The organism is Kitasatospora phosalacinea (assembly GCF_030268885.1).
In the GTDB taxonomy this organism is placed as follows: Bacteria; Actinomycetota; Actinomycetes; order Streptomycetales; family Streptomycetaceae; genus Kitasatospora; species Kitasatospora phosalacinea_C.
The window spans coordinates 1-57671 of sequence record NZ_BSSA01000042.1 but is presented as its reverse complement, the minus strand read 5'-3'; the positions used below and the strand labels follow the sequence as shown (position 1 = coordinate 57671).

At 71.3% G+C, this 57671-nt stretch carries 35 protein-coding genes; 9 read left to right on the top strand and 26 right to left on the bottom strand.

The window, feature by feature from the left end:
- Positions 1-18 precede the first annotated feature (18 nt).
- The 3 genes from QSK52_RS36175 to QSK52_RS36165 form a co-directional block, all read right to left on the bottom strand.
- Positions 19-819, bottom strand: coding sequence for a class I SAM-dependent methyltransferase (locus QSK52_RS36175; RefSeq protein ID WP_285740516.1), 801 nt, complete (start codon positions 817-819; stop codon positions 19-21).
- Positions 820-1392: 573 nt separating this feature from the next.
- The gene (locus QSK52_RS36170) at positions 1393-1746 is read right to left on the bottom strand and encodes a glutamate ligase domain-containing protein (protein ID WP_285740515.1); all 354 of its coding nucleotides are present in this window, start codon (positions 1744-1746) and stop codon (positions 1393-1395) included.
- A gap of 141 nt (positions 1747-1887) precedes the next feature.
- Complete coding sequence (locus QSK52_RS36165) at positions 1888-2979, bottom strand: hypothetical protein (protein ID WP_285740514.1); 1092 nt, start codon at positions 2977-2979, stop codon at positions 1888-1890.
- 566 nt (positions 2980-3545) lie between these two features.
- Here QSK52_RS36165 and QSK52_RS36160 point away from each other — a divergent pair.
- Positions 3546-7385 (top strand): DEAD/DEAH box helicase, encoded by a 3840-nt coding sequence (locus QSK52_RS36160; protein WP_285740513.1) that lies wholly within the window; start codon positions 3546-3548, stop codon positions 7383-7385.
- A gap of 58 nt (positions 7386-7443) precedes the next feature.
- Here the strand turns inward: QSK52_RS36160 and QSK52_RS36155 are convergent, their stop codons facing one another.
- The 13 genes from QSK52_RS36155 to QSK52_RS36095 all read right to left on the bottom strand — a co-directional run bounded on the left by QSK52_RS36155 (position 7444) and on the right by QSK52_RS36095 (position 39580).
- A complete protein-coding gene (locus QSK52_RS36155) occupies positions 7444-9786 on the bottom strand; it encodes a UvrD-helicase domain-containing protein (RefSeq protein ID WP_285740512.1) in 2343 nt (780 codons plus the stop codon).
- Positions 9783-16517 carry a DEAD/DEAH box helicase gene (locus QSK52_RS36150; RefSeq protein ID WP_285740511.1) on the bottom strand — a complete coding sequence of 2245 codons (6735 nt, stop codon included), beginning with the start codon at positions 16515-16517 and terminating at the stop codon, positions 9783-9785. The genes QSK52_RS36155 and QSK52_RS36150 overlap by 4 nt, the downstream gene beginning before the upstream one ends.
- A complete protein-coding gene (locus QSK52_RS36145; RefSeq protein WP_285740510.1) occupies positions 16514-21949 on the bottom strand; it encodes a hypothetical protein in 5436 nt (1811 codons plus the stop codon). Before QSK52_RS36145 ends, QSK52_RS36150 begins: the two co-directional genes overlap by 4 nt.
- Complete coding sequence (locus tag QSK52_RS36140; protein ID WP_285740509.1) at positions 21946-25086, bottom strand: DEAD/DEAH box helicase; 3141 nt, start codon at positions 25084-25086, stop codon at positions 21946-21948. The genes QSK52_RS36145 and QSK52_RS36140 overlap by 4 nt, the downstream gene beginning before the upstream one ends.
- Positions 25087-25184: 98 nt before the next feature.
- Entirely contained in the window at positions 25185-26375 is a 1191-nt protein-coding gene (locus QSK52_RS36135; RefSeq protein ID WP_285740508.1) for a serine/threonine-protein kinase, read from the bottom strand.
- Positions 26376-26576: 201 nt separating this feature from the next.
- Positions 26577-27749: a Wadjet anti-phage system protein JetD domain-containing protein gene (locus tag QSK52_RS36130; protein ID WP_285740507.1), complete on the bottom strand. Its 1173-nt coding sequence runs from the start codon at positions 27747-27749 to the stop codon at positions 26577-26579.
- Complete coding sequence (locus QSK52_RS36125; protein ID WP_285740506.1) at positions 27746-31165, bottom strand: ATP-binding protein; 3420 nt, start codon at positions 31163-31165, stop codon at positions 27746-27748. The genes QSK52_RS36130 and QSK52_RS36125 overlap by 4 nt, the downstream gene beginning before the upstream one ends.
- Positions 31162-31746 (bottom strand): DUF4194 domain-containing protein, encoded by a 585-nt coding sequence (locus tag QSK52_RS36120; protein WP_285740505.1) that lies wholly within the window; start codon positions 31744-31746, stop codon positions 31162-31164. Before QSK52_RS36120 ends, QSK52_RS36125 begins: the two co-directional genes overlap by 4 nt.
- The gene (locus QSK52_RS36115; RefSeq protein WP_285740504.1) at positions 31743-33212 is read right to left on the bottom strand and encodes a DUF3375 domain-containing protein; all 1470 of its coding nucleotides are present in this window, start codon (positions 33210-33212) and stop codon (positions 31743-31745) included. The genes QSK52_RS36120 and QSK52_RS36115 overlap by 4 nt, the downstream gene beginning before the upstream one ends.
- A 1255-nt stretch (positions 33213-34467) precedes the next feature.
- The gene (locus QSK52_RS36110; RefSeq protein ID WP_285740503.1) at positions 34468-35343 is read right to left on the bottom strand and encodes a hypothetical protein; all 876 of its coding nucleotides are present in this window, start codon (positions 35341-35343) and stop codon (positions 34468-34470) included.
- 329 nt (positions 35344-35672) lie between these two features.
- Positions 35673-36116 carry a hypothetical protein gene (locus QSK52_RS36105; RefSeq protein WP_285740502.1) on the bottom strand — a complete coding sequence of 148 codons (444 nt, stop codon included), beginning with the start codon at positions 36114-36116 and terminating at the stop codon, positions 35673-35675.
- Between the two features lie 591 nt (positions 36117-36707).
- Positions 36708-38294 (bottom strand): recombinase family protein, encoded by a 1587-nt coding sequence (locus QSK52_RS36100; protein WP_285740501.1) that lies wholly within the window; start codon positions 38292-38294, stop codon positions 36708-36710.
- Positions 38267-39580, bottom strand: coding sequence for a GH1 family beta-glucosidase (locus tag QSK52_RS36095; RefSeq protein WP_285740500.1), 1314 nt, complete (start codon positions 39578-39580; stop codon positions 38267-38269). The genes QSK52_RS36100 and QSK52_RS36095 overlap by 28 nt, the downstream gene beginning before the upstream one ends.
- Before the next feature lie 304 nt (positions 39581-39884).
- Here QSK52_RS36095 and QSK52_RS36090 point away from each other — a divergent pair, with 304 nt between their 5' ends.
- Positions 39885-40379, top strand: coding sequence for a hypothetical protein (locus QSK52_RS36090; protein ID WP_285740499.1), 495 nt, complete (start codon positions 39885-39887; stop codon positions 40377-40379).
- Positions 40380-40710: 331 nt separating this feature from the next.
- Positions 40711-41379, top strand: a complete 669-nt coding sequence (locus tag QSK52_RS36085; RefSeq protein ID WP_285740498.1) for a hypothetical protein — start codon at positions 40711-40713, stop codon at positions 41377-41379.
- Here QSK52_RS36085 and QSK52_RS36080 read toward each other — a convergent pair.
- Positions 41357-42532, bottom strand: coding sequence for a magnesium and cobalt transport protein CorA (locus tag QSK52_RS36080; RefSeq protein WP_285740497.1), 1176 nt, complete (start codon positions 42530-42532; stop codon positions 41357-41359). The two genes, QSK52_RS36085 and QSK52_RS36080, sit on opposite strands and share 23 nt — an antisense overlap.
- A 384-nt stretch (positions 42533-42916) precedes the next feature.
- On the opposite strand from QSK52_RS36080, the gene QSK52_RS36075 reads away from it, so the two are divergent.
- Together QSK52_RS36075 and QSK52_RS36070 are read left to right on the top strand one after the other, a co-directional pair.
- Positions 42917-44029, top strand: coding sequence for a HEAT repeat domain-containing protein (locus QSK52_RS36075; protein WP_285740496.1), 1113 nt, complete (start codon positions 42917-42919; stop codon positions 44027-44029).
- The gene (locus QSK52_RS36070; RefSeq protein WP_285740495.1) at positions 44026-44742 is read left to right on the top strand and encodes a beta-glucanase; all 717 of its coding nucleotides are present in this window, start codon (positions 44026-44028) and stop codon (positions 44740-44742) included. The genes QSK52_RS36075 and QSK52_RS36070 overlap by 4 nt, the downstream gene beginning before the upstream one ends.
- 42 nt (positions 44743-44784) lie before the next feature.
- Here QSK52_RS36070 and ssuE read toward each other — a convergent pair whose 3' ends face one another.
- From ssuE to asnB, 4 genes are all read right to left on the bottom strand, one after another.
- The gene (gene ssuE, locus QSK52_RS36065) at positions 44785-45333 is read right to left on the bottom strand and encodes an NADPH-dependent FMN reductase (protein ID WP_285740494.1); all 549 of its coding nucleotides are present in this window, start codon (positions 45331-45333) and stop codon (positions 44785-44787) included.
- A 91-nt stretch (positions 45334-45424) separates the two neighbouring features.
- Positions 45425-47599: a tetratricopeptide repeat protein gene (locus QSK52_RS36060; protein WP_285740493.1), complete on the bottom strand. Its 2175-nt coding sequence runs from the start codon at positions 47597-47599 to the stop codon at positions 45425-45427.
- Entirely contained in the window at positions 47583-48917 is a 1335-nt protein-coding gene (locus tag QSK52_RS36055) for a hypothetical protein (RefSeq protein WP_285740492.1), read from the bottom strand. Before QSK52_RS36055 ends, QSK52_RS36060 begins: the two co-directional genes overlap by 17 nt.
- 370 nt (positions 48918-49287) lie before the next feature.
- Positions 49288-51141 (bottom strand): asparagine synthase (glutamine-hydrolyzing), encoded by a 1854-nt coding sequence (asnB, locus tag QSK52_RS36050; protein ID WP_285740491.1) that lies wholly within the window; start codon positions 51139-51141, stop codon positions 49288-49290.
- A gap of 304 nt (positions 51142-51445) precedes the next feature.
- On the opposite strand from asnB, the gene QSK52_RS36045 reads away from it, so the two are divergent.
- Positions 51446-51652, top strand: coding sequence for a DUF6011 domain-containing protein (locus QSK52_RS36045; RefSeq protein ID WP_285740490.1), 207 nt, complete (start codon positions 51446-51448; stop codon positions 51650-51652).
- A 29-nt stretch (positions 51653-51681) separates the two neighbouring features.
- Here QSK52_RS36045 and QSK52_RS36040 read toward each other — a convergent pair whose 3' ends face one another.
- On the bottom strand, positions 51682-52437 hold the full coding sequence (locus QSK52_RS36040) for an adenosylcobinamide amidohydrolase (RefSeq protein WP_285740489.1): 756 nt from the start codon (positions 52435-52437) through the stop codon (positions 51682-51684).
- A gap of 71 nt (positions 52438-52508) precedes the next feature.
- Between QSK52_RS36040 and QSK52_RS36035 the strand changes: the two genes are divergently transcribed.
- The 3 genes from QSK52_RS36035 to QSK52_RS36025 all read left to right on the top strand — a co-directional run bounded on the left by QSK52_RS36035 (position 52509) and on the right by QSK52_RS36025 (position 54281).
- Complete coding sequence (locus tag QSK52_RS36035) at positions 52509-53210, top strand: TetR/AcrR family transcriptional regulator (RefSeq protein WP_285740488.1); 702 nt, start codon at positions 52509-52511, stop codon at positions 53208-53210.
- Positions 53211-53330: 120 nt separating this feature from the next.
- Complete coding sequence (locus QSK52_RS36030) at positions 53331-53531, top strand: DUF1918 domain-containing protein (RefSeq protein WP_285740487.1); 201 nt, start codon at positions 53331-53333, stop codon at positions 53529-53531.
- 42 nt (positions 53532-53573) lie between these two features.
- Positions 53574-54281 carry a DedA family protein gene (locus tag QSK52_RS36025; protein ID WP_285740486.1) on the top strand — a complete coding sequence of 236 codons (708 nt, stop codon included), beginning with the start codon at positions 53574-53576 and terminating at the stop codon, positions 54279-54281.
- Positions 54282-54285: 4 nt separating this feature from the next.
- On the opposite strand, the gene QSK52_RS36020 is transcribed toward QSK52_RS36025, so the two are convergent.
- From QSK52_RS36020 to QSK52_RS36005, 4 genes are all read right to left on the bottom strand, one after another.
- The gene (locus QSK52_RS36020; RefSeq protein WP_285740485.1) at positions 54286-54747 is read right to left on the bottom strand and encodes a MarR family transcriptional regulator; all 462 of its coding nucleotides are present in this window, start codon (positions 54745-54747) and stop codon (positions 54286-54288) included.
- 70 nt (positions 54748-54817) lie between these two features.
- Positions 54818-55567, bottom strand: a complete 750-nt coding sequence (locus QSK52_RS36015; RefSeq protein WP_285740484.1) for a PIG-L deacetylase family protein — start codon at positions 55565-55567, stop codon at positions 54818-54820.
- A gap of 54 nt (positions 55568-55621) precedes the next feature.
- A complete protein-coding gene (locus QSK52_RS36010) occupies positions 55622-56278 on the bottom strand; it encodes an NADPH-dependent F420 reductase (protein ID WP_285740483.1) in 657 nt (218 codons plus the stop codon).
- 70 nt (positions 56279-56348) lie between these two features.
- Positions 56349-57446 (bottom strand): aromatic ring-hydroxylating oxygenase subunit alpha, encoded by a 1098-nt coding sequence (locus tag QSK52_RS36005; protein ID WP_285740482.1) that lies wholly within the window; start codon positions 57444-57446, stop codon positions 56349-56351.
- Positions 57447-57671: the final 225 nt, after the last annotated feature.

The window sequence follows — 57671 nt, the reverse complement described above, 5'->3', positions numbered from 1 at the left end:
ATGCTGAGGATCCGTCGGTTAGCTGGGCCGGATGGCGATGATCGCCTCAGTGCGTACGAGCTCGTCGAAGGTGCCCTCGGGGCTGAACTCCGCCAGTGCCTGACGCAGATCGCGTTCGAAGGCGTCTGTATGGTCTCCGAGTTGGACAGGGCTGCTGTAGCTGTAGGAGAACTGCAAGCCGATGACCTGGTCCAGGGTGCGGGTGACCGTTCGGTCCCAGCGGGCGACCTCAACCTGGGAGAAGGCAGAGCGGGCGAGCACTTCCTGGTGGCTCTCCTTGGGGTGCGTGTAGGTGCCAGAGCCGGCCCGGCGGTCAGGGCCGAGGTATCGGGTGCGGACCTCGGCGATGACGTCCAGCCAGGCGGGAGGCTCGATGCTGCCGGGGGCGGGGCCGCCAACGACGACTACAGCTCCGCCGGGCGTGATCAGGTGTGCCAGGACGGACAGGAGCGTGTCGCGCTCGGTCCAGTGGAAGGCTTGGCCGAGGGTGACGAGTTCGAGTGGGCCGAGCCCGAGCTCATCGAGGCGGTTCGAGTCGCCGAGCCGCCAGTCGATGTTCGTGATGCCCTGCTCGACAGCGAGCTTGCGGCCCTCGTCCAGCATGCCGGCGTCGGGATCGACGGCGATGACCTCGCGTACGTACCGGGACAGAGGGATCGCGACTGCGCCGGTGCCCGTGCCGAGGTCGAGGGCGGTCTGGGTGCCGTCCAACCCGAGCCGGGTGGCAAGGTGGGTGAAGAGTTCGGGTGCGTATCCAGCACGGTACTTGGCGTAGTAGGGGGCGGTGGAGGTGAAGAGCTCACCGGGTTGGTAGCGCAAGGATGTCTCCTTCAGGACTCGTCGGGTTGCCGTCGGGGTGGGATGGAGGGGATGCCGAGGTTGATCTGACGGGTCATGCCGGCAAGCTTCCGTTCCGCTGCGGCGATGCTGACCTCCAGCCCTTCGCCGAGCCACCCGCGTTCGTGGGCCTCGGCGAGCCGCTCGCAGAGGCTGGTAATGATCTCATCGAGTCGGCCCTTCTGGTGGGGGTCGGGTTGTAGGAGCGGGCAGCGCGGGCGTGTTCATGGGCGCAAGGGGTGCCGTAGCCACGGCCACAGGTTCCGAGCTCGACCTTGCGCTTGGCGAAGTGTTTGTGGAACTCTTCCCACTCCTCCGCCGTGGGGTCGCGGTACTCCTCGCTGGGCCGGAGCTTGCGGCGCTTGGCCAGGAAGGCGCGATAGTGGCGGAGTATGTCCTCGGAGTAGACCGCCATGTAGTGCTCGGTCGTGGACGATCACCAGGTCCGGCCGGCCTCGTCGAAGACGACGACGCCGGCGGCCAGCTTCTCGATTCCGTCTGCCCGGGCCTGGCGCACCAGGAGATCGAAGTTGATCAAGACTCGTATCCCCTCTCTCAGTTCCACTCGCCCCAACCGGCGACGGGCTGGCCGGCCAGTGCCTGCGCGATCTGCCAGCGCATCCCCGACCGGGAGCCCTTGACGAGCACGACGTCCCCGGGCTTGACGATGCTCTGCAGGTAGGCGGTGGCGGTCTCGTTGTCGGCGACGATCGCGACCGTGGGGACGCCGTGCTCGCCAGCCGCGAGAGCCAGTTGCTTGGCCAGATCACCCCCGACGGCGACCACGAGGTCGATGCCGAGCTCTCCGGCTTCCCTGCCGACTGATCGGTGCCCGGCCACAGCTTCGTCGCCAAGTTCGGCAATCTCACCGAGGACCGCGATCAACCGCTGCGGGCTTTCTGTATCCATGTCGTTACGGACGGTTCACAGTGGCACATGGTTGCACTCGCGCGATCACTTCCCAGCCGCGCCATCCCCAGGGGAAGCCGCCTCTTGAGGGGAGGCAGCCTAACGACGGCGCCAGCTGCTGGCGAAGCAAATCGTTTGCCCTTACTTCGTACCCATTCCCGCCGAGTCCGTGGGAGCGGCTTCGGCCCGTTGGGCGCGGCGGCTACCCGCCAGTCCTTGGAGAAACTGAAGCGTCCTGCCATGGATCGCGCGATCATGCCTGCATGCCAGGCCGGGGCGCAGTGGTACGTAGCGCGCGATGTCGGACTCGGGAGACCCCGCGTACCGCAGGACCTCGGCGATTTCGCTTGCGGAACACTCCCAGCTGGTGGCGAACTGCAGCTCGACGCGGCCCTCATAGGGCGGCTGGCAGGTGAGGTAGAGCCTGCAGTCAGTGCCTCCCGTGGCACAGCTGCACGCCGCCATCCGCTGGACGATGGGGATGCCGCAATCGGGCTGGGTCAGCTGCCGCAGAAACTCGGCATGAGAAGTGAGCATCTCCTTCGTGAACGTCATGCGGAACGCGAAGGTGTCGCTGTATTTGGTGTAGCCGGCCATGTCATGCCAGTCGGCCGCCGTCCGGAAGAGCCCCAAACGGCGGAGGAGTGCGCTGCCGAGCGCTGCGGTGCCGCGCCTTGCCTCGACCAGCCAGCTGTGCCGTTGAGTGAACGCCTTCTCGCTGAGGGTCAGTTCAGGATGGCGGAATGGGGCCGTCTCTCCTGCATCACCTGCCGCGCGCTGCCGTACCGCTTCAACCTCCCGCCAGGACGTCGACGGCACGCCTTCGAGACGGATACGGGCACGTGTGCCCAGCAGACCCACATCCATGCGGTTATGCCCCGCATTCACAAGCCGCAGTCCGGGGATCCCCCGCATATCGTCCTCACCACCCGCCGGGAACAGGCCCCATGCGACGAAGTCCGTCAGGCCATCGGCATCGGCATCCGCCGCGAACCGGATGGTCATCCCGGTCGGCCGCGGGATCACCCAGAGGACCCGGAACGGCCGGGTCGTGTAGGTCGACGGATACTCAAGGAGCCCCCTCAACACCTCGGCTTCCAGGAACTCCTGGTCTCCCGACGAACGCGGGATCAACGGGTCGCCGGCGGGGAGTCTCCTCAACTCGGCTTTGGCACCGCAACGGCTCTCACCGGTGTAGCGGCGGCGGAGTTCAGCGGCGTCATCCAGGTGCATGACCAGCTCCTTCGGCGCCGCCGGACCCGACGCGGTGAAGAGAGCTGCCTGCAGTGAGAGTTGCTCACGTGGTGGAAGACAGGTTCGAGGCCGCCGCACTGCGGATTTCGCCACGCTGTGCCACCGGTCCGGTCGGGCACACGGCGAGGGCCCCTCTACCCACCGTCGACGTTACGACTCGCGGAGATCTGACCGCAAGTAGCTTCACCCGGCCGGACGAACTGGCTCACCCGGCCGCCGCGAGCACCTCGCCCGGCTCGTAGGCGAAACCGCCGTACGAGGCCGAGACCAGCTCGTCCAAGCGGTCAGAGGTGACTTGAGCACTCGGCTCGGCTGGCCGTGGTCCGGTAGATTCTGCGGCAGCCGATCGGCACACGAAGGGGCCGTGTGCCGCGAGTTCGACACGGGGGCAGTGGGTGCGGAGCGGACACGTTCGGAATGGTCGCCGGGAGGCGCTGCTGGAGTGCTGGCGGGCGATCGAGCTGTTCAGCCCGCCGGCCATCCCGGCGTTGCCGCGTCGGCGCCGCGCCGCGCGCTCCGGTCCCGCGGACGAGTACGTCGTGGACGTGAACCCGCAACCGGGGCAGGAGCGCCTGCCGTTGCCGTGGGATCCGCAGCACCCGACAACCGCCAAGCGCCGCGCCCCGTACGGGAAGATGTGGCGCCACGAGGTCTACGGCGGGGTCGTCGACCTGGAGTTGCTGCGCCAGGCGATGATCGCGGTGCTCCCCGAGGGGACTGATCCCGATCCCGGGGTGCCGCAGGCGGAGCTGGTGCTTTCGGGGCAGAGTGCGATGTTCGCGTTGGTCCTGGACGATGAGGGCCGACCGATCGAGGACACGTCGGTGATCTCCGCGTGCGCGTGGGCCACAGGACGGCTCTTCGACCCCGGTCCGGCCGCGCAGGGATGGTTGGACGGCTTCGAGGAGCTGAACGACGCCTTCGGCACGGCGATCGACGAGCTGGCTGCCACACCGGTCCCCTACACCCACAACCTTGGGATGACGCCGGAATTCCGGCAGCAGCCCCACCCGCCGACTCCGGCGGACCCCGCGCCGGCGTCGCGAGCCTCCGGCTGGCAGCAGCTGCTCGCCGAGATCCTGGGCGGTGCGGCCGTAGGCGCGGTCGGGGCCCTGTTCGGCGAGGTCGCCGGCGCGGCGCTGCAGGGCGCAGCGGAGCCGCTGGTCAGACGCGCCGCCGACTGGGCCGCTGCCCGCCGTCCTGCCCCGGAGCCCGCAGAGGACGCCGGCCGGGCTGACACCGGGCACCCGCCTGCCGCAGCGCCTGCGGCACCGGAGGAGGCTTCGCCGACGGGAGCGGGCGATGCCGGCCCTCGGGCGGTGGGTCTGGCCGACCTGGTGGCGCTGACCGCGCAGATCGCGGACCTGTGCGGAGTGGAGGACCACCTGCGGCCGCGGGTGATCCGCGTGCGCAGCCGGCTCGTTCACCGCCCGCGTGATCCGCGGACGAAGGTCGCCGCCGCGGCGCCGTTCCTGAACAGCCTGCTCCCTCCTGACCTGGCCCGGGTGCGCGCGGCCGTCGGCAAAGGGGTCGGGCCGGCTCTGGACGCCTACCTGACCGACCGGAACTCGGTGGACGTCGGCGCGCGCACCGATGTGCGGCAGGCCCGCGAGGTCGTCCTGTCCGGAGTGGCTCCGGCGCTGGTGCCGGCCGGGCGGTGGCCCTCGCCGGTGGAGTTCCCGCTCGCGTTGAGCCAGCAGTTCGCGGTGGACCGCATGCTCGCCGACCGCGACGGCAGCGAGGGCGGGATGTTCTCGGTGAACGGTCCGCCGGGCACGGGGAAGACCACGATGCTGCGCGACCTGGTCGCCGCCCTGGTGGTCGAGCGGGCGGCGGTGATGGCCACGTTCGAGCGGCCGGGGCAGGCGTTCACCGGTCGTGCGTGGCAGGGCCTGGACCGGCAGGGGAAGCACCGGCGCTACGTCGCCCGGCTCGACCCGCGGTTGACCGGGTTCGAGATCGTCGTCACCTCCTCGAACAACGGCGCGGTGGAGAACATCACCGCCGAACTGCCGGGCCGGGACGCACTCGGCGCACACTGGCGGGGCGGCCCGGACCACTTCTCCGATCTCGCCTCGGCGCTGCTCAAGGGAGCCCCGGCGTGGGGCCTGGTGGCGGCCGTACTCGGCAACAAGGGCAACCGTAAGGAGTTCGGCGAGCGGTTCTGGTGGGGCCGTCTCCCGAAGGAGGAGGACGACGCCCGCACGACCGCCGGCCTGCCGCCGCTGCGCGGCATGAAGGCGATCCTCGGCGACTGGATCCCGCCGAAGTCGCCAACTCACGGACGTCGCCAGGCCGCTGGGGCCGCCACCAGCCCGGCACCGGCCCCCGCCCAGCCCGTACCGTCGTGGCGCGAGGCCGTCGCCGCGTTCCGCGCGGCCGAGGCCGAGGTGGAGCGCCTCCGCGCACAGCGCATCCGTCTGGCCGCCGCGCTGGAGGCCGTCGAGTCCCCGCAGGCGGGGCAGCGGATCGCGGATCTGGAGGCCGCGATCGAGCAGGCCGATACATGGGTGCTCGCGTGCGTGGCCCGCGTGGAGGCCGCCGACGCCGCCCTCGCCGACGCCCGTGACGCCACCGCGACGGCCGAGGCCGGGCACCGCGCGGCCGACGAGCGGGTACCCGCAGCCCGCCAAGAGCTGGCGTCCGCCCGTGCCCGACTGTCCGGCGCCCGGGAACGGGCAGCGCACCACCGCGAGTACGTGGATGCGCTGACCGCCCGCTATGACGCTCCCCCGGCCGTCGAACGCGGCATGCGCGGCGGGCTGCGCCGGCTCCTGCAGAGCGCCGCCGACCGGCAGGCCGCCGAACAACAGCGCGAGCGCACCCAGGCCGAGATCATGCACCTGCTCGTCCAACAGCGCCGCGCCCTCGACGACGCCGTGGAGCAGGTCGCCGACGCTGTCCGAGCCGAGGCCCTGGCTGCCGACCGCCACACCGACACCGGCTACGCGGCCACGGGAGCCGCCACCGCACTCGGCACCGCCCAGACCCGCGAACAGGCCGCCCTCGCCAGGACGGACACGGCCACCGCCGACCTCACTCGCGCACGCACCGCCGCCGCGACGGCCCGGCACGCTCTGGACACCGCCGTCGCCAACCTCGACGCACAGCACCGCAGGCTGCGGGAGGCCGCGACGACGCTCCCCTCCCTGCCGCTCGGCTGGCTCCACCTCGACGAGCGCGACCAGGAACTCGGCTCACCGTGGTCCGACGCGGCCTGGTCGACGGCTCGCAGCGACCTGTTCATGCGCGCCCTCGACCTGCACCGCGCGCTCGTCGCCGGGGCCGCGAAGAAGGTCCACGGCAACCTCCAGGTCCTCATGGAGCTGATGACGAACACCAACGGGCCGATCCCCGACGAGGAGGTCGAGCGAGCCTGGCAGACCCTCTTCCTCCTGGTCCCAGTCGTCTCCACCACCTTCTCCTCTATCGGCAGCATGTTCGCCCGCCTCGGACAGGGCAGCATCGGCTGGATCCTCGTCGACGAAGCCGGCCAGGCCACCCCGCAGGCCGCCGTCGGTGCGCTGTTGCGGGCCCGCCGCGCCGTCCTGGTCGGCGACCCCCTCCAACTCGAACCCGTCGTCACCATGCCCACCGCGCTGCAACGCCGACTGCTGCGTGCCTACGACATCGACGAGCAGTGGCTGCCCTCGGCCACCTCCGCCCAGGCCGTCGCCGACCGGACCAACCGCTACGGCACCTACCTGCCTGCCCCAGGCGGCGACAACGAACACGTCTGGGTCGGCTCGCCCCTGCGCGTCCACCGCCGCTGCGAGGAACCGATGTTCACCATCAGCAACGACGTCGCTTACGGCGGCCTGATGGTCTACGGCACCCCGGGCAAGCCGTTCCCCGACGAGGGACGCGACGGCCTGCTGCCCAGCCGCTGGCTCGACACCGACGACCCCGCCCGCGCACCCGACGCCCCCTGGGGTGAACGCGACCGCCGCGCCTTCACCTTCGTCCTCGACCGCCTCGACCAGCACGGCGTCGACCTCACCCGGCTGCGCGTCATCGCCCCCTTCCGCGCCCTCGTCGCCGAATGCAAGAAGATCTGCGGCGACCGCTCCGGCTGGACCTTCGAGGTCCTCGACGAACGCTGCGCCACCGTCCACCGGGCCCAGGGCAAGGAAGCGGACGTCGTCATCCTCGTCCTCGGCGGCGGCCGGCCCGGCGCCCGCGACTGGGCCGCCCGCACCCCACACCTGCTCAACGTCGCCGCCAGCCGCGCCAAACGCCGCCTGTACGTCATCGGGGAACGGAGCCTGTGGGCACCGCTCCCCCACTTCGACGTCCTCGCCGCCGAGATCGAGGTGTTCGACCACGTCCGCGACCGCGACGCCTGGCGCCCGGGCGAGGAGCCGCCGACCGCTGAGAACAGCTAGGCAAGGGAGGTCCGCAGCGCGGTCCTCCCTTGCGGGTTGTCCCGGTCGGTGCTGAGTCTCAGTGGATCGGCAGGAACGGGCTAGAGGCACCGTGCCAGGAGATCGACAGTGCGTCGCGGGCGCGGGTGGCGGCCACGAACAGCAGGTTGCGGCTCTGCTTCAGTTCCCGCTCGTATCGCCTGGCGTCAGTGTGCGCGAACTTCTCGATCAGCGCCGTGCGCGGCAGGATCCCGTCGCTCGCACCGATGATGGCAAGCTTCTGGTACTCCAAGCCCTTGAACCGGTGCATGGTGCCGATGTGCACCTCGCCACCACCTTGGGGACCGTCCTTGGTGAGGGTCGCGGTGGTGATGCCGTGCTTGAGTGAGAGATCGGCGGCGACCCGGCCCGCCATGTCGCCGTCCGCGACGCAGACGGCCATGGCGCCGCTGGGGTCGCGCACGGTGCCGTCCTCGCCGGGTCGGGTGATCTCCTCGCGCCACAGTTTCAGTCTGGCGGCGAGCCGGGTGATCTCGTCGTCCCAGTCCGTGCAGGCGACGAATTCCGGTGCCGGGCCCCGCAGCAGGGAGTGGTAGCCGTTGAGGTTGTCGGTGCCGTCGTCGAGATCGTCGTAGGTCGCGTCGCCGACGACCCTGGCGGCCTGGTCGAGGATCTCCTGGGTGGTGCGGTAACTCAGCGTCAGCTTGGAGGAACGGCCGCGGATGTTGATCCCGACGGTGGAGAGGGTGACCTGGCGGTCGTAGATCCGCTGGTGGGTGTCGCCGGCGATGAACAGGTCGTTCGGTCCGGGGGCGGCCATCGCGCGCAGCATCTTCCAGTGGGCGGCGCTGAGGTCCTGGGCCTCGTCGACGACGATGTGCTGGTAGCGGTGGCGGAGGTAGCGGACCGCGGAGCTGTTGTCGTCGCGGTGGATCAGGTCGCCGCCCCCGATCTCGGCCTTCCGCTCGGCGCGCTCCTGGATCTTGCGTGCGCGCTCCATCTCGTAGCGTGCGGCGCGTTCTGCGGACTGGGCCCAGGTTTCGCGCTTCATGCTGTTCAGGCGCAGCGTGAACTGTTCCAGCACTTGCCAGACGCTTCCGCGTTCGGGGCGGGTGAGGGCGCGGCCCATGCCGGGGCGCCGGGCCTTGAAGTAGTCCTGCCGGGTGGCGAGTGATTGGCCCAGGATCACTTGTTCCCACTCGTCGAAGAGGAATTCCGCGTCCCAACGCTGCTGCGCGTCGTGTTCGAACAGGATTTCGCCGAGGACTTCCTTTGCCTGGGTGTCGCCGATCAGCGAACGCTGGGCGCCGGCGGCGCTGTTCTCGTTGAGGACGCCCTGGGCGAGGGTGTCGATGTGCTTGATGTCCACGCGGGCGAGTAGGTCGGGGGTGACCAGGGAGCTGAGCCGGGACCGCAGGTCGGCGGTGAGGTTCTTGGTGTAGGTGGTCAGCAGGATCGGCTTGTCCCGGCCGGGCTGGAGCTGGGCGGCGAGACGGGCGGTGCGGTGGAGCGCGACGATGGTCTTGCCGGTGCCGGGTCCTCCGCTGACCCGGGCCGGACCGTTGTAGTTCCGCTCGACGATCTTACGTTGGGTGGGGTGGAGGTAGACCTTCCAGGCCCGGAAGTCGCCCTCGGCGAGCACGTTGCGGAGGTCGTCATCAACGGTGGTGACGGCGGTGCGGGTGAGGGCGGCGCCCATGTCGTCCTCGAAGCCGGGTTCGAGGACGGTGGCGGCGGGCCGGGTGATCTCGCTCTCCACCTCGTCGACACTCATGCCGGCGCCCAGGCCGGTGAGCACTTCGGCGGTGAGGCGCGGTGCGCCGGCGACGAGCTGGTCGAGTTCGTCGTCGGTGGTGACCAGGAGGGCCACGTCGATCAGGGCCTCCGCGACGCCGAGGCGGCGGAGCTCGTCGGCGGTGCAGGCGGCGAGGAGCGGCTCGGCGGAGGGTCCGACGGCAGGGGCCGGGGCGGCAGCGGGCTCGGGTGTGGCAGCGGGTTCGGGTGCGGCGGCGGGCTCCGGCGGAGCCTGCTCCGCTGGGTCGGGGGTGAGCTGGATGCCGGCCCGCTTGAGCACGCTCTGACCGACGACGCCAAGGTCGACGAACTCGATCTCGCCGGTGATCCGGTTGATGGCGACGCTGAGCTCTTCGTAGACGTGCTTGCGGTGCCGCACGGCGACGACGAGCCACTGCTCGACGCCGTCCGGGCCCACGCCGGCGGGAGCGAGGAGGGCGCGGTACGACGGGTCGATCTTGGCGCGGTAGATCCGGCGGTCGCCCTTGAGGGGCTTGAGGTCGATCTTGGGGTGCCCCGGGTCGTTCCGGAACAGGTGGCAGAAGTCGTAGAACTTCGTCTTGACCGACGAGTCCATCTTGTAGAGCTCGTTCTCGGCCTTCTGATAGAGGCTCAGGCGTGCAGTCATCGTGCGGCACTCGGTTCGTGGGAGTCGGAGGCGGAGTCGGGGCGGTCTGTGGCATCGGGGAGGACGTCGAGCAGGTCGTCGAGGCGGCTGAGCCATTCGTCGGCCGACCGCACGGTGAAGCCCGCGTCCCGGTAGGCCTGCCAGGTCTTGTGGTGTTCCTCGTCGTCGCTGTCGTACGGATCGGCCATGACGGCGATCCGCGCCCCCTTGGCGTCCCAGACGAGGTCGGCGAGCCAGCCGCGGTCGCCGAGTTCGTAGCCGTAGACGGGTGCCCGTTTTCCGCGGTCGGCCAGGGTGTGGGCGAGGCGGGCGAGCGGGGCGCCGGGGTCGTCCTCGTCCAGGTAGCCGAGGATCTCCTGGTCCCACAGGAGGTCCCGCAGGGCGGCCTCCAGCGGGGTCTCGTCCGGCAGCTCGGCCGCCGCGGCCTGCGGAGCGCCCTCGCCCTCGCCGTACTGGACGACGAGGGATTCGAGTTCGCCGATCCCCCCGAACGCCTTGAGCATGCCGAGGTCGAACAGACCCGCGCTGGAGGTGGTGAGCTGGATGCCGTCGCCACCGGCGTGGGTAAGGAACTGCAGCAGGTTGGACCACTGGAGCCAGGCCCGCCACCGTGCCTTGTGCTCGGGGGTTCCGAGCTGATCGGTCTCCGTGTCGTCGAGGCACACCAGGGCCGTCCAGCGGCCGGTGGCGCCGTCGACCATGAAGGCGACGGGCAGGCCGGACCGATCGCCGGCCTGGAACAGGTTGACCGTCCCGCCCCCCGCCACCGGGGCCGGGTCGATGCCGCCGGTCTGCCCCCAGGCTTCGAGGAGCGTCCCGAGCGTCCGGCGTGCCTTCTCCGCGGAGCCGTTGCCGACGAGCGTCATGGGGTTGGCACCGAGCAGTCCGCCCACGACGGATGCGGCCCGCCGGCCCCAGGCGGCATCGTCCGGGCTGCGCAGGTAGGCGAGAAGCTGGCTCATCGGGTCGAGGAAGGCGGTGGAGTCCAGGTCGTCCTCGCCGTGCTCGGCGTGCAGCTGCTTGGCCACCGCCCGGGCACTGTGCTCGTACGGCGGCCACACCGGCTCGGCTGTGTCGCGGTCCCCTGCGTGCACGCCTGTCTGCTGTTCGAACGCGGCCAGGTCGTCCCAGGTGAGCTGGAAAACGGCATGTCCCTGCGCCCGCAGCCGGTTTCGCTTGTCGGCGTCTCCGGCGAGCCTGTTGTGGCGGCGGGAGGCATGGAAGCGGCGGCCGTCGAGGTACACCGTCACCTTCCGCTTGGGGCCTTCGGTGCGTTCGAAGGTGAAGTCGGTGCGGGTGAAGCCCTCGCTGCGTTGCGCGGTGAGGCGCCAGCCGTGGACCGTGGTCGAGTCCTTGAGCCGGAGGTACCCGCTGTTGTCACCGCTCTCGTCGAGCGAGGCGTCGCTGCCCCGCTTCTCGGCCCAGGCCCGCAGCACCGTGAGGAAGCGTGCCTCGAGATCGGACTCGACCTGTCCGTCCAGCCCGATCTGGTCGGTGTTGCCGACCTCCTGGGTGCTCCAGGCGTTGGTGCCCCGGCCGAGCAGGTCGTCGAGGATGTCCAGCGCCGCCTGCCGGGACACCGCGTCGATGTGCCGTTCTTCGGTGTAGCGGTACAGGCAGCGGTGACAGGCCGGCCGGTTCTCCTGAACGCACGGGCAGTCGACGAGGAGTGCCCGCGCGTCCTCCAGGGCCCGGCGGAAGGCGGCCGGCTTGGTGAGCCGGTCGAGGTAGCCAGTGCCGTGCGGCAGCCGGTCGTAGAGGACGAGGAAGTGCCTCGTCTCGTCGGTGTCGCGATCGGGCATGGTGGCGAGGCAGGAGTCCAGGTGCTGCGGGTCGCCGCCGAAGGCGCGGTCGACGCCGAGCCGCAGTGCGGCCTGGAAGGAGTACACCTTCTCGTTGACCAGAACGGTCGCCGCGGGGAGCAGGATACGCAGCGCCTCGGTCTCCAACTCGTGGGCGAGCAGCACCTGTTCCTGCGGCACCGTCCTCGTTCCGCGCCGGTACGGGCACCACGGCGTGTGGTGCTTGAGAGCGCGCTGGCGGTTGGCCGAGATGTCGACGGCGTCGCGATCGTCATCGAACACCGGCTGCCCGTCCGCGCTCGCCGCGCCGCATGCGGTGCACACCTGGAAGGGCGAGATCCGTACCGGCCGCCCGGCGAGCTGGTCGCCCTCGTGGGCGCCGATCCTGAGCGGCCCGACGTTGACCCGGCGGATCACGGCACGCCGCGTGTAGTCGACGCCGAACACCTCGCTGGTGTGCCGCCAGGAGGTCTTGGGCACGAAGTCGCCGGGTGCGATGTCGACCATGTCGACGACGCTGTAGAACCGCCGGTCGCGGTCGTCGCTCTCGTCCCCGATGCGGGCGTCCTCGCGCTTGGCGCGGGCGGTGACCGTGGTCGGCTGGACGGTCTGCCACAGGCTGCCGGAGTCGGCGATGCCGGTCTCCCCGCACCGGGGGCAGGGTGAGATGTCCTGCTGGGCATTGTGCGTGCGCACGTGGCCGCAGGAGGGGCAGAACCGCCAGTACCGCCAGTCCTGTTCCTGGCCCGTGACGATGTCGATGCCGGTGATGCGGTGCTTGTAGCCCTCCGCGTAGAACGTGTTGCCGGGGGCGAGTTCGGCAACGGCGAAGGAACGCGGCCGTTCGTAGGTGTACGTCTTCGACTTGTACTGGTCCTGCCCCGTGCCGGTCTTCCCCTCCGGCCAGTAGAGCGTGGCGGACAGGGTGGTCGTCGAGTCGATCAGTGCGTAGTTCGGCAGCAGCCCGAGGTCACACAGGACGCTCTGGGCGGGTTGGCGCAGCCTGGCCCCGCCCTTCTTCGACAGTGCGTGCGCCTCGGCCTCCAGCTCGGCCTTCGTCTTGGCCTGTTCCTCGTCGCCGTCCTTCAGCTCGTCGATGGCCGACCGGATCGTACGGATGCGGGCGCGCAGCTTCTGGCTCTCGCGTTCCCAGTCGCGCTCGGCGCGCTCGGTCGCGCTGCGGAGACCGCGCACCGCGTACTTCGTCAGCTCGGCCCGGGCATTCTCGCTCACCCCGACCGGGAAGAGGTCCAGGAAGCCACGGACCAGCTCCTCGCCGTGGGCGAGGGCGGCGGCGGCAAAGTCCGCGAGGTAGCCGGACGGACCGAACAGTTCGTCCACCCGGCGCGGCAGCGCGGCCAGCGGCCTGCCGTCCTCACGCAGAAGCCGTCCGCGGGCCGCGAGGTCGAGCAGGTGAGCGGTGTACTGGCGGCGCAAGATCTCCACGGCCGACAGGTACGAGCCGGGCGGCACGATCTGTCCGTCGATCATGTCGCGCGGCCGGTCCAAGAAGTACAGGTCGCGGCGCGAGCGGTCCGGAATGGTGAGCATGAACGCGTTGCCGGTGCGGCGGCCCGCCCGGCCAGCCTGCTGGGTGTAGTTGGCGGGACGGCGCGGCAGGGCCCCGAGTACGACGGCCGACAGGTCGCCGATGTCGATGCCCATCTCCAGGGTAGGAGTGCAGGAGAGCACGTTGGGGTCGTTGAAGCCCTCGCCCTTGCGGAACCGCTCCTCGACGCGTTCGCGCTTGGCCCGGGAGAGCAGTCCGGTGTGTTCCGCGGTGATCACCTGGAACGTGTCGGCGCCCCGGTAGAGGCTGCGGTAGTAGTCGTCGCGGTAATCGCGGTCGCGGTCGTGCCGGTCGACGGTCTGCTGCCAGCGGTCACCGGCGACCAGCCGCCCGCGGGCGCAGCGGTACGCGGGGCAGGGCTGGTCGTGGTACTGGGTCAGCAGCGATGGGTGCACGGTCTGCTCCCAGAAGCACCTAGGACAGCGCACGTACGCGCTGTTGACCTGCTCGTCGGAGAGCAACTGGAGCTGTACGGCACCGGGTTGGAGTCCGTAGATCCGGGCCGTCGAGTCGCCCGGTGTACGGGACGCGAGCAGCCCCGCGTCGACGAGCCGGGGCAGCAGGCGGAGCCAGAACTCGTCCGCCTGCTCGCGGGTCAGGCCCAGACAGCGCTGCGCCCACGTCTCGTACCAGGACAGGCGTCCGGCCGCGACGTCGAACTCGCTGTTGGGCTTCGGCTTGCCGAGCAGGAAGACCGGGGCGGCGACGCCCTTGGGGAAGGCCTTCATGCCGGGCGGGCGGCCGCCCCAGATGAAGAACCGGCTGGTCCCCGCCTCGTCGAGGTACTTCCCCAGCCAGCGGTGGCCGATCGCGCCACGGGTGCGCATCCGGTCGAGGAAGCCCCGCAGGAAGGCGAGGTAGCGGTCGTCGTCCTGCTCGGTGAGAGCGAGGCCTCGGTCTGCAGTCTCCTCGTGGGCGGTGCGGACCAGCGCGATCGCGGCACGCTCGTCGGGGATGGCAGCGAACGCGGCGGCAGTACGGGTGAGTTCGAGGGTTCGACCGTTACGGGAGCGGTGGCCGAACTCCATCACGGCCTCGAAGGCGAACCGCTCGCCGACCAGGTCCCAGGTCCGCTTGTCCCCACCGCGGCCGGCGCCCGACAGCAGGCGGGCCACGCCCGTGTCGTCATGCAGGTCGGGCGGGACGACGGCGGCCAGGGTGACACGGTCGGTGGTGGCCTCGACCACGTCGGCCACCAGGTCGTTGAGCGCGGTGGGCCGGTGCTCGCTCAGGTGCTTGGTGAACAGGACGCGCAGCGAGAACGTGTAGGAACGGGAGGCGACGAAGCCGGCCCGGTGCGCGGCGTCCTGCACCGAGTCGTTGAACATCAGCGTCTTCGTCTCACGCTGCTTCTTGTCCATCTCCCCACCGGTGAACAGCTGAGTGATGGAGGCGGCGGCGAGCGCGGCGGAACCGGTACCGAGGAAGCGGATCGCGTTGTGGGTGCCACAGGCCGGGCACCAGTCGTCCTGTGCCGCGCGCTCGGCGCGCTCGCCCAGCTGGACGAGGACGAACGCCGCGTCCGCGCCTCGCGGTCGGGGATCGCCCTCGGTGGTGTAGTCGTCGGCCGGATCGGGCAGCCGAAGGCGACGGTCGGGGCCGTCCAGCACCATCAGCACGCCCGCGCCGCCCGTGGTCAGCGACCGCTGGGCCGCCGGGTCCATCGGGGCACGGCCGCTGCCCTCCATCGCCTCCTTGTCGGTGGCCGCGATCAGGGTACGGATCTTCGCCTTGTCGGCGGTCACCGAAGCGCGCCGGATCTTGTGGGACTCGAAGCTCAACTCCTCGACGTCCGACTCGGGCGCCAGCACCGACCACCCGGAGCGGCCGCACTCGCGGCAGTACACCGCCGGCAGGAACAGCCGGGTCTCGCGGGGGCCGGTGGTGTCCGGCGTCGTCCGCGGCTGCGCCTGAGCACCGGCCGCATCCCAGGCGAACGACGCCTGCGGCCACGGCTGGACACCGCGCAACATCCGCGTCACCGACCGCGCCCACTGGTGCACCTCCGCCTGCACCAGCGGACGGCTGGTCCCGGCGGGAGCGTCCGGATCCCGGGCGACGGACAGCAGGGCGACGAACCGCGCCAGCGCGAGGGCTGCCACCTCCGGACGGGTGGTGATCGCCTCGTCCCAACTCTTGGCTCCAGTGCGCCGCATGACGTCCAGAATCTCGTCGTATGTGCGAACCGTGCCGTCGAACGCGGACAGGACGGCGTAGGTGAGCCGATTCCGCTTGAGCGCCGCGCCCAGTTCGCGGGCGTCTAGCTGGCCAGTCGCGTCGCACCGGCTCCCGGTGACGGCCTCGGCGAGTGCGGCCAGCGCCTCCGAGCCGGTGGCGGGGTCGGGAAGCGTGGTGAGCGCTTCGGGCGGGGGCACGCGGCCGGGCAGAAACTTGGCGTCCGGGACTGTCTCGTCGAGCATGAACTCGTCGACCGTGAGCCGGTCCTCGCCGACGATGGCGTCCTCGGTGAACTCGGCGCCGAAGACGTGCGCGGCGACGTCGAGCAGCTGGCGCACTCCGTCCGCGTCGGTGCCGGACGCGAGAGTGGCGGAGGTGGCCACCGGGGTGATCGTCCCCAGCGGCAGTCCGGGCTGTGTGGCCCCGACGGCGGAGGCCAGGCGGCGCAGCAGCATCGCCACGTCGGTGCCCTGCGCGCCGTCGTAGGTGTGGAACTCGTCGACCACAACGTAGCGGATGTCGCTGCTCTCCCACAGCGGCGCGTCTGCGGCGCGCTGCAGAAGAAGGTCGAGCATCTTGTAGTTGGTGATCAGGATGTCCGGCGGGGACAGCTGCATGTCCTGCCGACGGGTGTAGACGTGGTCGTAGTGCGTCGCCGCCTTGTCGCCGATGTACAGGCCGGCCCGGACTCCCTGGAGCGCGTCCTTCTCAGCATCCAGCAGGTCGTTGATCCGTCCCGCTTGGTCGGTTGCGAGGGCGTTCATCGGGTACAGGAAGACGGCCTTGACGCCGGTGTTTCCGGCCGCGCGCTCGCGGGCGCAATGGTCGAGCACCGGGTAGAGGAACGATTCCGTCTTGCCGGAGCCGGTGCCGGTGGTGACCAGGGTGGGCTGGGGGGTGTGCCCGTTCTTGGTGGTGAGCCGGGCAAACGCGCGGGCCTGGTGGGCGTACGGAGACCAGCCGTCGGCGCGATGCCAATCCAGGTACTGCTGCCAGCCGTCCGCCGCGCGCGTGAACGGCGTGCGCAGGCGCAGGTACGGGCCGCGGAACATGCCGGTGGTCTCGTCCCCGAGGAAGGCGTGCAGGGCTTTGCGCGCGCCCTCGTCGGCCAGCCCATAGGTGGTGGAGAGGTATTGGAGCAGGCTCTCCTTGAGTCCCTGTGCTTCGAGGGTCGGCCTCACGGCTTCGGGACCTCCATCGTCGTCGGGTTCCACAACCCCTTGGCCACGGCGTCGTTCAGGCGCTGGGTGAAATAGGCGTGGGCGCGGCGCATCTCCGCTTCGCGGTCGGCCTTGTAGAAGGGCGCGGCGTAACCGTCGGGGACGGGGTTCGTCGCGGGGTCCTCCTGGTAGGCCTCGAACTGCTGCCAGTGCTCCTTGGTCTGGTCGAAGCCGTAGGTGTAGCGGTCACCGGCGATCTTGCGCTCGTTGGCGTCGAACCAGGTCACCCGGTCGAAGTCCTGCATGATCGGGAAGCGGGCCCGGTACATGGCGACGAGCGTGTCGGCGTCGATGCCGAGCCAGACGGCGACGAGCGCGTCGATCTCAACGAGCGCGGCGCGGCGCGCGTACTCGGTCCGGAGGGGCGTGTCTCGCTGCCAGGACGGGGTCACCGCGTGCAGCTCCGTCTTCATGCCCGGCCACTCGATCGCCCAGGGCTCGTAGCCGGGCCAGGTCGGGTCGTAGAGCTCTTCCCAAAGGTCGGCGTAGGCGGTGGTCAGGGCATTCAGGCGCAGGGTACGGAGAAGGAGAACAGGTGCGAAGGGGTGGTCAGGCTGCGCCTGCGGCAGGCGCTTGGCCTGGGCAACGTCCAGATGTCCCACACCCGCCGTACGAAGGAGGTAGTCGACCGGCAGCGCAGCCATGAACCCAGCTGCGAGGGCGGTGAGCCGGGGTGTGCCAAGACGTGCGGAGCGCACCGCGTGAATATGAGTCGTCCCCGGCGGGATCAGCGCCCCGTACAGAGCACGCTCGGTGTCAGGTGCGACCATTTCGCGCCATGCCAGGCGATACCACCCGCTGTGCGGCGCAGCGGCTTTGTCCTGCAGAAACTCTTCGATCTCCGTCTCTGTGACCTGTTCGGGTTCGATTCCCCTCTTCTCAGCGACCGTTAGCCGCGCCGCTGCTCTCGCCTCCTCTGAAGCAAGCAATTCCTCGTAGCGGTCCCAGTCGGTCCAACAGTCCTGCTCTCCCCGGAACACCTCGGCCGGGGCCACTCGCCGGTACTCCGATTCCGGCACCGCGTCGTCCGGGAGCGCCTGCGGGTCTAGACCGCGCGTCTCGCCACCGCCCTGGCTGGGCTGCTTGAACATCGGGTTGGCGACCCCGATCTGCGGGCCCTTGAGGATGACGTCCTCCCAGCACTCCGCGTGGTAGTCCTTCCGGCCGTCGACGCCGGTGTTGTAGTCGATGAGCCGCAGGTTCTTGTCTGGCCCGTACGATCGCTTTCTGGCATTTGTCTCGTTATACCCCTGGGTTACGTCGGGCCGCAGTTCTCCCAGACGCATGGGGTATTGGCCCAGCGCATCAATCGCCGGGTCCTCTGCTGTACTTACCGGCGTGAGCATGGCGGTGTGCTCGAGCAGCCCGGAGTCACCTGCAAGGCGTTGCCAGCGTCGCAGGGTCTGTGGAGTGACACGGATGATGCGTTTGGGGTGTGGCCGCTCGTCCCACCCGCCATTGTGCTTGACGCCGGGAACTTCCTCCGCGTCCTCAGCAGTAGCCGATCCCCTCAGTGCGTCGACCGTGAACAGCCAGGACAGCGAATCAAAGTCGATTTCCCCCGCACTACCGTAGATGTGGACACCGAAGTGGCTCGACCGACCCACCGGAGGCGGAAAGAATCGATTGCCCGCATTCACGAAGTCACCGTGCACGCGCAGTCGATGGTATGCCGCCGCCCTCAAGTTGCGTTCCTTGTCGCCAAGAAGGTGCGTGTCCGGGTGGACCATTCCGGCGGTGCCACCAATGCCTGAGTGATCCCACACCTCGGACACGAAGCCCCGGTAAAGGTCCGGCCGCGTACCCGCGACGAGCGGATACACCGAACTCGACACCAGGTAAGACGCCATCGTCACCGTGTTCGTGGCCTCGCGCAGCAGGTACTCCTGCACCTTTCGCTGTCCGAGCTCGGCCTCCCGCCGACGGGCCTTCTCCTCGGCTTTCGGCTTCTCCTGGAGCACGAACCACGGCTCGGACTCTGCGAGGACCGGGTCCTCCTTCCACTCCGGCCGCACCCACGGCGGGTTACCGACCTGGAGGTCGAACCCTCCGGACTGTCCCGCGAAAACCCCGGCGAACTCCAACTCCCAATGCAGAAAGCCCTGTTCCGCCGCGATGTCGCGAACCGTCCGCATCCAGGGGTACCGCGTCTCGACGGCTCGGCGGGCGTCGTCCATGCCCATCTCGGCCTCAACCAGCTTCTCCAGGTCCTTCAGCTTGGCCAGAGAGTCGACGGACGCGGCGAACGTCCCCTCGGCCACCGAACCCGTGCCGACCATGGACTCCAGGAACGCGAGCCAGTCGTCAAGGCCGGTCAGCGCGATGACGTCACGGCGACGTGCCGGCCCGCTCGTTCCCTTGCGACCGGACGACGCGCCGGCCTTCTTGATTTCCCGCCGCTCGACGAGGTCGTCCTCGCTCTTCCCGAAGGCCAACTGGTCTCCGGGCATGGCGAACAGCAGTCCGTGCTCAACGAACGCGGGCTCAGCCGCGGCGACCGGCTCGGCGGCCCCGACGACCGGCGCCACTCCGGAGGACAGCAGTGCGTCCAGAGTGAGGACCGGCGCGGAGGCGTACTCGGGGTCCGAGCCGTCCAGTAGGCCCACCTTGTCCAGTGGCCAGAACCAGAGCGCGCACCAGGCGTCCATGACCTGCTTGAGCCGCCAGTACGGCGTGCCCTCCGCCTCGAACAGGTCCTTGAAGACCTGTTCCTTGGTCAGCGGCAGTGTGCCGCCCGCCTTCTCCTTGTCGCGGCGGAGGAAGGCGTATTCCTCGGCGTCCTCCGGCCGGTCGGCACCCCAGATGTCAATGGTGCGGGCGATCTCCTGCTCACTCAGTTCCAGTCGCTTGGCGACAAGCTGCCACAGGTATTCCACCCGCTCCGCGACCGCCTGGAGCCGGGCCAGCTGGCTGCCCTTGCCGCCAGTGGTCTTCGGCTTCGTCACCACCGACTTCCGCCAGGCCTTCAGGGCGCCGACCTGTTCGCCGGCAAGCTGCTCGACCAGCTTCTTCGCGTCCCCTCCGGCGTCCGCGACCGCGCCCCACCCAGGCGAGGGCAGCAGGAACTGGTGCACCGCGCCCGCTGGCAGCGGCTGCTCCGCTCCGCTCTCGGCCGACCGGAACGGCAACCTGGTCGGTGTCTGCGCGGCGACCGTCCGCTCCTGCTTGATGCGGTCGGCCGCGTACACCCACCGTCGAGCCCCAATCAGTGAGTTGCCACGCCGCAGGTGTAGGCCGAACCAGGGCGCGCGCATACCCGGGTGCATGGTGTTGAGCCACAACGACACCTCGGCGAGCTCGACGCCAGTGGCGTTGAGGTCGACCCCGTACGCGTTATGCAGGGCGATGTACGCCTTGACCTTCTGCTTGACCTCCAGTGCCTGCGAGGTGTCGAGCGTGAGGCCCAGCTCCTCCTGGCGGCGCTTCAGGTACGCCTCTGCGACCTGGTTGATCGCCTCGTTGAGGAATGCGCCGGAGCCCAGTGCCGGCTCGCAGATGGTGTAGCGAAGCAGTTCGCTGGCCCGGGTCCGGACAGGCTTGCCGTCCTCGTCCCTCGTCTGGTCGAGCCGGTGCTTCAGGGCCAGTTCGACGGTGACCTTCGTCAGCGACTCGGGGGTGTAGTAGGACGCCGAGGTCTCGCGGTCGCGTCCAGCGAGACGGTAAACAAATCTGCCGGGTTCGTACTTCTTCGGGCCCCGGAGTCCGTGCTGCTCGGCGTCCTGCGCGGAGTAGACGACATGTGTGTTCGCCGGGTAGTCGCTGAGTCGGTCGGCAGGGATGAGCCAGGAGCCCTTCTCGGGGTCGCCGTGCTGCTGGGCGCCGCTCTTCGCGCCGGGCTTGGCGACCTCGGCCAGCTCCCGCTTCTCGTCGATGATGCCGGTGTAGGACATCAAGCCCTCGTAGACGGCGCCGAGCTGGTTGATGCCGAGATTGCGGTAGGAGATGAAGCCGCCCTGTCGGCCCTTTGTGCTCGCCTCCTTCATGGTGAGCAGGCGCAGCACCTCGTGCAGGGCCTCGTTGCGCAGCCGGAGGTCGAGCCACTTCGGGTCTTCGTCTGCGCCGCTGTCAGCCTCGCTTCGCGGATCGCGAACACCGCGGCCGATGAGTGTGATGGCCTTCGGGTCGAAGAGTTCGCTGCGCAGCGGCTCAAAGCGCAGACCGCGCTGTTCGCTACGTTCGCCAGCTTCCTTGTGGTCATCGGGCTCGGTGCCATGCGGACGGTGACCGTAGTTGACCTTGTTGAACAGAACGTCGAGCGAGGCGTAGAGATGAAAGCTGGTTCGACTCTCCTCGTCGACCAATTTCCGCTCCCGGGAGACGAGTTCCCGCAGCCGGGCTACCGAGTAGCCGGCCTCGTAGGTGGAGTCGTCAGCGGGCAGGATGCCCAACTCGGGCCGGGCTTCGGCGTAGAGGAGGAAGAGGATGCGGTACAGGTAGCGCAGCGATTCGCGGGTCAACTGCTTGGCGAACGGCCCGTGCCGCTCCGGGTCCTCGATCTGCCGCGGGGTGACTCCGTGCTGCTTCAGTCGGGCCAGCACCTCGTTGGCGATGATCTCAACGGATCGCTGGAGTCCCTTGCGCAGCTCGGAGTTGACACCGACGGCGTTGTCGCGAGACGCCTTGAGCAGGTCGTCCATGCGGCGGCCCTTGCCGTCGGCTCGGGGAGCCAGCATGTCGCGGGAGAAGAGTGCGGCCAGGAGGGCGAGCTCGCCGGTCTTCCTGGGGTCGTTGCGCAGCAGCGCCGCGTCCACGCTCGCCGCGAGGTAGCGGCCCTCGGACCACATGGTGCGGTCGGCGAGGATGATCACACCGCCGCAGAGCAGCAGTACGAAGCGCGGTGCCTCGCCGTCGGGCTCGTACAGTTCGCTCTGGAAGAGCCAGCTGGCAAGCTTCTCACCTGTGCTGACCGGGCCCTCGTGGGTCTTGAAGGGGACCAGCAGGCGGCCTGCCCCCTCGGGGTCGAGGGCATCGTCCAGACTGTCGGTCCACCCGCAGTGAAGGGCGACGATGCCGTCGCCATGCCAGGCGACGGGGAGTTCGTACGCGTAGCCGGCGTTGTGCAGCGACAGTACGGTGTCCGACTTGCCGTACCCAAGGGCAGCGAGCAGATCAATGTGCCAGGAGGTGAGGCGGTCGCCCCACTCCTCGGCCTGGTCGTCCTGCGCGGCGAGGACCGGCCGGATCCGGCCGGCGTATTCACCGTGCAGCCGGAGGATGAGCTCACGCGGAGTGGGTCGCGGGTCGTGCTGGTCGGTCTCGCGGTTGATCCAGAGCGTGAAGAGGCCTTCGTCGTCCGTGGACTTCTTCTTGAGGGTGTTCTCCAGCTCTTCGCTGAAGTAGTGGGCGGAGAGGTATTCGCCGCGGTTAGCGAAGGAGTCGAAGGTGTAGCTCATCGGGCGGACTCCTCAGCACGGAGGACAGCAGTGGATGCGGCGGAGTAAAGGGGTTCGAGGACAGCCAGGACCCGGAGCATCGGATCGCCGGAGGTTCGCAGCCGCCTGACCAGCTCGCGCCGACCCGCCGCAGTGCCCGCCACCTTTTCGCGGCGGCGGAGCTGGTTGCCGGCGACTTCCAGCGCGGTCTGCTCCCAGACCTGGACCTGGTCCTCGTACGGCGCGAGGTAGCCGTCGACCAGCTGGTCGTACTCGGCGCGGCGGGCCCGCAGGTGTGCCTCCGCCGCGTCGACGGCGCTCGGCACGAGGGCCTGGAGACCGTCCTTGTCGAGGATCCGGTCGCGCCCCGGCATGTTCGGCCCAACACCGCAGGCGGCAAGGAACGCCGAGTCCATCCGCCAGACCCGAGGGTCGGCGCTGTCGAGGCCGGTGACGGCCATCCACTCGACGACGGTCGGAATGCCGGCGGCGTTGGAGTAGACGCCCTGCAGCAGGAAGACGGGGCCGTTCAGCGCGGCCAGCAGGTCCGGGTGGATCCGGGCGGCCTTGGCGGCGTCGGGCCGGTGGGCGAGGACGAACGCCTCGTCGTACTTGAGCTTGGCCAGGACCTTGTCCGTCACCCAGTCGAGGACCGGGTGGATGTCGGACACGTAGGAGACGTTCGGCCACTGCGACGCACTGATCTCGCTCTTCCCGCGCTTCGCGTCACGGGCGGCCTCCAGACGCTCCGCCGCGTACTTCTGGTTGAAGGTGATGCTCAGCGTGCCGTCGTACTTGGACGTGGTGAGGATCTTCTCCTGGTCGAGGTACGAGGCGGGCAGTTCGCGGAATCGGTACTGGAGGTCGTCCGGCGGCGTGAACTCGATGCGGCCCCGGTCCGTGACCGGCTTCCAGCCCATGGCGTCGCGCTCGGACTGCGGGTAGACCAGGTCCATCGCGGCGTGGAAGTACGCCTCGGTGTCGGCGAACAGGTGGGGCACGTCCGCCTTGGCCACAGGTGGGAGGCCCGCGACGGCCGACGCCGCCGACGGGTCGGCGATCAGCGCGGTGACGTTCGCGAGGAGGCCGGCCAGGACACCGCCCGACTCCTGCCGGGACTGCTGGATGGAGCGGTCCACCGTGCTGCCCTTGATCAGGTCGCGGGTCAGGCGGTCGTCTTCCTTCTTGGCGTCGTATAGGCCGGTGATCGCCTCGGCGCAGCCCTCGCCGGTCTCGATCTGGTGTGCTTGCTCCTCGCGGCTGAGCAGCCGGACTCCGACCAGCCGGTCGTCGAGGGTGAGCTGCTCTCCGGTCGATTCGTCGCGCCGCCACGGGATGTCGGCGGTCAGGGTGATCGCCCGGAACTCGGGGCTGATGGCCTGGCCGTAGCGGTCGATTCGGCCGTTACGCTGCTCGATCCGGATGAGCGACCACGGCAGGTCGTAGTGGATGAGGTCGTGGCACTGGTGGTGAAGGTTGACGCCCTCGGAGGCGATGTCGCCGGTGAACAGCAGCCGTACCGGCTCGTCGCGGCGGCCGAAGCGGTCGACGATCTCCCGCTGCTGGTCGTCATTGGTGGTGTCGCCGTGCATGACCTCGACGGCGCCGCCGTACGCCTTCCAGGGGCGCGTCTGCTCCGCCTGGGCCGGCTTCGCCTTGAAGCCCAGCCGCTCCGGAACCACCTCCGCGAGCCACCCGAGCGTGGCGATCCGCTCCGAGAAGATCACGACCCGGCGTTCGGAGCGCGGGCCGACGCCGAGCTCCCGCAACACGTTCACGAGCGCATCCAGCTTGGCGGAGTCCTTGTCCTCGAACTCTGCGACGAGCGCTTCGAGTTCGGTGAGGGCTCGGTGTTCCGCGGTGAACGCGTCGCGGGCCTTCTGCGCCGCCTCGGCGCGCCGCGGGTGCTCCAGGTAGGTGCGCCGGTTGGCGAGCGACTTGCGCAGGGCGACGTGGGAGGAGAGGAACGCCTTGAGGAAGCCGTACGCCACCATCGGCTCGGCACACACCGAGGAGCGGGCGGGATCGCCGGGAGTCCACTCGGCGGCCAGCTTCTCCAGGACGGCCACCTCCTTCGGCGTGGCCGGGGCGGTGATCGGAAGGGAAGGGCCGCGTTCCGCCCAGGGCTTGTCCTTCAGGCCGTCGCGCACCTCTCGGTCGGTCTTGGTGCGGCGGATGTAGAGGTGGTCGAGGTCCTTGACCTTGTAGTTCTTGGCGTCGGCGATCGCTGCCGGGTCGAGCATGCCGATCAACTCGGCGAAGGACTCGACGTCGCCGTTGTGCGGGGTCGCGGAGGCCAGGATCAGGGCGTCGGTGTTCTGGGCGAGCCGCCATGCGAGGCGGTTGTTCTGGGTGCCCTTGTTGACGAGGTTGTGCGACTCGTCGATGACCACCGCGTCCCATGCGGTGTTCTCCAAGTGGTGCGAGTACGTGGCCGACTTGAGCGTGTCGACGGAGACGATCACCCGCTTGAAGTGGGCGAAGGGGTTGCGCCCGGCGGGGATCTCCTGCTGGATGCGCTGGATGCCGGTGGAGTCCAGTCGCACCAGTGGCAGGGAGAACCGGGTCCACATCTCGCGTTGGAACTGCTCCAGGACATGGGCCGGCGTGACGACGAGGATGCGCTCGCCGCGACCCCGCCGGATCAGCTCCGCCAGGGTGATGCCGATCTCCAGGGTCTTGCCGAGGCCGACCACGTCGGCGATGAGCAGCCGCGGCTGCGGATTGCGCATGGACAGCGCTCGCTCGGCCGGGCGCAGCTGGTGCTCCTGGCGGTCCATCAGGAAGGAGTCGGCCAGTGCGAGTCCGTGCTCGGTCTGCGGGAGCGCGGTCTTGCGGATCACAGCCTCCAGGTAGAGGCGGCCCTTGGCGTGCTTCGAGGTCTCGTCCGGGACGAGACTGGTCTTCCGCGGGTCGAGTACGTCGATCTGGTCGAGGCCCTCGTAGAAGACCGCGTCCGTGCCACGGACGAACGCGGACACACCGCTGACCTCCACCATCAGCCCGTCACGGCTCTCGGCGACCGACTTGACCAGCCACTGCTCGTCCCGGATCCAGACCTGGGCGCCGGGGGCGAAGGTCGGCTTCGCGCCCGCCGGGAAGTCCGGGGCCTCGGCGATGCCCGCGGCAGCATCGTCGGGCAGTGGCGCCGTGGTCACGTTGTGCTCCTCGATCAATGATGTGCTTGGTCGGTTCAGCGGTGCTGCCGAACCCCTGTCTACTCTCTACCGCAAGCGGCAGGGCCGGGTGAGGGAACTCATGGCCTCTGTCGCTCGGACCACGTCAGCTGCCCGCGCACCGCGTACCGCTTTCGCAGGTCGTCGGCCACACGCTGGGACGCGGGCGGACGGCCGGGCCTCGCGGCGGCGGGCCGGGCTGCCGCAGGCGAACCGGTCGGGGCCGGCGCCGGCGCGGCGGGCAGCTCCCCCGCAGCGGGAGCGCCCTCCTCGCCGGGCTCGGACTCGCTCTCCGTCCCGGGTGCCGCCTCTGGCAGCTCCCGCAGCAGCTTGTCGAGCGCGTCCAGGCGGTCGAGCATCACTGCGTCCGGTTGTGGGAAGGCCACCAGGCCACCGTCGGCCGGCCTGGTCTGCTGGATCAGCGCATGGCGGGCACGGGCCGGACTGGTGCCCAGGTCCCGCAGCAGGTCGGCGCACTGCCGGGTCACCTGTTCAAGGGTGGGGCGATCGCCCGGTTCGAAGGCGAGCATCGAGGCCACGAGCGGGGCCAGCGGCTCCGGCAGCCCGGACAGGTCGGGTTGGATGTCCGGGCTCACCACCTGCACCGCGATGGCCTCCCACCGGACGCCGTCGTAGGGCGCGTGGCCCGTGGCGGCGTGCAGCAGGACCGTCCCCAGGCCGTACACGTCTGCCGCTCCCGTCACCTCGGTCTCGCCACGTGCCTGCTCGGGCGGCATGCAGCGGACTGTGCCGAGCACGGTGCCGGGCTGGCTCATGGAACCCTTCGACGCCTCCATAAAGGCACCGAGGCCAAAGTCGATGATCACCGGGCCGAAGTCGCCCAGGATGACGTTGGACGCCTTGAGGTCCCGATGCAGCAGACCAGCCCCGTGAACCGCGGCCAGCCCCTCGGCAAGCAGCGCTCCCACACTCGCCACCAACGGTGCCAGCAGCGGGCCCTGGTCCTTCACGACCTCGGTGAGCGGCCGACCGGGAACGTAGTCCATGGCCAGCCACGGCTGCTCGGCGAGCGGGTCCGCGTCAAGAAAGCGGGCCACCCTGCCCGTGCCGGAAATGGTGCGGGCCATCTCCGCCTCCCGCTCGAAGCGGGCACGGGAATGCGGATCGATCTTGTCAGGCCTGATGACTTTGACCGCGACCGGATCGCCCGCAATGGAGTAAGCCAGGTACACCGCCCCCATGCCTCCGGTGCCGAGGCACCGCTCGACGGCGTACGGGCCGATCCGCTGCGGCAGGACGGTACCTGTCACCAGCTTCCCCCGGTTTCCACAATTCCGACATGAACGCGATCGACGCGATTGTCGCACCCGCTGCAGACGGTGCTGCTGAGCGGTGTGGACACTGACGGATCACTGGTACAGCCTACTGATCAATTGCGGTCTCCGCTGAAGGTGCCGTCGTTCCGTGGCCCGGAAAGCTGGCGGGAGCGGCCGAGCCGACGAGCGACCGGGTCACGGTTCGGCGAGAGCCTGCATCACCGCCCGAATAGGGACGCGTTCCTGCTCCAGGCGGAGATGCGGCGTGTAGGCGCCCAGACGTAGTGCCTGCTCCAGATCGGCTTCGTCCGGGGTGAGGTGGGCGGGCGGCTCGGGTGTCTGGGTCTTTTCTTCGCCCCAGTGTGCTCGGTGGGCGAGGAGGATTTTGCGGTCCATGAGGAACGACCGGGTGTGGGGGAAGTGGCGCCGGACCTGGCTGAGGATGGCGAAGCCGTGGGTGTCGATGTCGCCCCAGTATCGGAGGTCGATATCGGCGAGCCAGGGCAGGTACCGCAGGAGGGCGGCGGCGTAGCCGGCGCCGAGGATGGCGATGGCGCCGGGGACGTCGGGCAGGGACAGGTAGGTGATTTCGTTTTCGAGGACGAAGACGGTGCGGATGCCCGGGGGCGGGGCGGTGAGCTCGTTCGCGCGGACGGTGATCTCGCTGAACGGGCCTGGCTGGTTGCCGAGGTAGCGCAGGCGGACGTAGGGCGACTTGGTGAGGAAGCCGTAGCGTGCGGCGAAGTCGCCCTTCGGGGCGTTGTTGTGGATGCGGTCGGCGGGCAGGATGTGGTCGAGGAGCTCGCCGAGAATACCCTTGTTGGTCTCGATGAACTTGGTGTCGACGCCGGGGACGTCGACCTGCCGCAGGTAGATCGGGCCGGTGTCGTGGTCCCGGATCCAGTGCACGGTTTCGACGAGGCACTGCCAGTGGGCGTGGGCCTGGAGCACCTTCATCGGGTGGGTGGCCATCCACTGGCCAAGGTGCGGGTCCTGCCGGGTCGTGCGGGTGTGGAGGTCGTGGAACAGGTCGACCTGCGCGGCGACTCCGAGGACGGCCCAGAGGTCTTCGCGGGTATGGATCCAGACCCGCTCGGGGATGGTGTTCGAGGGGGTGTTGTTGCGGCCCCCGATGGTCTTCCTCTGGATCCGCAAGTGGGGATGACGGTCGGCTGACCAGGATTCCGCCCACTTCCTGGCTTGGTCGTAGTGCTGGGTGGCGTCGGTCGCGCTGGGGCCCTTGAGTGGAATCCCGATGGGCTCGAAGGGAAGGTTCTGCGCCGCTGCGGCGAGGTACAGCCCGCTGCTCCACCTGCGTCGCAGCGTGGCGACGACCTGGTCGGGCAAGGTCCACTGCTGCGGGATCATGACTGGGCCCCCGGCTGAGCGGCCTGGTGGATCGCCGCCTTTCGCTCGCGGTACTCCTCGATAGTGAGCGTGGTCATCCGCGAGTGGATCTCGTCGGGCTTGTAGACGTAGCCGACGCGGCTGACGTGGGGTTCGATCACGTGGAGCTTCTGCAGCGGGGTGACGACGAGGAGCTGGAGTCCGAGCCGGTGGAACAGGCCCAGGCCGAAGTGGGCGGCGCCGTCGTCGCCGCGTCCGAAGGCTTCGTCGATGACGACGAAGCGGAACGTCTTGTCGTTCTTCGCCTCGGGGTTGATGCGGAACTGGTAGGCCAGGGAGGCGGCGAGGATGGTGTAGGCGAGCTTCTCCTTCTGGCCGCCGGACTTGCCGCTGGAGTCCGAGTAGACCTCGTGCTCGGTGTCGTCGGCGCGGCTGTACTCGCTGGCGGAGAAGGTGAACCACCGGCGGACGTCGGTGACGCGGGCGGTCCACTCGGCGTCCCTGTCGGCCTCACCGGAGCGGCCCTTGAACCGGTCGATGAGGCGCTTGACCTGCAGGAACTTCTCCTCCGTGTAGGCGCCGTCGGTCTCGGTGGCGAGCGTGTCGGAGGTGCATTCGAGCAGGTCGCGGCGGAATTCCCGGATCTCGACGTTGGCGGTGGGCACGGCGTTGAGGCGGACGTAGCGCCCCGGGGCGTAGTCGATCTCCTCCAGGGAGGCGTTGATGACGCCGATGCGTTCGCGGATCTCCTGCTCCTGGGCGCGCAGGCGGGCCTGGAAGGAGGCGATGTCGCGGATGACGTTGGTGCGCAGGTACTGCTGGAACTTCTCCTGGAACCTGGGCAGGTCGTCGCTGACCAGCTGACCGTGGAGCGCGCGGTAGTTCTTGGCTGAGCCGAGGGTGTTGTCGAGGTCGTTGGCGTCCTGCGGGTAGGCGGCGCGGAAGGACGTCATCTTGGCGGTGGCGTCGCTGGCGGCGCTCTGCAGGGCCCGCTGCTGGGCCTCGACGGTTCGGCTGAGCTTGGTGAACGCCTGGGATTCCGCCGTCTGCAACTGCTCCAGGTAGCGCTCCCCCGAAGCTGTGGCCGGCAGGAAGGCCGCCAGTGCGTCGGTGTGGCCGGCCAGGGCGGCGAGGTCGGACTGTTCGAGGATCGCGGAGGTCGCGGCGAGCTGCGCCGTCACCTTGCCGTGCTCGTTGCGGATGCCGCCAAGTTCCTCCTGGCCGGTACGGACGGCTGCTCGGCCGCGCTCGATCGCGGTGTTCGTGCGGGCGAGTTCCGCGGTGAGCTTGTCGAGGCCGGCCTCGGCGACGAGGTCCTTCTTCTGTTGCTCGACCTGTTCCAGCTCGGCGACGGAGGTGTGCCAGTCGATGTCGGTATAGGAGGAGACGGTTCCAAGGAGCGTCAGTGCCTCCCCGACGCCGGCTCGCTTCTTCTGCTGCTGCGTGATCTCGCGGGTCCGCGCGGTGATGGTCGCGCTCTCCTTGGTGAGCTGAGTCGCCTTGGCAAGGAGCGCGTCCAGCTTCGCCTGGTTGGTCCAGCCGAGCACCCAGGAGCTGCGGTCATCGATGCGGGAGGTGTCGTTCTTCTCGTGCCGGCCGCCGCCGCCCTTGATCAAGCCCTGCCTCGTTACCGCGGGCCGGGCGGAGCGGGTGAAGGCGTCCAGGTCGGTTGCGCACACGTAGTCGGCGCGGGTCTTCAGCTGTGCGGCGAGCCAGTCATACGCCCAAGTGTCGTGCCGGAGTTCGAGCTTGCCCGTCAGCACGTCCCGGTCCTGCGGCAGCTCTGCGGCCGGCACGTGGGCGGGCACCTTGTAGTAGACCAGGCGCAGCCCGAGGTGCCGTCCGTTCACCCACTCCGAAACCCGGGGGTAGTGGGCTTCGGGCACCAGGAGGGACAGCGCGAAGCCACGCAGGACCCGTTCGGCCGCTCCGGCCCACACGGCTTCGTCGTCGCGGACCTGGATCAGTTCTCCCGCGAAGGGAAGCTCCTCGACGGAGACCTCGGTGGCGGCGGCGAGGTTCTGCCGCAGCTCGAGGAGCTTGGCGGGGATGCTGGAGCGCTGGCTCTGCAGGCTGCCGATCTCGCGCTGGACCTCGCCGGCCTCCTTGGTGTTGTTGTGGCGCTCGACAGCCAGGGCGTCGAGTTCCTCGCGCTCCTGCTGTTCGAGCTGCTCGGCGTTCGCGCGGGCCTTGGCGATCTGATGGGCTCGTTCACGGAACGACACCTTGTCGCCGACCGGCTCCAGGCCGGCCGTGCCGAGCCAGCCCGCGTAGTCGCCGGCTCGGCTGCGTCGCCGGTCGCGCTCGCCGCTCAGTTCCCCGATCCTGGCGTCCAGCCGGACGAGCTTCTCCCCGCCGGCGCCGTCGATCTGGCGCTGGAGGGTGTCGGCACTCTGGCGGAGCTGTTCGAGGTCCGCCTCGCGCTGCTCCTGCTGCGCGGAAAGGTCCTCGATGCGCTCCTTCAGTTCGGTGCTGCGTCGGCTCAGGGCGTCGTGGCGGTGTTGGGCGAAGAAGGCAGGGAGGACGTCCCGCCGCTGCTTGAGCGTGTCGATGTCACGCTGGATCCCGTCGCACCTGTCGCACGCCTGCACGATCGGCCCGAGTGCGTCGATCATCGCCTTCGCCCGCACGACCTCGTCGTGGCTGGCCGTCAGCGCGGTGAAGTGCGCGACGATCTTGGCGACCTCGGTCTTGGCGTCGAACGGTTCGAGCATCCGCTCGCGGACGAACTCGTCGAGGCTGCCGACGGCCTTCATCGACACCGTCTGGTGGAACAGGTCCAGCGCCTGGTCGCTGGGGATGCCGAGGCTGCGTCGCAGGGTCTTCGCATAGGGCGGGTAGCTGTTGTGGATCGTTGCCTTGCTGCGCCGCAGTCGTTGGCGCAGGTCGTTGATGTCGCTCCCGAAGTCGGTGAAGTGCCCGTCAATGGACAGCGGGGCATCCGCGGTGACGTAGAACCGGTCGGGCTGGCCGGTGTTGGCGTCAGGGACCCAGAACACCTGGGCGAGGGTGACGTGGATGCCGAGGGTGTAGTTGGTGAAGACGCCCAGGATCACGCTGTGGGAGGAGGAGCCGCGCAGAGGGATGGGGCGGGTGCTGTTCGTCGCCTCGACCCGCTCGGTCTTGTAGTGGCCGAGCACGTACGAGCGCAGGTTCCGCTCCTTCGCGTCGGCGCCTGCGGCCTTGTTGTAGGCGATCTTGTTGGCCGGCAGCAGCAGGGTGGTCATCGCGTCCACCAGCGTGGACTTACCGGAGCCGACTCCGCCGGTCAGCAGAGCGCTGCGGCCGTCGATCCCGAAGCTCCAGATGGTCCGGTGAAAGGTGCCCCAGTTGAGCACCTCCAGGCGGGACAGCCTGAAGCCCGGTCCGACTCCGAGAGTGCCGTCGGCGGGCCCTGCCTGACGAGGGATGAGAGCGGCGGTCGGGATGGTGCTCATTCGTCGCCCTCCGGCGTGACGGTGTCGCGGTAGGTGGAAAGCAGGTCGTTGTAGTCGCTGAGGACCTGGGCGTCGACGAGGGCCTTGATGTGGCGCCGTACCTCGTACAGGCCGGGCTGCTTGGTCTGGCGCAGTGCGTTCAGGTCGCACAGCTTCTTGATGTTGCTGTCGATCTGGTCGATCAGCTTCGCCTCGTTGCTGCGCGGCGGCAGGAAGCCGCGGACCATCTCGACGAGGTCGTCGCGGGACAGCAGCAGACGGGTGTCGCCGGAGGTGGCGTCGCTCTCCGCGAGGCGCCCGCGCAGGAGGACCAGCATCAGGCTGACAGGGAAGGAGAGGCGGTGGCGGGTCACCAGCCGCGGCATCGTCACGCCGTCGTCGCGCGTCTCCGGGTCGAGCTGCCGGGTGTAGGCGTAGCCTTCCGCGAGGTCGAGTACGACGTCCAGGCCGATCACCCGGAGGTAGTCGCCGATCGCTGTCTGATGCGCGGTGATCTGTTCCCAGACCGCTGGTGCGTCGTTCTGGTACAGCACGCCCGCTTTCAGCAGGTGCACGATGGGCCCCGACAGGGTGTCGCTCACGCCTGTTCCACCTCTCCGGCGGCCGGGCCGCCCTCGTTGCGTACGAAGGTCACCTGCGGCACCGTCGCCGCGGTGCGTTCTGGTGAATTCACGCGCTCGTACACCAGCTCGTGGCTGTGTTCGGGGTCGATCACTACGTCCAGTCCCGGGCGTTGCAGTTGGAAGTACGTCAGTAGTTCGGCGAGCCCCAGCGTCAGCGGAAAGCGGTCGAGGACCGTCGCCAGATTTGTTTGACCGCTCGGGCTCTCCTCGAGCAGCGCCAGCACCTGTCCGGCCAGCGCTTCGTCGTCCACGTTCAGGCCGGCGAACAGCTCCGAGACGTCCACGTCCGCCTCCTCGGTCGCATCGCCCACCGCGCTGTCCAGTTCAGCGCGCTCGGGCGGCATGTACAGGCGTCGTTCCATCGGCAGGGTCAGGCTCACCTCCGGGACTTCCAGCTCGATGCCCGGAAGGTCGCGCCGGCCGTCCAGCGCGGTGATGTGCCGCTGGATGGAGCGTGCCAGGGCCAGGACTCGGCGGTCTTCCTCTCGCCCCCGGTCAGCCAGGAACCGGCGCAGCTGCTCGGTGAGCTGCCGGACCGTGTCCTGAGTGCTCTCGGCTGCGTCGAGCCACGCCCGTGGGATCTTGAGGAGGTTCTTGTTGGTCTTGCCGTCGAGCTGCGGTAGCTGGTTCACCTCGTCCAGGAGTTTCAGCAGCTCCTCCTGGCGGCGAGGCGAGAGGAGATAGTCGAAGAACGCCTGGAAGCTCTGGCCCTGGTCCGACTCGGCGATCATCTCGCGGTCCATGAGGAACGCGGCCAGCAGCTCGCCCTTGCCGCCCTCGGCGCTTGCCACGTCCTGGCGGAAACGCCGGTCCAGCTCCCGCAGGTTCCCCTCAACCTCCCGGAAGTCCCGCAGCAGGTCGATCGCCATGCTCTCCACCTGCTGGTACCGGTCCAGCAGGGCCACCGGCGTCAGCACCTCAAGCTCGCCTGCACGCAGCCGCGCGATCTGTGCATCGATCTCATCCCGTTCACGGCTGAGTTCGTCGATGCGTGCCTGCGGGTCCGTCTCCGTACCGAATGCCATCTGCCGGAGCAGGTCGACGATCGTGCCCAGCCTCGACTCGGTGCCGATGAACGAGCGTGCGGGCAGGGCTCGGACCCACGCGACGGCCTTCTCCAGAGCACTGGTCGCGTCGAAGTGCGGCTCGTCCTCACCAGGCGGGTAGTACTTGCGCAGCCAATCGCTGTTGGTCCACTCCGTCAGGTACTCCGAAGCAGCTCGCGGGTACGAGCCGAGCCCGCGCTCGTTGAGGTCGTACAGCTGATCGTCCAGACGGGAGACCAGGACGCCCTCGGGCACCCCTCGCTCGTTCTCGTCGACGAAAACCGTGCCGCAGAACGTCAGGACCAGCGGAGCGTTCTCGGCGCGAAGCAGCCGCCACGCCGGGTGATTGAACAGGCCACTCACATCGTCGAAGTCCACGCATCCCTACCCTGAGCCAAACGGATTCGGCGCCACCCCGGCTCGAACCCGGTTGGCTCCGCCCACCATAGAAGCGGGCACCGACAAAACCGGATAATCGCGCATATTTTCGATTCCGGTTCTCGGCGCCGAGCTCTTCGATGCCGCCGCGCCAGGGGCTGAAGAGCAAAGGACGCCGGCGCCCCTGGGGTCCCACGATGGCTTCTTCACGGCGAGCGGTGGTCACGGACTTGCTTCGGAAGACGGAGCGTTGGCCACCGGCCGGTGACTTCCACGCCCTCCGCTGTTGTGAAGACCCCGCGATCGACACCCAGCCAAGCCATCGGCGGCGAGCCGCTCGCACGCAGCGCTGCCGCTACCACCTCAATGTCCTTGATCAACGTCCAAGAGGACGACACAAGGTCGAAGTACCCGATCTCCAACGCCTCGGCCAAGCGGAACCTCACCGTGATCTCCGGCTTCGGTCCCTGTCCAGCCCTCGACGCCGCACGGCGCTGCCGCCAGGTAGGCGGACAACCGCAAGCCACTCCTGCGACCGTAGCCGGCTCCAGCAGTCGGACTCCGTCACAAACGTGCGCACCTTGATGTCCCCGCGCGATCATCCTGAAGTCCAGGGACTGCGGCCCGTCGAGTGTGACCAGGAAGTGGTCCCTATGGGTTATCAGTTCCGCCCCGCACGGCTGAATCTGCACGCCCTCACCGAGCAACGGCGCCAGGACCGCCGCCGTCTCCCTGGATTGCATGGAGACGCGCCAACCCTGGTCCGGGGATGCAGGGTCGCCCGGAGGACCGCTCACGTGGAACCGCCCCACGGCAGGTTCCGCACACAACCTGCCACGAGCACCCTCACCAAGGGCGGAAGGAACGCCAGTCGACGCGGCGAGGAACAACGAGACCTCCGAGAATCCGTGGAATAGGACTCCCGAATGGTCCGGGGAAGCTGCAGCTTGGCGGGGCCGGGCTTCTCTGGTAGGTCAGTTCAGTTCACCTGACGGCGTTGGGCCGGGCAGCGAGATCGCCAGCTGCCCGGCCCCGAATCAATGAGCTCCTCCAACTGCCAGTCCGCAGGATGCGACGCGTCCGCCGTTGACAGCCGCCCTGACCGGCGTCGCCATTCTCGGACCGGCCGGACCAGCCCCGATATTGCAGCACGATCTCTTTCTGGGCAGTGTGGCTCCTGATGTCGCTCCCGGCTGTGAGTCGGAGGTCAGACGTTTGGACGATGAGTTCGGACTTACCAGCGTCAGGTTCAGGGTCATGACGGGATCGTCACCTCGGCGATCCGCACCCAGACCAGCAACATCGTGTCCACGTCACGACGAACGCCCGTGGCTGGCCAGCCGAAGCGAGGGTAGAGCCGATCGAGCATGTCCGTGACAGCCAGCAGCGTCCCGAATAGGTACCTTGCGGTCTTCAGTGGGGTCGTTCCGAAGCTCGCGAGAACATCGCCGTGCGTTCGGTCGAGCAGGGCAGCGTGCCGTTGGAGGTACTGCGTCATGCCGTGCTCACGTCCGTGAGTGACGGCGGACAGGGTCTTGTAGTAGATCGCGCCGACGCCGTCCCCTTTCCCCACGACATCGTCGATCAGGTCGGTCGCGTTGGGCGGCCCTGGGGCGATGAACGGCGGCTTGTTCGAAGGACGGGGTGTCAGGCCGAAGCGGCGTGCTGAGCGGAAGATGGCTTCAACTCGAGCATCCGGCTCGTCGCTCGGCTGTTTCGCCAGTGCGGCGAGTTGCTTCTGCTCCCACAGAGTCACTAGGCGGTCGTTTTGGTGCCGACGGATACGCTCGAGCGTGGGGATGCCCGGGTCCAGGAGGTAGTGGGCCCGGGCCGCAACCTCCATCGCACTTCGGCCTACCGCTGAGGGCCCGCAGACGGGGGGCGTCGGCGATCGCAGCAGAACCGCGAGACTGGCCAGGTGGTCCATGGCAACGAAGGCGAGGTTCAGGCCGGCCATGTTGGCGTTCCTGGCTGGTGCCGGGCCCCAGTCGCCCGCGAACGGTTCGTCACCAACATCGACAGCAGCAGGGGAACCCTGCAGGAATCCCTCGTGGGTCCGCCGGTCCTCCTCGAACCGAACGCACACGCCGTTGAGAGAATTGGCGAGGTCACCCCATGGATCAGAGGACACGCCCCGAACGCTACTGATGCGAGCCTCGCCGGGACGGGCGAGCGAAGGAGAGTCGCCAGCAGTTCCGTCCAGTGGCCTACACGGTGTTCCTCCAAAAATCGGCGCCCGCCGGGATGGCCCGGGTTGTGCGTCTCGGGGCTCCGGCGGGCGCCGAGAGCATGCTAGCTGCCGCTGACGGCCTGGCTCTGGCTCGGCGCGGTGTTTTCCGACGGTGCGGCTGGCGCTGCAGGGTTGGTCACCGGGGCGGCGAAGGTCAGCAGCCACGGCTGGTGCCCCTCGCTGCGGCAGCGGACCCACAGCCGCACGGGGGTGCCGTCGTACTGGCTGCGCTAGTGGTCGTCGCTGTTCGGCCCCTGCCACTGGGGCGAACGGGTGCGCTCGAGCAAAAGCTGCCGCCACTCGCCGAGCTCCACAGCGGCGGGCGGGACGCTGCGCCCGTCGGCGGAGGCCTGGTCAATCCCGGGCCGAAATCGGTACGGCCCCCAGACCTGAGCGTCGATCTCCTCCTGAGTCGGGCTCCCGGTCGGGCTCGGCGGCCGGCTGTAGCCGTCGTCGCGGATGATGATCTCGACCTCATCGAGGCGTTCCAGCGAGGCGGGGCCTTCGAAGGTGAGCCGCAGGTAGGCCTGCTCGGCCCCGACGCCCGCTGGGGTGATGGTGACGGCGAGCTGCGGCGTCAGGTCGTGGTGCCACCGAGCCCGTTCGATCGCCGCGACGGCGTCCGCGGTGGCGTTGGCCTGCTTGGCCGTCTCGTTCGCCTCCTTTGCAGCCACGGTCGCATCTTGGAGATCTTCAGGGCGATGCCCGCCGCAGCGGCGCTGAAGACCGCTGCGGCGGTGTTGAGGTGGTCACTGTCGAGGTAGTCAGTCCAGGGCATGGCCGAGCAGCGTATCGTCAGGCGCCCGCTTCCAGTAGGCGTTTTCCGCAGTCGGCGAGGTATCCGATGGTGCGGGCCGGGTCGGCAGCCAGCAGGTAGCCGGCCAGCGCTCCAGCGGCGAGCACCAGGTTGGTCGGCCCTCCAGCTCGGCACCCTTGTGGTGCCAAAGTCAGTACGCGGACGCGATCCGCACGTACGGGTCCTCCCGGCCGCCGTCGCCATCCTGCCTTTCCGCGGTGATCTGGGCGATGCCGAAGACCAGGAGGTCGGCTTCGCGTTCCTCGCCACTGGCCTCCTCAGCGACGGTCCGGGACTGGATCTCCAGCTATCTGCTCCCCCCTGCAAGCTGTTCATCGCTGCCAGGGCGGCCGTGGCCTCCGTCGTTAATGCGATGACCATGTGGAGAGCCTGTTCCACCAACTTGTCGCGTTTCTCCCACTCTCGCAGCACCGTCTCGACGCACTCGCCGGGTCCATGGCCCGACCTGTCAGACTCGCGCTTCTGCCGGAGCTTCTTCCTGGGAAGCCCAGAAGTCCGGCTCGTCCAGCCAGTGGATCTCCACCCGAGACTTGCCGTCGAACGGAATCCCGCGACGGCCCTTCGAGACAACCACCCGCCGCACCAGGAGGCGGATCAGCTCCCGCCGGAGCTCATGGCCAGCCTCGGCCCATGCTTCACGAATGGTGCCGTCCTCCAGCAGCCAGCTGACGTCCAGGCGCTTCGGCGTCGCCTCGGCCACCTTCTGCTTCGCCGCGACCAAGGCGGCCCTGGCCTCGGCCTGGAGCTTGGGCAGGTGGGTGTCGAAGGGCGGCTCGAAGAACCCCTCGGCCTGCTGCTGGGCCAAGCGCCGCACCGTCGCCTCCGCCGTCGCAAGCGCAGCAACGGCATCGGCGAGCACGGCGGCCGTCTCCGGGTGTTGGTAGCCGGTCCACCGCTCGGCCGCGACGGCCAGGAGCGGGTCCTCGATGTCCGCGGCATTCAGCCGCGAGAACCAGGCCTCCACCACCCATTCCTCCAACAGCCTGCGACTGACGGAAACGGGCGCCGGACAGAACATTCCCACGGTCAGCCGGTTGCAGTGGTGGTTGTGGCCATTGGCCGACGCAGCGTTCCGACATCCGGCACACCGCACGAGGTCTGTCAGGAGGTGCCGCTTACGGCTGTCAGAAGCCGGTCGGGTCGGGAAATTCCCTGCCGTAAGCATCTGCCGTGCCCGTATGGCAAGTTCGCGCGGGACCGGCTCCGCGTCGTCAGCCCAGACCCGCACCCGTTCCCCGGATTCACTTCGATAAGGGATCGGCTTGTTGGGCTTCTGCGGGTGCTTGATCGTCTGCCAGCCCTCGTAGACAGGATTGTGCACCATGTACGAGATGGTGGACACCTGCCACTCCCCGCCGTTGGGTGACAGGACCGGGTTCGGCCCGGAATTGAACGCCTTGCAGAGGGTCCGCGCGCTGATCCCGTCGGCCAGGCTGCGGAAGATGTGCAGCACGACGGGCCAGAGGGCCCCGTTGGTCAGCTTGCGGCCCTTGGTGGCCTCCGTGCCGTACGGCGGGCGGCTCGACCACTGGCCGTTCTTCAGCTGATTCTTCTTCGTGACCCTGATGTTGTAGCTGAGGCGCTCCGAGTACTCCCGCGCCTGCTCCGCCCGATCGATGATCCATCGGCGGTCATTGGGATCGGAGCTGTCGAGCCTCTCCCAGTGGAAGATGACCCGCGCCTTTCCCAGCACCGGTCCGATGTCGTCGATGCCCTTGCGCGTATAGCGGTCGAGCGCGAAGCACCACAGGGCGGGCACATGGTCGTCGAGCACTGCGGCGAGTGCGTTGTCGAAGCCCGGGCGAGCGACGTCCGACCAGGCAGACAGGTTGTCCACCCATACCTTCCGGACGCGGTAATGGTTCTTCGCCGCCCACTCGCGACCCTCCGACTCCTGGGCACGGATGGACGTGATGTCCCGCTTGTCGCCCTCCCTCACGACCTTGGACTTGCGGAGGTAGAGATCTACCTCGGGCCAGTCAGCGGGGTCGGATGAGGGGCTCTTGGTCAGCGGCTCGTGGTGGTACGCAGGCATGGACCGGATCCTCCGGGAGGACCGCGATTAGGCGCGGCCGTCGAATGACAGTACGTTCGACGCGCTTCGGCCCATTCGAAGTTGTCGAGGAGGGACCAGGTGCAGTAGCCGCGGACGTCGATGCCGGCGGTGGTGGCGCGGGCGAGGGCGTCGAGGTGGGTGGCGAGGTAGTCGATGCGGGGGGTGTCGTCGAGGGCGGGGGCGGTGGAGCAGCCGTTCTCGGTGACGGTGATCGGGGGGAGGGCGGCGCCGTAGCGGTCGCGGAGGGTGAGGAGGAGTTCGGTGAGGCCCTCGGGGACGACGGGCCAGCCGAAGTGGGTGCGCGGGACGCCTTCGATCGGCGCTTCGGCGAAGGGCAGGCCGGGGTCGGTGGGGGCGGCGATGCGGGTGGGGTTGTAGTAGTTGACGCCGAGTCCGTCGAGGCCGGGGGCGGCGATGAGGGCGAGGTCGCCGTCGCGGACGGCGCCCCCGAGGTCGGGGTCGGGGCCGAGGCCGTACGCGGTGAGGTCGGGGTAGCGGCCGAGCAGGAGCGGGTCGGTGAACAGGCGGTTGTGCAGGGTGTCGTAGGCGTCGGCGGCGGCGAGGTCGGCCGGGTCGGCGGAGGCGGGGCGGACGGGGGTGAGGTTGTGGGCGATCAGGACCTCGCGGCCGCGGGCGTGCAGTTCGGCGGCGGCCAGGCCGTGGGCGAGGAGCTGGTGGTGGGCGGCGGGCAGGGCGTCGAGCATCAGGGTGCGGCCGGGGGCGTGCAGGCCGAGGGCGTAGCCGTACACCAGGTGCACGAAGGGCTCGTTGAGGGTGATCCAGGCGGGGACGCGGTCGCCGAGGCGGTCGGCGGCCAGGGCCGCGTACTCGGCGAAGCGGTGGGCGGTGTCGCGGTGCAGCCAGCCGCCGGTGTCTTCGAGCGCCTGCGGGAGGTCCCAGTGGAAGAGGGTGGGCAGCGGGGTGATGCCGGCGTCGAGGAGGCCGTCGACCAGGCGGTCGTAGAAGTCGAGCCCGGCGGGGTTGGCGGGGCCGCGGCCGGTGGGCTGGACGCGCGGCCAGGCGAGCGAGAACCGGTAGGTGTCCAGGCCGAGTTCGCGCATCAGGGCGACGTCCTCGGGCCAGCGGTGGTAGTGGTCGCAGGCGGTGCGGCCGGTGTCGCCGTCGCGGACGGCGCCGGGACGTTCGCAGAAGGCGTCCCAGATCGAGCGGCCGCGGCCGTCCTCGTCGACCGCGCCCTCCACCTGGTAGGCGGCGGTGGAGGCGCCCCAGCGGAGTCCGGCGGGCAGGTCGTAGCGGTCCGGCATGGCAGCCTCCTGGCGGACGAGCGGGCGATCGGACGGAAAATGCGAGGAGTGCTCATGTTAGTGGCGCGGCGCCGGAACGCCAGGGGTGCGGACGGGGCGGCCCGCGACCGCCTCCGCGCTCACCGCTCCCCGCTCCCCCGCTCCCTCCTCGCCTCGCGAGCCGCCGTTCGGGCCCTGCGGCCGGGGCCGTTCGGCCCTTCCGGCCGACCGGGGCCGGTGTGGACAGTGACCCCAGGTCAGCGATGTGTCCGGCCCGCGCGGCGGGCCGATCGGGTGGGCGTGGACGCCCAGGGAAGGCCGTGCGATGGAATCCGACGAGGTCATGCTGACCGTCCGGCTCACCACCGCGGAGCGGACGCTGCTGCGGTGGCTGGCCCGCGGGCACCGGGGCGACGTGTCCGAGGTGGCGGCGGACGCACTGCTGGACGTGCTGCCCGCGCTGCTCGCACGGCCCGCGAGGCCCGCGAGGCCGACCCGGGACGCCCGGGACGCGCCGCCGGCCGCCGAGCCCCCGGTCCGGGCCGCCCCGTGCGCGGTGACGGTCTGGCTGCCGTCGGAACTCGCCGACCTGCTCCCGGCCCTGGCCGCCCACCTGGCGTCCGCCCCGCAACCGTCCGCGGCACCAGCGTCCGCGGCACCACCGCCCGCAGCGCCCAGCCCGTGCACCGCCCTGGGCACCGCGCTGCGGCTGTGGCTCCACCAGGACCCGGCCCGCCTGGCCGCGGGCCTGCGCGCCATGCACGTGCACCCGCACCCGCCCACGCGCCCGCACCCGCACGTCCACCCGCTCGCCGCCTGAACCGGCGGTCCGTCCGTCCCTCACCGCCCGGGGCCGTCCGGCCCCGGGCAGCCGCGGAACCGGGGCCCTCGGGCCGCCGGTGGCGAGACCATCGGCCCTGGGGCGGCGGGTCGGCCGCGAAGGAGCATGGACCGCCGCCGCTCGGCGGGGGTCGCGCCACCCCCGGACGCCTCCCCCGCCGAGCGGTCCGGCGCACCCCGGACCCGACGGCCCCGCACCTGGACGACCCCGCACCGGCCCGCCCCCGTCCGCCGTCCGCCCCGTCCGCCGTCCGCTCCCCCGCGCGGAACCCGGGTGCCCGCCCCGGCCGCCGCCGCTAGGGTCTCGGGGCATGGGGGAGCAACGGGTCACCGTGCACCGCGTCCGCGCGGGCCGGAGCGAGTACCGCGTCGTACGGGCCGCGCCCGGGCCGGGGAGGCTGGCGCTGCGGGACGAGTACCACTGGCTGACGCTGTACGCGGACCGCGCGGGCCTGTCCCGCCTGCTGGCGATGTGGTCGCTGGCGGCCCGCTCCCCGCGCACTCTGCTGCACCTGCCGCTGCGCGGGCAGCCGATGCCCGCCGGGCCGTCCACCACCCCGATGTACGAGAGCGGACACCTCGCACTGGACCTCGTCCTGGCCCACCACTCCCTGCAGTTCCGCCCCGCCGCCTGGAAGGACGTCCGCTCCCGCCTCGGCACGGGCCGCCCGCGGACCACCGGCACCCCTGCGGACGACTTCCTCGCCGAGCCCCGCTCCGCCGGACGCCTCCACCACCCGACTTCCGCGACCGCCTGCGCTTCGCGACCGCCGCGCCCCTGGCGCCGCCGCCCACCGCCACGAGTGCGTCGAGCTCCACGCCGCACCCGCCCCGGGGCCCTGCCTGCACGTCCGGTACTGCCCGGAGTGGGTGTGCTGAACCCGCGGGCCCGGTCGCCCCGCTCCACCGGGCCGCCCGGCTCCACGAGGCCGCCGGGCGGCGCCGACCGCCGTCCGGTCAGAGCCAGTTGCGGCGCTTGAAGATCAGGTAAAGGCTGACGCAGACCACGCCCATCAGGCCGATCGCGAAGGGGTAGCCGAAGGCCCAGTGGAGTTCCGGCATCTCCTCGAAATTCATGCCGTAGACGGTGCCGATGAGGGTGGGGGCGAAGAGGATGGCGGCCCAGGAGGAGATCTTCTTGATCTCGTCGTTCTGGGCGTGGCCGGCTTCGGCGAGCTGCTTCATCTCCTCGTTCTGGCGCTGGGAGACGAGGGTGGCGTTGACGGTCAGGATGTTCTGGAGCATCTGGCGGAAGCCGTCGACGCGTTCGGCGGCGTAGGTGGCGTGGTCGGCGACGTCGCGCAGGTAGCGCTGGAGTTCCTCGTCGGTGCCGTACTTCTGGAAGCCGCCCTCCAGGGCGCGGAGGATCTCCAGCAGGGGGCCGGTGGCGCGCTGGAACTCGATGACCTCGCGGGAGAGTTCGTAGATGCGGCGGGAGACCTGGGGGTCGCCGCCGAAGACCTCGGTCTCGATCTCGTCGATGTCGTGCTGGAGGCCCGCGATGACGGGGGCGTAGCCGTCGACGACGGCGTCGAGGACGGCGTAGAGGACGGCTTCGGGGCCGAGGGCGAGGAGTTCGGGGTCGGCTTCGAGGCGGCTGCGGACCATGGAGATGTCGGGCGACTGGGAGTGCCGGACGGTGAGGACGAAGTCGGGGCCGACGAAGAGGTGGATCTCGCCGAAGTCGACCTCCTCGACGTCGTCGAGGTAGCGGGCGGCGCGCAGCACGACGAAGAGGGTGTCGCCGTAGCGTTCCAGCTTGGGGCGCTGGTGGGCGACGATGGCGTCCTCGAGGGCGAGTTCGTGGAGGTCGAACTTCTCGGCGGCTTCGACGAGTTGGGCCTCGGCGGGGCGGTAGAGGCCGATCCAGGCCATGGTGCCGGGCTTACCGGGGAGGTCGCGGTAGATCTCGCTGAGACCGGTGGGGGTCTCTATCCGGTGGCCGTCGCGGTAGACGGCGGCGTCGACGACGGAGCGTTCCAGCGAGACGGGCTCCCCGGTGCCGGGGTGCTGTTCGGAGCGCGGGTCCATCGAGTGCTCGGGGGCCGCGGTGCGGTCGGCGGGGCGCCGGGCGGGGGTGCGGCTGAAGGGTCGCTTGCTCGCGCGCACGGCGCGCACACGCCAGTCGGACACGGCGGTACCTCCACGAGTCTGGTGCCGCCGGGCCATGGGGCGGGAGTGGGCGGCGGTCCCCGGCGGCGGGCGGGCGCGGGCGGTGCCGGTGCGAACGCGGGGGTTCAGCGGGCGGCGCAGTCCGGGCGGTGCCGCCGGGAGCCAGGAGCGGGTGGGAACTTCCCGGAGCGGGGCCGACTTCGGCCCGGACTACTGCACTCCACTGCTCTCACCTCCCGTACGCCTGCGCCCGGACGCCCGGAGGGCGCCTCGACCGCGGCCCAGTCTAGCCCCGCGCGCCGGGCGGCCGTTCCGGCCGGTCGGGGTGCCACGCCGGGGACGGCCGCGGGCCGGGCCCGCTAATCCCGTGGCACCGGCCGCCCCGGACGGGCCACACTCGGGCGCGTGATCGACGACACCTGGGGCCCGGACGACGACCTGCGCGCGGCGGCCGACCTGCTCTCCTCCCCGGACCCCGCCCGCCGGACCGCCGGGTACGACCGGCTGGCGGCCCGCGCCGCGCCCGGGGAGGACGCGCTGCGGGCCTGGGCGGTCGACGCGGTGCTGGGCCGGGCGGAGCGGGAGCCGGACGGGTCCGTGCTCTGCGCGCTGGTGGAGGTGCTGGAGGCGGCGCAGGACGCACGGGCGCTGCCGGTGCTGCTGGAGCTGGCCGGGCACCCGGACGGGCAGGTGCGCCGGGCGGTGGCGAAGGCGCTGCCGTTCGCGGGCGAGCCCGCCCAGGGCTCGCCCCGGGTGCACGCCCTGCTGGCGCTGAGCCGGGACGAGGTACCGGCGGTGCGGGACGCGGCGGTGTTCGGGCTCGGCACCCTGGAGGAGGCGTACGGTCCGGCGGTCCGGGCCGCGCTGCACGAACGGCTGGACGACGAGGACGAGGAGGTCGCCCAGGAGGCGGTACGCGGCCTGGCCCGCCGTCAGGACGTGTCGGTGCTGCCTCGGCTGATCGACCTGCTGGAGACGTACGTGGAGCCGCACCCCCTGACGCTGTCCGCCGCCGCGGTCCTCGGCCGTCCCGAACTGCTGCCCGTGCTGGACGAGTTGGCGGCGGAGCGGCCGGACGACCCGCGGATCGCGGCGGCCCGGGCGGCCTGCGACCCGGCCCGGCGCGCGGAGCTCGCCGCGCTGTCCTGGCACCTGCTGGAGGAGCTCTCCGCCCGCCGCCCGGACCTGGACGCCGCCCTGGCCTGGCCGCGCTTCTCCACCGACCTGCACCTGGAGCTCCGGCACGGCCCCGACCCGGTCGCCTACCACGCGGACCACCTGCTGAACCGGGCGGGGCGGGACCCGTCCCGGGCGGCCGCCCTGGTCGACGCCGACTGCCCGCCCACCGCCCGACGCCCACCGGGCGCCGTCCGGCGCGGGGGTGGGCCGGGCGCCCGCGCGTGCCTCCGCGCGCCGGGGGGCCGGACGGTGGCGGAGCGGTTCCGCCGGGAATGCCCGGGTCACCGGGGGTGCAACGCCTCCGTCGCACCGCCGCACCACTGGAGCGTGACCGAGTGACCACCCCGCCGTCAGACCCCTCGCAGGACCCCTCGCAGGCGCCCGTCGTCTTCGCCGCCCCGTTCTCGGACCGCACCCAGTGGGCCGCCGGGGTCACCTCCGCGTACCCGCCCGGTGGGCGCAACAGCGGCGACAACAAGCTGGACCACCTGGTGCCCGGCTACGGGCCGGACGGGGACAGGTTCACCGCGCTGCGGGAGAACGCGCGCAGTTGGCGGACGCCGCTGGTGACCACGGAGGGCACCGCGGGCGGCTTCGAACTGCGGCCCGGTGACCGGTTGGAGGCCCGCTGCCAGGTCACCGCGGACCAGGGCGTCTGGCCCGCGATCTGGACCTGGGGGCGGGACGCCGCACCGGGGCGGCCGCAGACCGGGCACGGGGAGGTGGACGTGCTGGAGTACCACGACGACCACCCGCGGCTGCTGGAGCTGAGCAACCACGTCCGCCCCGGCGACCCGGCCTACCTGGACGGGCTGGTGACGCCGGGGCAGTGGTTCACCATCGCCTGCCGCTTCGGCGCCGACTCGGTGAGCTGGGAGCTGGACGGCCGCGAGGTGCACGCCGACGGCCGGGGCGTCGGCCCCGACTGGCGGGCCTGGATCATCGTCAACCTGTCCGTCGCGGGCGGCCGTTACGGCCACCGCCGCCCGCGCGCGAACGCCCGCCGGCTGTCCTGGCGCTGCCGCGACCTGACCGTCCGCCGCCCGCAGTGACTCCGCGGTGCCTCCCGCGGCAACTCCCGCAGCGGCGCCGGTTCAGGCGGCGGTGAGGCACCCGGCGCCGGGCAGCTCGGCCGCGAACCGGGCGACCGCCCGGGCCAGCGCCGCGGCGCTCTCGCCCGTCAGCGCCACGGCACCGTCCGGCGCCGCGGCCAGCTCGCGGTCCAGCACGTACCGCCCGGGTCCGACCTGCGCGCCGAGCGCGGTCAGCACCGGCCGCAGCGCGTAGTCCAGCGCCAGGACGTGCGCCGCCGACCCGCCGGTGGCCAGCGGCAGCACCGGTCTGCCGTCCAGCGCGTGCCGGGGCAGCAGGTCGAGGAAGACCTTCAGCAGGCCCGAGTACGCGGCCTGGTAGACCGGGGTGGCGACCACCAGCGCGTCCGCCTCGGCGACCAGCCGCACCGCGCGGGCGATCGACGGGTCCGCGGTGTGCGCGGCCAGCAGCGGCACGGCGGGCAGCTCGCGCAGCGCCAGGGCGCGGACGCGGTGGCCCCGGGCCCGCAGGTCGGCGGCGACCAGTGCGGCCAGCCGGGCGGTGCGCGAGGTGGGTGAGGGGCTGCCCGTGAGGGCGAGGACGGTGGCCATGGCTGCCTCCCGGGACGGCCGGAGTGGTCGGGGCGGTACGGGGCGGTACGGGGCCGACCGGCGGAGGGACGTCCGCCGGTCGGCCGGCTCCTCAGCTCGCGCCGCGCGCGGCGCACTCGGCCCGGCGCCCGCGGAGCCTGGACAGCTCCGCCGCCGTCTCCTCGTCCTGCGCCGCGTCGGCCTCGGCCAGCAGCAGGTCGGCGGCGGCGGCGTAGTCCGCGGCGGCGGCCGTCCAGTTGCCGCGGCCCTCGTGCGCGAGCGCCCGGTTGGCCCGGACCACCGGGTCGTCCTCCAGGTGCAGCGCGCGGTCGAAGCAGCGCACCGACTCCTCGGCGTCGTCCCGCTCGTACGCCAGGACGCCGAGCGCGGCCCAGGCGGCGGGCAGGTCGGGGTCGCCGGCGAGGGCGGCCTCCAGGTCGGCGCGGGCGTCCTCGGGGCGGTCCTCGTCCTGGGCGAGCAGGCCGCGCAGGGCCAGCAGGTGCGGCTGCCCGGCGTCGCGGGCCAGGCCCTCGGCGACGTCCTCGGCCGCGCCCCGGGCGTCGCCGAGCGAGTAGCGCAGCCCGGCCCGGTTGACGTACGCGTCGAGGAACTCCGGGTCCAGCTCCAGCACCCGGTCGAAGTCGGCCAGGGCCGCCTCCAGGTCGCCGAGTTCGAGCCGCAGGTCGGCCCGGTTGTAGACCGCCTCGGGGTAGGGCGGGGAGGTGCGGATGGCGTGCTCGTAGTCGGCCAGCGCCTCCTGGTCGCGGCCCAGCTTGCGCAGCAGCACCGCGCGTTCGAAGTAGTACTCGCTGTGGTGCGGGTCCTGCGCGATCACCCGGTCGTACGCGGCGGCACCGGCCTCCGGGCCGACCAGGCGGGAGAGCAGCTGGGCCCGGTTGTACTCCAGGACCGAGCGGTGCTGGCCCTGGTCCTCCGCGTCGAGGGCGCCGTCCATCCGCTCGATGCCGGCCTCGACCAGTTCGAGGGCGCGGACCGGGTCGCCGAGGTGCATCTCGATCAGGGCCAGGCCGTTCTCGTTGAAGGTCCGGTTGTAGGCGCGCCGGGCCTCGGTGTCGGCGAGGCGGGAGAGCGCGACCGCGGTGTTGACCCAGCCCTTGGCCTTGCGGTGGTCGCGCCGCTCGGGCTCCAGGTAGCGGGTGTACACCATGGCGCGGCCGTACGCGGCCGACATGTGGACGGCGGGCAGCGCGGTGCTCGCGCAGGCGTCGTCGTACAGCGCGAGCGCCTCGTCGGCGCGGCCGCCCATCACGCTGTAGGCGATGGTCATCCGGGCGGTGACCAGCCAGCACTCCTCGGGGCGGGTCTCCCAGTCGAGCGCCGCGTGGGCGAGCGGGCCCAGTTCGACCAGGGCGTCGTAGAAGCCCTCCAGCAGGCACTCCTGCAGGGCGTCCTGGAGGGCGGCGGCGCCCGCGCCGGCCGGGTCGGTGCCCAGCGCGCGGTGGTGGGCGAGCGGTCCGCGCAGCAGCGAGACCTCGCCCGCCGCGGCGGCGGCGGCCAGCTCCTCGGCGCGGGCCTCGTGCAGCCGGGCCCGTTCGGCCGGTTCCAGTGCGGCGTAGCAGGCGGCGGCCGCCGGGTCGGCGGTGCTGCGGTCGGCGGCGACCCAGGCGGCGGCCAGCTCCCGGCGGGCGGCCGGGTCGGCGGGCAGCGGCCGGGGCGGCGCGGCGGGCGCCTCCCGCGCGGTGGTGTGCGCGGCGAGCGCGTCGGCCAGCGGCTGCGGGACGTCCCGGCCCGCGGTGCAGACCACGATCCGCAGGTGCTGCGGGTCGGCGCGGCGCAGCAGCAGGGCGAGCCAGTCGGCGTCCGTCCGGTCGGCGTGCTCGGCGTGCCGCACCACCAGGGTCGCGGGCGCGTCCAGCACCGCGGTCAGGAAGTCGATCAGCCCGTGGGCGATCCGGGTGGTGCGGATGTACGGGTAGTAGCGGGTGCGTTTCTGCGGGGCCGTCAGCGAGGTCAGGGTCTCCCGGCGGCACGGCAGCACCGTACGCAGCTCCGGGGCGGCGGCCAGGATCTCGATGTCGTGCCGGACGGCCGGCGCCGGGTCGGCGGCCAGCACCCCGGGCACCAGCTGCCGCATCAGCGCGCCGGCGGCGGTGAACGGCCCGCGCAGGTGGCGGTGGGCGTCGAGTTCGGCGAGCAGCGGCGGCGTGCCCGGTGCGGCCAGCGCCTCGGCGACCAGGGCGCGGGCGGCGTCCTCGTCGGGTGCGATCAGCCAGTGGTGCGGGCGCGGCGCGGCGGTGGTCGGCGGACGGTCAGACGGGCCGGACATGGACTCCCCCTCGGTACGGCTCTTGCGGCTCTTGCAGCTCTTGCAGCTCTTGCAGCTGAAGTGACTCGGGTGGCTCGGTCGTGCTCGTGCTCGGGCCCGTACTCGCGCTCGGGCCCGTTCCGGCCGCGCCCGTCCGCCGACGGCGCCAGGCCCGCCAGGCCCCGTACGCCACGGCGAGCAGCTGCACCCCGACCATGGCCAGGGCGAACGCCGCGTCCGCGAGCCGGGTGAACGGCACCGAGCCGTCGCGGACGGTCGCCAGCGCGGAGGCGGTGAACCGCCAGCCGACCGGCAGCACCACGGTCGCCAGCATCACCGTCATCGCGGCGTACCCGAGCAGGTACGCCGGGGCGTACCAGCGGGCCGCGGCGGCGTCCTTGGGGTGCCAGCGGCTCTCGTCGGTCAGCAGGTCGGTGCGTCCGCGCAGCCGGTTGAGCCGGTTGGCGACGTACGCGCGGGCCGTGCCGTGCGGGTCGCTGCCGCCGAGCACGACGACCGCCAGGTGGTACAGGTCGGTGCGCAGGAAGAAGTAGAACTGGGCCAGCAGCCGCGGGAGGGCGGTGAACGCCAGCGCCAGGCAGACCCGCCCGGCGGTGCTCGGCGCGCCGTCGGGCCCGCAACTGGCCCGGGCGGCCAGGGTCAGGGCGGCCGCGCCGAGGACGTCCACCAGCATGCCGGCCAGCACCGGGAGCAGGCGGCTGCGCCTGGGCAGCACCACCAGGCCGTCCAGCGCGGTCTCGAAGGTGACGAAGTACAGGCGGCGGCTGATCCGCAGCGTGGTGCGCAGGCCCAGTCGGCGCCCGGCCAGGACGTGCCCGTACTCGTGCAGCAGCATGAACACCGGCTGGCTGACGAACACCACCAGTTGCACCAGCAGCGCGTACGGGCTGAAGAACAGGTTTCCGGGGCGCGGCAGCAGTGCCGGCCGGTCCGCGCAGGCGAGGGCGGCCGCGGCGAGCAGGGCGGCGTACGCCAGCCAGGCGGGGCGGGAGAACAGGGCCCGGCCGAGCCGTTGCAGCGGCACCGGGCGGGCGGCGGGCTCCGCGTCGCCCTCGCCCGGCGGGCCGTCCTCGCGCAGGAAGTCGAGTGCGCGCAGGGTGTCGAGGAAGTCGTCGAGGTCGACCTCCTCGCCGAACTCGGCGCGGTACCAGTCGGCCGCCCGGTGCGGGTCGGTGCCGGTCTCCAGGCGGCGCAGCAGCGCGGCCCCGTCGGGCGGGAACGCCCCGTAGGAGTCGATGTCGGTGCGGCCGACCACCACCTCGTCGCCCTGGTCGAGGTAGGTCAGCCGGTGGAAGCGGAGCGGTGCGTGGTTCACCATCAGGGGTGCCCTGTCCTTCGCCGGGTCCGGCTCCGTCCGGCGGGCGGGGGCGCGGGACGCCCCCGCCCGCCGGACGGCCGCTGTCGTCAGATGCAGCAGCAGTTGCCGTAGCCGTAGTTGGTGCAGAGCGCGGTCAGGCGCACGGCGCCCGGCTTGCGGACGACGATCTTCTTGCCGGTGGCGGTCTTCTTCACGGCGGGTTCCCCCTTCTGGTGCGGTGCGCTGCGCCGGTCGGCGCCTCGCATGTGTCCAGAGTGTGGCGGCCCCGTGTACGCGCGATAAACGCCGCATTGCCGCGCAGTTCGCGCCGCCCGTTCCGTGGGCAACCTTTTACCGGGGGATCACCCGGCCATGACCCGGCGGGCGGGTCCTACAGCTCCAGCGTCACCCCGTAGCGGCGCAGCCAGCGGTCCAGCATCAGCACCACCTCCCCGGCGTTGCGCAGGTCCGGGCCGGGCGCGTCGGCGACGGCGCCGCCCGCCGCGGCGAGGTCGAGCAGGTCGCGGACGGGGGCGTCGCGGTCGGCCAGCAGGGTGCGCAGTTCGGCGCGCAGCGCCTCGGCGTAGCGCGGGTCCTGGGTGGAGGGGTAGGGGCTCTTGACCCGCTGGGCGACGGACTCGGGCAGCACGTCGCGGGCGGCGGCGCGCAGCAGGGACTTCTCCCGGCCGTCGAAGTTCTTCATCGCCCAGGGGGTGTTGAAGACGTACTGCACCAGGCGGTGGTCGCAGAACGGGACGCGGACCTCCAGTCCGACGGCCATCGAGGTGCGGTCCTTGCGGTCGAGCAGGATCTGCACGAAGCGGGTCAGGTGCAGGTGGCTGATCTCGCGCATCCGGCGCTCGTGGCCGCTCTCCCCGGCCAGCCGGGGGACTTCGGCGAGGGCCTCGCGGTAGCGGGCGTCCCGGTAGCCGGGGAGGTCGAGCTTGGCGAGCAGGCCGGGGGCCAGCAGCGAGTGCGGGCCGAGCCGGGCGCTGCCGCCGCCGAAGCCCCGGCTGAGGGCGTACGTCCAGGGGAAGCCGTCGTGGGCGACGGCGGCCGGGTCGTGGAACCACAGGTAGCCGCCGAACACCTCGTCGGCGGACTCGCCGGACAGCGCGACGGTGGACTGTTCGCGGACGGCCTTGAACAGCAGGTAGAGCGAGGTGTCGCCCTCGCCGAGGCCGATCGGCAGGTCGCGGGCGGTCAGCACGGCGTCGCGGTGGTGGCGGTCCATCAGGTCGGCGGTGTCCAGCACGATGTCGCGGTGCGCGGAGCCGACGTGCGCGGCCAGGGCGTGCGCGTACGGGCCGTCCGGGGTGCCGCGCAGTTCGTCGGGGGTGAAGTTCTCGGCCTGGCCGGTGAAGTCGACGGCGAAGGAGCGCACCGGGCCCCGTCCGGCGGCGGCCAGGCCGCGGGCGGCGAGTGCGGTGATCACCGAGGAGTCGAGGCCGCCGGAGAGCAGGGTGCACAGCGGGACGTCGGCGATCAGCTGGCGGGCGACGATGTCGTCGAGCAGGTCGCGGACGGTGGCGACGGTGGTCGGCAGGTCGTCGGTGTGCTCGTGCGACTCCAGTGCCCAGTAGCGGCGTTCGGTGCTGCCCGTGCGGCCGACCCGCAGGGTGTGGCCGGGCTTGAGTTCGCGCATGCCGCGGTAGACGGCGTGGCCGGGGGTCTTGGTGAAGGCGAGGAGTTCGGCCAGGCCCTCGGCGTCGACGACGGCGCGCACCTGCGGGTGGGCGAGGATCGCCTTGGGCTCGGAGCCGAACAGCACGCCGTCGGGGGTGGGCCAGTAGTAGAGCGGTTTGACGCCCATCCGGTCGCGCACCAGCAGGAGTTCCTCGCTGCGCGGGTCCCACAGTGCGAAGGCGTACATGCCGTTGAGGCGCTCGGTGAACGCCTCGCCCCACTCCAGGTAGGCGTGCAGGGCGACCTCGGTGTCGCTCTCGGTGCGGAAGTCGTGGCCGCGGGCGCGCAGTTCGGCGCGCAGTTCGCGGTAGTTGTAGATCTCACCGCTGTAGGTGGTGACCAGCACGGTGCGGCCGTCGTGCTCGGCGGCCATCGGCTGGCGGCCGCCGTCGAGGTCGATGACGGCGAGCCGCCGGTGGCCGAGGGCGACGTGGGTGTCCAGCCAGGTGCCCGCGGCGTCGGGGCCCCGGCAGGCCATGGTGGCGGTCATCGCGGCGAGGGTGGCGTGCTCCGTGCTCAGGTCCCGGTCGAACGAGACCCATCCGGTGATCCCGCACATGCGAGGTGTGGCCCTTCCTGCAGGAGGCCGGTGCCGTGCCGCCCCGGGTGGTGGCGGGGGCGGGGCCGTCTCCCGTACGGCCGCACCGGCGCCACGACGCTAGGCGGAAAGGGTGCATTCGACAACCAAGTGTTGGTCATGTACGCACAGTTCGGGCCACCCGCGACCACCGCCCCCACCAGCCGCCGCCCCCGCCCCGCCGCCGCTCGCCCGCCCCCGGATCTGGCCCGAACCCGCTCCCGCCCCGACCCGCCGGGGGCACCCCTCCGTCGCGTCCGCCACCGTCCGGTGGTGAACTGGGACGGTGAGCGACCAGTCCGGCAGCACCGAACCCCCGATCCCCGGCACGGCCGTCGAGCGCCGCCCGGCCCCCGTGGTCCGCTGCCGCCGCTGCCACCGCCCGCTGCGCAACCCCGAGTCCCGCTGGGAGGAGCTCGGCCGCCACTGCGCCGACGCCCCCGCCCCGACCCGGGTCTACGTCATCGACCAGGACCACCTGCCCGGCACCTGACGCCCGTTCGGCCCGTCCGGGACCGGTGTTCACACCCCCGCGCGGGCCACCCGGCCGTCCTGCCCCGCCAGCACGTCCTCGCACGCGCAGCCCGGCAGCGTCGCCGGGTGGGTGGGCGGGCCGTCCCAGCCGGCGCGGCGTTCGCGGTCGGCCAGGGCCCCGGCGAGGACGGCGCGGTGGACGGCCCGGGCGAGGCGGGAGCCCCAGGTCGAGCGGGGGCCGCCGAAGGGTTCGGGGTCGCCCTCGGCGCGGACGGCGACGCAGAGCGCGTCGGAGGGCGTGCCGGAGCAGTCGTACCCGGCCTCCAGCAGGGCCTGGACCTTGGCCTCGGTGGCGGTGGTGAGCAGGTTGACCAGCCCGGCGTCGGAGACCGGCGCGGGGACGACCGCCAGGACGTTGATGGTGCCCGGCGCGTACCCGGACGGCGGGTCGGGCGCGGCGGCCCAGGTCGGGACGCCGATGCCGGTGGTGACCACGGCGGTGGCGCCGCCGTCCTCGGCCCAGGTGCAGGCGTCCACCTCGGCGGCCGTCATCAGGGCCGTGCCCGGCCCGGACAGGCCCTGCGCGGCGGCGAGTCCGGCCAGGTGCTCGGCCGGGTCGAGGCGCCCGTACCCGGCCCGGACCTGCGCGTTGAGCACCCAGTGGCGTTCGCCGATCCCGCCGCCGAGGACGCCCGACCCGGCCATCCGCCAGCCCGGTCCGGCCCGCCACACCAGCAGGTGCCGGCAGGCCCCGTCCTCGATCCGCACCGCCCGCTGGATCCTGACCGCCCGCTGCTCGTCCATGGTCCGACACCCAACCACACCGGTCCGGCCGGAATTCGCCCCGCCCCGACCGGATGCGGCAGAGTGGCGCCATGACCCCGCAGCCCGCCGCGTCCGCCGCCCGTGCCGCCCGCACCCTGGCCGCCCCGGCCGCACCCGCCGCCGGGGCCCGCCGCCGGCCGGTGCAGCAGCGCAGCCAGGAGCGGTACGAGCGGCTGCTGGACGCCTGCGCGGGGCTGCTGGACGAGGTGGGCCCGGCGGGGCTGACCACCAAGGAGGTGGCGCTGCGCGCCGAGGTGCCGATCGGCACCCTGTACCAGTTCTTCGCGGGCAAGGAGGGCCTGCTGGCCGCCCTCGCCGAGCGCAACCTGGGCCGTTTCCTGGACGGTCTGGCCGCCCGGGTTGCCGCCGCCGGTCCGGGCGCGCCGAGCGTGGCGGCCTTCACCGAGCACGCGGTGGACGAGTTCGTCGCCATGAAGCGCACCGTCCCCGGCTTCGGCCACCTGGACTTCGGCCTGGTCGACACCGTCCCCGCCGAGGTCGACGACCTGCACCTGCTCGACGCCGAGCTGGACAACAACGCGGCGGTCGCGGCCCGGCTGCGCGCGATCGGCGGCGAGCTGTTCGCCGCGCCCGGGTACGCGGTGGCCCTGCGGGTGGCGATGGAGTGCGCGGACGCGGTGCTCAAGCTGGCGTTCCGGGCCGCCCCGCAGGGCGACCCGGCGCTGGTCGCCGAGTGCAAGCGGCTGCTGCGCCGCTACCTCGCCGAGCCCCCGCCGTCCGCGCCCGGCTGATCCCCCGCCCACCGGCTGGACCCGCCTCCGCGCCGTCCGCCTTTGCGCCGTCCGGGGGCCCGCCGCACAGTGGAGGGGGAAGCTCGCAGACCCTGTCCCTCCGCCCGCGGGAGTGATCCGATGCAAGCCACGGTGGGTGACCACGTCCACATGTACAGCAGGTCGGTCGGCATGACCGACCGCCGGGGTGAGATCGTCGAGGTGCGCGGCACCGACGGCGAACCCCCGTACCTGGTCCGCTTCGAGGACGGCCACGCCGGTCTCGTCTACCCCGGCCCCGACTGCGTCGTCGAGCACCGCCTCGGCGAGGAGCAGCGCTGACCCCGGGCCCCCGCCGGGCCCGGTGAGGAGGAGTGCCCGCCCTTGTCGCCGCCCCTGCCCGGCCCGCTGGCCCACCTCGCCCCGCTGCTCGACGACTACGGGTACCTCGCGGTCGGGGTGCTGGTGTTCCTCGACAACTGCGTGGTCCCGGTGCCGGGCCAGACCATCCTGGTGCTGGCCGCGGTGTACGCGGGCGCGGGGCAGCTCTCGCTGCCGGTGCTGCTGCTGGTCGCCGTGCTGGCGGCGGTCGCGGGCGACGCGCTGGCGTACGTGATCGGCCGCACCGGCGGCCTGGCGTTCGTGCACCGCTGGGGCCGGTACGTGCGGCTGACCCCGGAGCGGATGGAGCGGGCCGAGGCGTTCTTCCGCCGCCGCGGCGGCCTGGTGGTGACGGGGGCCCGGTTCGTCGACGGCCTGCGCCAGACCAACGGCCTGATCGCGGGCACCACCGAGATGCCCTGGCGCCGTTTCATGCTCGCCAACGCGGTGGGCGCGGCGCTGTGGGCGGGCGTGTGGACGGCCGTCGGCTACTTCGCGGGCAGCAACATCGACACCCTCTACCGGCAGGCCGTCCGCTACCAGGTGCTGCTGTTCGCGGTGCTGGCCGCCCTGGTGCTGCTGCTGGCCGTCCGCACCTGGCTGCGCCGCCGCCGTCGCCCGCCCCGGGACGCGGCGGCGGGCCGGATCCCGCACCAGAACGGCCAGGGCGAGGACGAGGACGACGACGTGCCCACCGACGGCCGCCCCTGAGGAGCTAGGGCAGGTCGCCGTTCCCGCCCAGGTTGGCCACCATGCGGCGCAGGACGTTGATCGTGGTCACGAAGTCGGCCGTGTCGATGCCCTCGTGCACCTTCCGGTGCACCCGCAGGTTGCGCTCCCGGGCCCGGAGGCGTCCGGCCTCCCCCTGCTCGGTCAGCGTCATGCGCCCGGCGTCCTCCAGCAGCCAGCCGCGGGCGACGAGGTCGTCGTAGACGCCGTCGAAGTCGGTGCCGAGGTCGTCCCAGCCGGCCAGCCGCTCGGTCAGCGCGGCCCTGGTCCACCGGCCGGGCGCCCCGACGACGTGGTTGAGCGTCCACCAGTGCGGCTGGGTGAGGCCCTCCACGGCCAGCTGCTCGCGCAGCGCGCCGACCACCAGTCGGCCCGCCGTGCCCGCCCAGGCTCCGATGGGCTGGGCGGCCAGCTCCTCCTGCGGGTACTCCTTCGGCGTCGCGTTCACGTGCCCCTCCTGGTGTCCGACCGAACGTCCCCCCACCGTAGGAGTTCAAGTCGGCTTGAGGTCAAGGCCCTCAGCGGAGGTTGACCACCTCGAAGGCGGCGGCGTAGCGGGTGCCGAGGCGGGCCCCGGCGGCGCGGCCCGCGCCCTCCAGGAACCCGGCGGCGTCGGCCATCTCCCCGCCGAGGCCGTCCAGGTAGGCGCGGTGGGCCTCCAGCGAGGCGACGCCCGCGGCGAAGGTGGCGGTGGTGTCGACGGCGTGCCGCGCGTCCGGGGAGCCGGCCGCCCAGAGCTGGCGGACGCCGTTCCAGGGCTGGTGGCCCTCGGCGGTGAGCTCGCGGAAGACCCAGCGGTTGCCCGCGTCGCGCACCGCGTCCAGGGTGGCCCGGCCGACGGCGATGTGGTCGGCCTGGTTGGGGAACACGCCGCCGTAGGTGTCGCGGTAGTTGGTGGTGATGACGATGTCGGGGCGGTGGCGGCGGATCGCCCGGGCCAGGTCGCGGCGCAGCGGCAGCCCGTACTCGACGATGCCGTCGGGGTACCCGAGGAACTCGACGGTGTCGACGCCGACGAGCCGGGCCGATTCGACCTGTTCGCGTTCGCGGACGGGGCGGCACTGCTCGGGTTCCGTGCCGTCGATGCCCGCCTCGCCGCTGGTGACCATCAGGTAGCTGATCCGCTTGCCCTGGCCGGTCCAGCGGGCGACGGCGGCGGCCGCGCCGTACTCCATGTCGTCGGGGTGGGCGACCACGGCGAGGGCGGTCTCCCAGTCCTCGTCGAGCGGCTGGTACGGGGGCGGGGCCTGGTCGGTGCGGTCGTTCATGGTGCCGGTGGTGCCTTTCGTTCGGGCCCCGCCCCCGGTGGCCGGGCGGGGGGGTCAGCGCGCGGTGCGGATGGCGTAGTTGAAGTCGGCGTGGCCGTAGTGGCGCATCAGCCGCAGCCAGAACGGCATGAGCATCTCCAGGCCGCGGGCGGCGTCGATCCCGCCGAGGTCGAGGATGTCGGCGGCGGGCCAGCCGAACTCGGTGAGCAGGGCGACCACCTGGGCCTTGCCCTCGACGTCGTCGCCCGCCACGAACAGCTGGTGCTCGCCGGGGACGCGGCCGGGGTCGACCATGACCTCGCAGTTGACGGTGTTGAGCGCCTTGACGACCCGGGTGCCGGGCAGGGCGCGCTGGAGGCGCTCGCCGACGCTGTCGTCGTTGACCGGGTCGAGGGTGACCTCGCCGGTCGGGGAGAACACCAGCGGGTTGGACACGTCCAGCAGGGTCTTGCCGGCCAGGTTCTCCGCCCCGGCCAGTTCGACCGCGGCGAGGGCGACGGTGCCGCCGGTGGCGTTGACGACGAGCTCGCCGAAGGCGGCGGCCTCCGCGAACGTCCCCGGATGGGCGAGCGGGCCGGAGCGCTGGGCCCAGTCCTGGGCCGCGGCGTTGCCCTTGCTGCGCGAGCCGAGGGTGACCTCGTGGCCCAGGGCGACCAGCTTGCCGCCCAGGGTCTGCCCGACCGTCCCGGTGCCGATGATTCCGATCCGCATCCGTCTGCTCCGTCCCCGCGTCAGATCGTCGATTCGAACGCACCCTACAAGAGGGCGCCCTGACGGGTGATCAACTCCGCGGGTTCGCCGTCTCCTCCCGCTCCCGGCGGACCGCGGCCGGCTCCAGCGGCACGCCGTTGCGGCGCAGCACCTCGCGGACGTCGAGGATGAGCGGGAACACCTCGTGGTTGCGGTCGCCGCCCTGTTCGTCCCAGGCCCGCTGCTCCGCCTCGACGGCCGTGCGGTCCTGGGCGAAGACGCGTTCGGTGAAGCGGCGGATGAGCGGCCAGGCGAGGTGCAGCGCCCCGGGGAGGGCCGGTTTCGCGATCATCAGCAGCCCGTAGGCGTGGTTGACCCGCTGCTCGGCGTCCTCGGGCACGTAGGCGGCCCAGAGCGAGAACGCCGGGAGGCCGGTGCTCTCGGGCACGTCGCGCAGGGTCTGGTACGGGTACTCGGTGCGGATGGTGATGACGTCGGCCGAGTTGCGGCCGCCGATGCCCTCCGCGGAGAGCAGGCCCGCCCCGCGGTCCTTCCGGCCCCCGGCGGGGACGAACCGGTAGCGGGCCTCGACGTGCCGCGGGCCGCTGTCGTAGCCGAGCAGTTCGGGCCGGATCATGCCGAGGACGCTGCGGTGCAGGAACTGGTGGTTCATGTCGAGCAGGTTCTCGTGCATGAACGAGTAGTGGCAGCGCACGGTGCGGGAGAAGGTCATCGTCCGGTGGGTGGACGCGTGGTGCTCGGGCAGGTGCGGGAACGGGGCCGCCGCGGCCAGCGCCGGGTCGCCGGGGAAGACGAACACCAGGCCGTACTCCTCCCGGACGGGGTAGGAGCGGACGCCGCGCGGCGGCCGCTCGCAGCCCTTGGGCAGATAGGGGATCTGCGAGATGCGGCCGTCGCCCCGGTACGCCCAGGCGTGGTAGCAGCAGCGCAGGATGTCGCCCTCGACCACGCCCATGCTCAGCGGCACCTGGCGGTGCGCGCAGCGGTCCTCCAGCGCGTGGACGGTGCCGCTGCCGCCCCGGTAGAGGGCGATCCGCTGTCCGGCGAAGACGGCGGCGAAGGTGCGGCCCCGCCGCACCTGGCGGGAGGTCGCCACCGGGTACCAGTGGTCGGGGGCGATGCCGATCCGGCGCAGGTCGGGGGACGGACCGGTCAGGGCCTCGCTCATGGGGTGCTCCCTCGGGCTGGGGCGGCAGGGCTCTCACCACGGTCGCCGCGGGCGCCCGGGTCGGCAACCGCGGCGCCCGCCGCTCCCGGCGCGGCGGCCTAGAAGTCTGATGAAGATGTTGGGTTCTGGCCCCGCTGCGTGAGTGGTGGGGCCAGACTCGTTTCGTGGCGATGGGGGAATGGGCCGGGGATCTGGTCGGACCGAATGTGTGGGAGACCTGTCGGG

What these genes read in the sequence shown, in the direction of transcription:
- QSK52_RS36170 (WP_285740515.1), bottom strand. Translation starts at nt 1,746, where the DNA reads ATGGATACAGAAAGCCCGCAGCGGTTGATCGCGGTCCTCGGTGAGATT.
- QSK52_RS36165 (WP_285740514.1), bottom strand. Translation starts at nt 2,979, where the DNA reads ATGCACCTGGATGACGCCGCTGAACTCCGCCGCCGCTACACCGGTGAG.
- QSK52_RS36155 (WP_285740512.1), bottom strand. Translation starts at nt 9,786, where the DNA reads ATGACTGCACGCCTGAGCCTCTATCAGAAGGCCGAGAACGAGCTCTAC.
- QSK52_RS36145 (WP_285740510.1), bottom strand. Translation starts at nt 21,949, where the DNA reads ATGAGCTACACCTTCGACTCCTTCGCTAACCGCGGCGAATACCTCTCC.
- QSK52_RS36130 (WP_285740507.1), bottom strand. Translation starts at nt 27,749, where the DNA reads ATGATCCCGCAGCAGTGGACCTTGCCCGACCAGGTCGTCGCCACGCTG.
- QSK52_RS36125 (WP_285740506.1), bottom strand. Translation starts at nt 31,165, where the DNA reads ATGAGCACCATCCCGACCGCCGCTCTCATCCCTCGTCAGGCAGGGCCC.
- QSK52_RS36100 (WP_285740501.1), bottom strand. Translation starts at nt 38,294, where the DNA reads ATGCCTGCGTACCACCACGAGCCGCTGACCAAGAGCCCCTCATCCGAC.
- QSK52_RS36095 (WP_285740500.1), bottom strand. Translation starts at nt 39,580, where the DNA reads ATGCCGGACCGCTACGACCTGCCCGCCGGACTCCGCTGGGGCGCCTCC.
- QSK52_RS36090 (WP_285740499.1), top strand. Translation starts at nt 39,885, where the DNA reads ATGGAATCCGACGAGGTCATGCTGACCGTCCGGCTCACCACCGCGGAG.
- QSK52_RS36085 (WP_285740498.1), top strand. Translation starts at nt 40,711, where the DNA reads ATGGGGGAGCAACGGGTCACCGTGCACCGCGTCCGCGCGGGCCGGAGC.
- ssuE (WP_285740494.1), bottom strand. Translation starts at nt 45,333, where the DNA reads ATGGCCACCGTCCTCGCCCTCACGGGCAGCCCCTCACCCACCTCGCGC.
- QSK52_RS36060 (WP_285740493.1), bottom strand. Translation starts at nt 47,599, where the DNA reads ATGTCCGGCCCGTCTGACCGTCCGCCGACCACCGCCGCGCCGCGCCCG.
- QSK52_RS36055 (WP_285740492.1), bottom strand. Translation starts at nt 48,917, where the DNA reads ATGGTGAACCACGCACCGCTCCGCTTCCACCGGCTGACCTACCTCGAC.
- asnB (WP_285740491.1), bottom strand. Translation starts at nt 51,141, where the DNA reads ATGTGCGGGATCACCGGATGGGTCTCGTTCGACCGGGACCTGAGCACG.
- QSK52_RS36040 (WP_285740489.1), bottom strand. Translation starts at nt 52,437, where the DNA reads ATGGACGAGCAGCGGGCGGTCAGGATCCAGCGGGCGGTGCGGATCGAG.
- QSK52_RS36035 (WP_285740488.1), top strand. Translation starts at nt 52,509, where the DNA reads ATGACCCCGCAGCCCGCCGCGTCCGCCGCCCGTGCCGCCCGCACCCTG.
- QSK52_RS36030 (WP_285740487.1), top strand. Translation starts at nt 53,331, where the DNA reads ATGCAAGCCACGGTGGGTGACCACGTCCACATGTACAGCAGGTCGGTC.
- QSK52_RS36015 (WP_285740484.1), bottom strand. Translation starts at nt 55,567, where the DNA reads ATGAACGACCGCACCGACCAGGCCCCGCCCCCGTACCAGCCGCTCGAC.
- QSK52_RS36010 (WP_285740483.1), bottom strand. Translation starts at nt 56,278, where the DNA reads ATGCGGATCGGAATCATCGGCACCGGGACGGTCGGGCAGACCCTGGGC.
- QSK52_RS36005 (WP_285740482.1), bottom strand. Translation starts at nt 57,446, where the DNA reads ATGAGCGAGGCCCTGACCGGTCCGTCCCCCGACCTGCGCCGGATCGGC.